Source organism: Actinacidiphila paucisporea, from assembly GCF_900142575.1.
GTDB classification, from domain to species: Bacteria; Actinomycetota; Actinomycetes; order Streptomycetales; family Streptomycetaceae; genus Actinacidiphila; species Actinacidiphila paucisporea.
This window is the reverse complement of record NZ_FRBI01000001.1, coordinates 1-54,784: the sequence shown is the minus strand read 5'-3', so window position 1 is coordinate 54,784 and position 54,784 is coordinate 1. Positions and strand designations below refer to the sequence as shown.

At 69.8% G+C, this 54,784-nt stretch carries 57 protein-coding genes, 2 tRNA genes, 2 pseudogenes and 1 CRISPR repeat array (1 of these 62 cut by a window edge); of the genes and pseudogenes, 40 read left to right on the top strand and 21 right to left on the bottom strand.

The window, feature by feature from the left end:
• Positions 1–126: the final stretch of a hypothetical protein gene (locus BUE44_RS00285; protein ID WP_073492288.1), read on the top strand. Its footprint begins 162 nt before the window's first position; 126 of the gene's 288 nt are visible here — the last part of the coding sequence; the start codon falls outside the window, past its left edge; the stop codon is at positions 124–126.
• A gap of 30 nt (positions 127–156) precedes the next feature.
• Here BUE44_RS00285 and BUE44_RS00280 read toward each other — a convergent pair whose 3' ends face one another.
• A complete protein-coding gene (locus BUE44_RS00280; RefSeq protein ID WP_073492286.1) occupies positions 157–906 on the bottom strand; it encodes a glycosyltransferase family 2 protein in 750 nt (249 codons plus the stop codon).
• The gene (locus BUE44_RS00275; protein ID WP_073492284.1) at positions 903–1,691 is read right to left on the bottom strand and encodes a GntR family transcriptional regulator; all 789 of its coding nucleotides are present in this window, start codon (positions 1,689–1,691) and stop codon (positions 903–905) included. Before BUE44_RS00275 ends, BUE44_RS00280 begins: the two co-directional genes overlap by 4 nt.
• Positions 1,692–1,925: 234 nt before the next feature.
• Between BUE44_RS00275 and BUE44_RS00270 the strand changes: the two genes are divergently transcribed.
• Together BUE44_RS00270 and BUE44_RS00265 are read left to right on the top strand one after the other, a co-directional pair.
• Positions 1,926–2,192, top strand: a complete 267-nt coding sequence (locus BUE44_RS00270) for a hypothetical protein (protein ID WP_073492282.1) — start codon at positions 1,926–1,928, stop codon at positions 2,190–2,192.
• Positions 2,189–3,013 (top strand): annotated as a pseudogene (locus BUE44_RS00265) (hypothetical protein); the annotation flags it as partial. The gene BUE44_RS00270 and the pseudogene BUE44_RS00265, both read left to right, overlap by 4 nt.
• Positions 3,014–3,322: 309 nt before the next feature.
• On the opposite strand, the gene BUE44_RS00260 reads toward BUE44_RS00265, so the two are convergent.
• Complete coding sequence (locus BUE44_RS00260) at positions 3,323–3,700, bottom strand: hypothetical protein (protein WP_143172453.1); 378 nt, start codon at positions 3,698–3,700, stop codon at positions 3,323–3,325.
• A gap of 86 nt (positions 3,701–3,786) precedes the next feature.
• On the opposite strand from BUE44_RS00260, the gene BUE44_RS00255 reads away from it, so the two are divergent.
• From BUE44_RS00255 to BUE44_RS00220, 8 genes are all read left to right on the top strand, one after another.
• A complete protein-coding gene (locus BUE44_RS00255) occupies positions 3,787–5,877 on the top strand; it encodes a cell division protein FtsK (protein WP_073492277.1) in 2,091 nt (696 codons plus the stop codon).
• Between the two features lie 167 nt (positions 5,878–6,044).
• On the top strand, positions 6,045–6,260 hold the full coding sequence (locus tag BUE44_RS00250; protein WP_322939244.1) for a hypothetical protein: 216 nt from the start codon (positions 6,045–6,047) through the stop codon (positions 6,258–6,260).
• 21 nt (positions 6,261–6,281) lie between these two features.
• Positions 6,282–6,476: a hypothetical protein gene (locus tag BUE44_RS00245; RefSeq protein WP_073492273.1), complete on the top strand. Its 195-nt coding sequence runs from the start codon at positions 6,282–6,284 to the stop codon at positions 6,474–6,476.
• A 17-nt stretch (positions 6,477–6,493) separates the two neighbouring features.
• On the top strand, positions 6,494–6,691 hold the full coding sequence (locus BUE44_RS00240; RefSeq protein ID WP_073492271.1) for a hypothetical protein: 198 nt from the start codon (positions 6,494–6,496) through the stop codon (positions 6,689–6,691).
• Between the two features lie 17 nt (positions 6,692–6,708).
• Entirely contained in the window at positions 6,709–7,296 is a 588-nt protein-coding gene (locus BUE44_RS00235) for a hypothetical protein (RefSeq protein ID WP_073492269.1), read from the top strand.
• Positions 7,297–7,299: 3 nt separating this feature from the next.
• Entirely contained in the window at positions 7,300–7,596 is a 297-nt protein-coding gene (locus tag BUE44_RS00230) for a DUF6303 family protein (protein ID WP_143172452.1), read from the top strand.
• Between the two features lie 137 nt (positions 7,597–7,733).
• Complete coding sequence (locus BUE44_RS00225) at positions 7,734–7,940, top strand: helix-turn-helix transcriptional regulator (protein WP_073492265.1); 207 nt, start codon at positions 7,734–7,736, stop codon at positions 7,938–7,940.
• Positions 7,937–9,310, top strand: coding sequence for a tyrosine-type recombinase/integrase (locus BUE44_RS00220; RefSeq protein ID WP_073492263.1), 1,374 nt, complete (start codon positions 7,937–7,939; stop codon positions 9,308–9,310). The genes BUE44_RS00225 and BUE44_RS00220 overlap by 4 nt, the downstream gene beginning before the upstream one ends.
• A gap of 97 nt (positions 9,311–9,407) precedes the next feature.
• Positions 9,408–10,906: a CRISPR direct-repeat array (repeat unit 29 nt; unit sequence GGGAACAGCCCCGCGGGCGCGGGGAGCAC).
• Between the two features lie 502 nt (positions 10,907–11,408).
• On the opposite strand, the gene BUE44_RS37325 is transcribed toward BUE44_RS00220, so the two are convergent.
• Positions 11,409–11,498: transfer RNA gene (locus tag BUE44_RS37325), tRNA-OTHER, on the bottom strand.
• 413 nt (positions 11,499–11,911) lie between these two features.
• On the opposite strand from BUE44_RS37325, the gene BUE44_RS39710 reads away from it, so the two are divergent.
• From BUE44_RS39710 to BUE44_RS36975, 4 genes are all read left to right on the top strand, one after another.
• Entirely contained in the window at positions 11,912–12,298 is a 387-nt protein-coding gene (locus BUE44_RS39710) for an endonuclease domain-containing protein (protein WP_107415578.1), read from the top strand.
• A 527-nt stretch (positions 12,299–12,825) separates the two neighbouring features.
• Positions 12,826–13,356, top strand: coding sequence for a hypothetical protein (locus tag BUE44_RS00205; protein WP_073492257.1), 531 nt, complete (start codon positions 12,826–12,828; stop codon positions 13,354–13,356).
• Positions 13,357–13,674: 318 nt separating this feature from the next.
• Positions 13,675–14,397: a hypothetical protein gene (locus BUE44_RS36980; RefSeq protein ID WP_143172451.1), complete on the top strand. Its 723-nt coding sequence runs from the start codon at positions 13,675–13,677 to the stop codon at positions 14,395–14,397.
• Between the two features lie 70 nt (positions 14,398–14,467).
• Positions 14,468–15,421 (top strand): hypothetical protein, encoded by a 954-nt coding sequence (locus BUE44_RS36975; protein ID WP_143172450.1) that lies wholly within the window; start codon positions 14,468–14,470, stop codon positions 15,419–15,421.
• A gap of 22 nt (positions 15,422–15,443) precedes the next feature.
• Here BUE44_RS36975 and BUE44_RS00200 read toward each other — a convergent pair whose 3' ends face one another.
• The gene (locus BUE44_RS00200) at positions 15,444–16,250 is read right to left on the bottom strand and encodes a class I SAM-dependent methyltransferase (protein ID WP_073492255.1); all 807 of its coding nucleotides are present in this window, start codon (positions 16,248–16,250) and stop codon (positions 15,444–15,446) included.
• 56 nt (positions 16,251–16,306) lie between these two features.
• Between BUE44_RS00200 and BUE44_RS00195 the strand changes: the two genes are divergently transcribed.
• From BUE44_RS00195 to BUE44_RS00165, 7 genes are all read left to right on the top strand, one after another.
• A complete protein-coding gene (locus BUE44_RS00195; protein ID WP_073492253.1) occupies positions 16,307–17,023 on the top strand; it encodes a GntR family transcriptional regulator in 717 nt (238 codons plus the stop codon).
• 657 nt (positions 17,024–17,680) lie between these two features.
• Entirely contained in the window at positions 17,681–17,953 is a 273-nt protein-coding gene (locus BUE44_RS00190) for a DUF6284 family protein (RefSeq protein WP_073492251.1), read from the top strand.
• Positions 17,950–18,195 (top strand): hypothetical protein, encoded by a 246-nt coding sequence (locus BUE44_RS00185; RefSeq protein WP_073492249.1) that lies wholly within the window; start codon positions 17,950–17,952, stop codon positions 18,193–18,195. Before BUE44_RS00190 ends, BUE44_RS00185 begins: the two co-directional genes overlap by 4 nt.
• Positions 18,192–19,421, top strand: coding sequence for an AAA family ATPase (locus BUE44_RS00180; protein WP_073492247.1), 1,230 nt, complete (start codon positions 18,192–18,194; stop codon positions 19,419–19,421). The genes BUE44_RS00185 and BUE44_RS00180 overlap by 4 nt, the downstream gene beginning before the upstream one ends.
• Positions 19,422–19,526: 105 nt before the next feature.
• Entirely contained in the window at positions 19,527–19,976 is a 450-nt protein-coding gene (locus BUE44_RS00175; RefSeq protein ID WP_073492245.1) for a hypothetical protein, read from the top strand.
• A gap of 88 nt (positions 19,977–20,064) precedes the next feature.
• The gene (locus BUE44_RS00170; RefSeq protein WP_073492243.1) at positions 20,065–22,302 is read left to right on the top strand and encodes an FtsK/SpoIIIE domain-containing protein; all 2,238 of its coding nucleotides are present in this window, start codon (positions 20,065–20,067) and stop codon (positions 22,300–22,302) included.
• A gap of 256 nt (positions 22,303–22,558) precedes the next feature.
• A complete protein-coding gene (locus tag BUE44_RS00165; protein WP_235001849.1) occupies positions 22,559–23,173 on the top strand; it encodes a DUF6197 family protein in 615 nt (204 codons plus the stop codon).
• 55 nt (positions 23,174–23,228) lie between these two features.
• Here BUE44_RS00165 and BUE44_RS00160 read toward each other — a convergent pair whose 3' ends face one another.
• Entirely contained in the window at positions 23,229–23,852 is a 624-nt protein-coding gene (locus tag BUE44_RS00160) for a restriction endonuclease (RefSeq protein ID WP_079189362.1), read from the bottom strand.
• Positions 23,853–23,929: 77 nt separating this feature from the next.
• On the opposite strand from BUE44_RS00160, the pseudogene BUE44_RS38260 reads away from it, so the two are divergent.
• From BUE44_RS38260 to BUE44_RS00115, 11 genes and pseudogenes are all read left to right on the top strand, one after another.
• Positions 23,930–24,430, top strand: a pseudogene (locus tag BUE44_RS38260) (DNA cytosine methyltransferase); the annotation flags it as partial.
• Positions 24,390–24,632, top strand: coding sequence for a hypothetical protein (locus BUE44_RS38255; protein ID WP_235001889.1), 243 nt, complete (start codon positions 24,390–24,392; stop codon positions 24,630–24,632). The pseudogene BUE44_RS38260 and the gene BUE44_RS38255, both read left to right, overlap by 41 nt.
• Positions 24,629–25,141 (top strand): DNA (cytosine-5-)-methyltransferase, encoded by a 513-nt coding sequence (locus tag BUE44_RS38250; RefSeq protein ID WP_235001888.1) that lies wholly within the window; start codon positions 24,629–24,631, stop codon positions 25,139–25,141. The genes BUE44_RS38255 and BUE44_RS38250 overlap by 4 nt, the downstream gene beginning before the upstream one ends.
• A 256-nt stretch (positions 25,142–25,397) precedes the next feature.
• On the top strand, positions 25,398–25,586 hold the full coding sequence (locus tag BUE44_RS00150) for a hypothetical protein (RefSeq protein WP_073492239.1): 189 nt from the start codon (positions 25,398–25,400) through the stop codon (positions 25,584–25,586).
• A complete protein-coding gene (locus tag BUE44_RS00145) occupies positions 25,583–27,454 on the top strand; it encodes a DNA polymerase (RefSeq protein WP_073492238.1) in 1,872 nt (623 codons plus the stop codon). Before BUE44_RS00150 ends, BUE44_RS00145 begins: the two co-directional genes overlap by 4 nt.
• A gap of 12 nt (positions 27,455–27,466) precedes the next feature.
• Complete coding sequence (gene ssb / locus BUE44_RS00140) at positions 27,467–27,976, top strand: single-stranded DNA-binding protein (protein WP_073492236.1); 510 nt, start codon at positions 27,467–27,469, stop codon at positions 27,974–27,976.
• 82 nt (positions 27,977–28,058) lie between these two features.
• The gene (locus tag BUE44_RS00135) at positions 28,059–28,997 is read left to right on the top strand and encodes a bifunctional DNA primase/polymerase (protein ID WP_073492234.1); all 939 of its coding nucleotides are present in this window, start codon (positions 28,059–28,061) and stop codon (positions 28,995–28,997) included.
• The gene (locus BUE44_RS00130; protein ID WP_200804298.1) at positions 28,994–30,760 is read left to right on the top strand and encodes an ATP-binding protein; all 1,767 of its coding nucleotides are present in this window, start codon (positions 28,994–28,996) and stop codon (positions 30,758–30,760) included. Before BUE44_RS00135 ends, BUE44_RS00130 begins: the two co-directional genes overlap by 4 nt.
• Positions 30,761–30,805: 45 nt before the next feature.
• A complete protein-coding gene (locus tag BUE44_RS00125) occupies positions 30,806–30,997 on the top strand; it encodes a helix-turn-helix transcriptional regulator (RefSeq protein WP_073492232.1) in 192 nt (63 codons plus the stop codon).
• A 68-nt stretch (positions 30,998–31,065) separates the two neighbouring features.
• On the top strand, positions 31,066–32,430 hold the full coding sequence (locus tag BUE44_RS00120) for a tyrosine-type recombinase/integrase (protein ID WP_073492230.1): 1,365 nt from the start codon (positions 31,066–31,068) through the stop codon (positions 32,428–32,430).
• A 108-nt stretch (positions 32,431–32,538) separates the two neighbouring features.
• On the top strand, positions 32,539–33,045 hold the full coding sequence (locus BUE44_RS00115; RefSeq protein ID WP_073492227.1) for a hypothetical protein: 507 nt from the start codon (positions 32,539–32,541) through the stop codon (positions 33,043–33,045).
• Between the two features lie 174 nt (positions 33,046–33,219).
• Here the strand turns inward: BUE44_RS00115 and BUE44_RS00110 are convergent.
• Positions 33,220–33,301: transfer RNA gene (locus tag BUE44_RS00110), tRNA-Tyr, on the bottom strand.
• A gap of 214 nt (positions 33,302–33,515) precedes the next feature.
• Here BUE44_RS00110 and BUE44_RS00105 point away from each other — a divergent pair.
• Positions 33,516–34,004 (top strand): YajQ family cyclic di-GMP-binding protein, encoded by a 489-nt coding sequence (locus BUE44_RS00105; RefSeq protein ID WP_033177755.1) that lies wholly within the window; start codon positions 33,516–33,518, stop codon positions 34,002–34,004.
• Positions 34,005–34,074: 70 nt separating this feature from the next.
• On the opposite strand, the gene BUE44_RS00100 is transcribed toward BUE44_RS00105, so the two are convergent.
• Together BUE44_RS00100 and BUE44_RS00095 are read right to left on the bottom strand one after the other, a co-directional pair.
• Positions 34,075–34,542: a peroxiredoxin gene (locus tag BUE44_RS00100; RefSeq protein WP_073492225.1), complete on the bottom strand. Its 468-nt coding sequence runs from the start codon at positions 34,540–34,542 to the stop codon at positions 34,075–34,077.
• A 126-nt stretch (positions 34,543–34,668) separates the two neighbouring features.
• Positions 34,669–35,568, bottom strand: a complete 900-nt coding sequence (locus BUE44_RS00095) for a MarR family winged helix-turn-helix transcriptional regulator (protein ID WP_079189361.1) — start codon at positions 35,566–35,568, stop codon at positions 34,669–34,671.
• A gap of 247 nt (positions 35,569–35,815) precedes the next feature.
• Here BUE44_RS00095 and BUE44_RS00090 point away from each other — a divergent pair, with 247 nt between their 5' ends.
• Positions 35,816–36,220, top strand: a complete 405-nt coding sequence (locus BUE44_RS00090) for a YccF domain-containing protein (protein ID WP_073492223.1) — start codon at positions 35,816–35,818, stop codon at positions 36,218–36,220.
• Between the two features lie 23 nt (positions 36,221–36,243).
• On the opposite strand, the gene htpX is transcribed toward BUE44_RS00090, so the two are convergent.
• From htpX to BUE44_RS00035, 11 genes are all read right to left on the bottom strand, one after another.
• Entirely contained in the window at positions 36,244–37,092 is an 849-nt protein-coding gene (gene htpX, locus BUE44_RS00085) for a zinc metalloprotease HtpX (protein WP_073492221.1), read from the bottom strand.
• Between the two features lie 148 nt (positions 37,093–37,240).
• Positions 37,241–38,752 (bottom strand): NADH-quinone oxidoreductase subunit N, encoded by a 1,512-nt coding sequence (locus tag BUE44_RS00080; RefSeq protein ID WP_073492219.1) that lies wholly within the window; start codon positions 38,750–38,752, stop codon positions 37,241–37,243.
• Positions 38,752–40,317: a complex I subunit 4 family protein gene (locus BUE44_RS00075; protein ID WP_073492217.1), complete on the bottom strand. Its 1,566-nt coding sequence runs from the start codon at positions 40,315–40,317 to the stop codon at positions 38,752–38,754. The genes BUE44_RS00080 and BUE44_RS00075 overlap by 1 nt, the downstream gene beginning before the upstream one ends.
• 6 nt (positions 40,318–40,323) lie before the next feature.
• Positions 40,324–42,312, bottom strand: a complete 1,989-nt coding sequence (locus BUE44_RS00070; protein WP_073492215.1) for an NADH-quinone oxidoreductase subunit 5 family protein — start codon at positions 42,310–42,312, stop codon at positions 40,324–40,326.
• On the bottom strand, positions 42,309–42,704 hold the full coding sequence (nuoK, locus tag BUE44_RS00065) for an NADH-quinone oxidoreductase subunit NuoK (protein ID WP_073492213.1): 396 nt from the start codon (positions 42,702–42,704) through the stop codon (positions 42,309–42,311). The genes BUE44_RS00070 and nuoK overlap by 4 nt, the downstream gene beginning before the upstream one ends.
• On the bottom strand, positions 42,704–43,336 hold the full coding sequence (locus BUE44_RS00060) for an NADH-quinone oxidoreductase subunit J family protein (protein ID WP_073492210.1): 633 nt from the start codon (positions 43,334–43,336) through the stop codon (positions 42,704–42,706). The genes nuoK and BUE44_RS00060 overlap by 1 nt, the downstream gene beginning before the upstream one ends.
• The gene (locus tag BUE44_RS00055; protein ID WP_407639978.1) at positions 43,333–43,908 is read right to left on the bottom strand and encodes a 4Fe-4S binding protein; all 576 of its coding nucleotides are present in this window, start codon (positions 43,906–43,908) and stop codon (positions 43,333–43,335) included. The genes BUE44_RS00060 and BUE44_RS00055 overlap by 4 nt, the downstream gene beginning before the upstream one ends.
• Positions 43,909–43,976: 68 nt before the next feature.
• Complete coding sequence (locus BUE44_RS00050; protein WP_073492206.1) at positions 43,977–44,939, bottom strand: complex I subunit 1/NuoH family protein; 963 nt, start codon at positions 44,937–44,939, stop codon at positions 43,977–43,979.
• On the bottom strand, positions 44,936–45,874 hold the full coding sequence (locus tag BUE44_RS00045) for an NADH-quinone oxidoreductase subunit C (protein WP_079189360.1): 939 nt from the start codon (positions 45,872–45,874) through the stop codon (positions 44,936–44,938). The genes BUE44_RS00050 and BUE44_RS00045 overlap by 4 nt, the downstream gene beginning before the upstream one ends.
• Complete coding sequence (locus BUE44_RS00040; RefSeq protein WP_073492204.1) at positions 45,871–46,539, bottom strand: NADH-quinone oxidoreductase subunit B; 669 nt, start codon at positions 46,537–46,539, stop codon at positions 45,871–45,873. The genes BUE44_RS00045 and BUE44_RS00040 overlap by 4 nt, the downstream gene beginning before the upstream one ends.
• Positions 46,530–46,931: an NADH-quinone oxidoreductase subunit A gene (locus tag BUE44_RS00035; RefSeq protein WP_073492203.1), complete on the bottom strand. Its 402-nt coding sequence runs from the start codon at positions 46,929–46,931 to the stop codon at positions 46,530–46,532. Before BUE44_RS00035 ends, BUE44_RS00040 begins: the two co-directional genes overlap by 10 nt.
• 205 nt (positions 46,932–47,136) lie before the next feature.
• Here BUE44_RS00035 and BUE44_RS00030 point away from each other — a divergent pair, with 205 nt between their 5' ends.
• Both BUE44_RS00030 and BUE44_RS00025 read left to right on the top strand, forming a co-directional pair.
• Positions 47,137–48,363, top strand: a complete 1,227-nt coding sequence (locus tag BUE44_RS00030; protein WP_073492199.1) for a sensor histidine kinase — start codon at positions 47,137–47,139, stop codon at positions 48,361–48,363.
• Between the two features lie 223 nt (positions 48,364–48,586).
• Positions 48,587–49,939 (top strand): sensor histidine kinase, encoded by a 1,353-nt coding sequence (locus BUE44_RS00025; RefSeq protein WP_407639977.1) that lies wholly within the window; start codon positions 48,587–48,589, stop codon positions 49,937–49,939.
• Positions 49,940–49,970: 31 nt separating this feature from the next.
• On the opposite strand, the gene BUE44_RS00020 is transcribed toward BUE44_RS00025, so the two are convergent.
• On the bottom strand, positions 49,971–50,942 hold the full coding sequence (locus BUE44_RS00020) for a quinone oxidoreductase family protein (protein WP_073492195.1): 972 nt from the start codon (positions 50,940–50,942) through the stop codon (positions 49,971–49,973).
• A 161-nt stretch (positions 50,943–51,103) separates the two neighbouring features.
• Between BUE44_RS00020 and BUE44_RS00015 the strand changes: the two genes are divergently transcribed.
• The 3 genes from BUE44_RS00015 to BUE44_RS00005 all read left to right on the top strand — a co-directional run.
• Positions 51,104–51,763, top strand: a complete 660-nt coding sequence (locus BUE44_RS00015) for a response regulator transcription factor (RefSeq protein ID WP_073493322.1) — start codon at positions 51,104–51,106, stop codon at positions 51,761–51,763.
• Positions 51,764–51,931: 168 nt separating this feature from the next.
• Positions 51,932–53,893 (top strand): 2-oxoacid:acceptor oxidoreductase subunit alpha, encoded by a 1,962-nt coding sequence (locus BUE44_RS00010; RefSeq protein WP_073492193.1) that lies wholly within the window; start codon positions 51,932–51,934, stop codon positions 53,891–53,893.
• Positions 53,890–54,784: 2-oxoacid:ferredoxin oxidoreductase subunit beta (locus BUE44_RS00005; RefSeq protein ID WP_073492191.1), on the top strand; the 895-nt coding region annotated here is incomplete at its 3' end. The genes BUE44_RS00010 and BUE44_RS00005, both read left to right, overlap by 4 nt.

Sequence of the window (54,784 nt, the reverse complement as noted above, 5' to 3'; positions counted from 1 at the left end):
GATGCGTCACTGCTGGAGGTGGCTCCGGACGGAAGTATTTGCCACGGGCACATCACGACCTTCCACATCAGAACCGGGCCGGAAAAGTCGACCACTGGTTACAGCTGCTCCGGACTCTGGGAGTAGCTTCCGGGGAAGTGCGTCCAAACGCTGAGGTCACATCACCTTCGCAAGCGCTTGAACCCGGGCTTGGATCACTCCCATGCGGGCTTCACGTTCGCCCTCGTCAGTGTGGGTGTTCTGGGCCGTCGCCTGGCCCTCCCACTTGCGGTACAGCAGGCCGTATTCGCGGCTGAAGTAGCCGGGGCTCACTGCGTTGAGGGCCAGGAGGAGGCCGGTGTCCTCCGACGCCGGGAGTGCCATCCAGCCGCCCAGCGCCAGGAGCAGGTCGCGGCGGATGAAGAGGGTCGCCGGGTGGACCTGGGCGCGGTAGCCGTTGGCCTTCCAGAAGTCGAAAACGACGCCCTTCGCGAGGGGGCCGCCCTCGGGGTCCGCGTCGAAGCCGGCCGTCGAGCCGTCGGGGAGTAGGTCCAGGACGCGGGAGGTCGCCCAGCCGAGGGTCGGGTCGGCTTCCAGGATGGCCAGGTCGCGGGCCAAAGCCCCAGCCGTCAACTGGTCGTCGGCGTCGAGGACTTTGACGTACGGGCCGGTGGCGTAGGCCAGTGCCATCGTGCGGGCCACACCCGGTCCCCCGGGACGGCCCTGGTGGAAAGTGACGCGCACATCGTCCGGGACATGGGGGCGTACGGCGTCGCCGGAGCCGTCCTCCTGGATGATCCAGTGCCACTCCCAGCCGTCCGGCAACTCCTGGGCGCACAGAGACTTGTACGCGTCCGCGAGGAAGTGAGCCGAGGGCGCGTGGACGGCCGTGATGACGTCGATGCGGCGGACCGGCACGGCGGTCACCACCTTTCCAGCGGGGTGACGAAGGTCAGTTCCGTGCGGTCGCCCGGCAGGCGGACGAAGGAGTGCTCCACCACGCGGCCGGTCGTGTCGTACGACGTCTTGGCGAGCACGATCAGGGCAGTGCCCGGGGGCAGGCCCAGTTCCTCGGCCTCGTCTGGAGCCGGCGGGCGGGCGAGGACCCGTTCCTCTATGCGGTCCAGCTCGATGCCGATGGTGTGGAGCTGGTTCTGTGTACCGCCGGGCCAGGGCTCGTTGGCGGCGTCCAGCAGAGCGGGATTCTCGGCGACCATGTCGCGCACGAGGTAGGACTCGACCAGGCTGAAGGGATAGTCCTCGGCGCTGTAGCGGGTGCGGTAGGTCCGCTCCACCATGACCGTCCCGGCGGGGACGCCGAAGATCGCGGCCAGTTCCTCTCCCGCTTCGACCTGGTCGTACTCGGCGTGGAAGACCAGATCGTCTATGTCGAGGCCGGTGTCATGCTCGGTCGCGCCTGTCTGCTTGCGCTCCTGCTCCGACTCGCGGGCGCGCGCCTTCTCCCACTCGTGGCGGAGGTTGGTGCGGCGGACCTGGGTTCGGGGCTTGCGGACGAAGTTGCCGCGGCCGTGCTGCTTCTCGATCAGGCCCTCCGCCTGGAGAAGGGCGAGTGCCTGGCGGATCGTCGGGAGGCTCTTCCCGTACCGCCCCACGAGCGTTGTCTCGGAGGGGAGTTGGTCACCGGGGGCCAACTCACCTGCGCGGATGCGATCGCGGAGATCGTCGGCGATCCGCTCGTATGCCTTGGCCATTCGCGCCACCGTCCTGATCGTCGGGCGGCTTCAGCATACAAGTCCTCAAGAGGTCTTGACGAGTACAGGCGAGTGCGTCATAGTTTTCCTCACTCCTAAGGAGGACCTGAGGACAGGATCTCTTGAAGAGAGCGCATCGCTGCTGCTTGAGAACTCCATAGCGCCTCATGAACGCACCACCGGCGGCCCGTGAAGCCGCCGGCTCACCCACCCACCCAGGACTCAGGAGAGGCCATGCCTCCACCTACCGGTGGCCGCCGCGCATCCGGCGGCCACGGCTTATCCGAGGTCCCGGAGGACTTCCGAGACCTCTTCCTCGGCCGGCCCGACGAGTCCGCCGAGCAACGCACCGCCCGCCTGACCGCCGCCCGCGACGTCCTCGCCGAGCTGCTGGACCAGGGCGAGCGCGACGCCTTCGCCATGGAGGACGCTTTGCACGCCGTACGGCTCGGCGGGGCCTCGCTGTTCCGGGGCCACCGCTGGGCTGGGGAGGCGTCATGAGCCCTCTGTACGTCGGCGCCGCCATCGCCGCTGCCTGCCTCGTTCTTTACGCCGAAAAGCAGCTGAGGCGCGGCACGCCTGCCATCCGGGTCGCCGCTCTCGCCGCCGCCGGCTGCACGGCCTACAGCGCCGATACGTCGTGGCGGTTCGCCGCCGACTACCTCGACATGGCCGGTACGGCTGAACGCGCCGCGATGTTCGGTGCCGCCGAACTCGCGCTCTTCGCCACCGCCCTCATGGCCCGGCAGAACCTCAACGGGCCGAACGCCGCCCCCGGCGTCCCGGGGCTGCTGGTGTGGGCGATCACGTCCGTCCAAGTCATCCCCGCATACGCCGAGTCAGGGCCGGTCGGCGGCACCGTACGCGCCTTCGTCGGGCCGGTCATGGCCGCCATGCTCTGGCACCTCGCCATGGGAATCGAGCTGCGGCACCGCAAGCCGGATGCGGCCTCGCGCGGCTTCGGGGCACTGCTGGTACGGGAGTTGCGCGAACGCCTGCTCTCCCGTCTCGGCATCGCCGAACGGCACCGCGACGCGGCCCAGATCACCCGCGACCGGGCGACCGTACGAGCCGTTGCGCTGGCCGCGCGCCTCGCCGAGACCAGTCCCGCCGACAGGGGCAAGCGGCGCGGGCGGCGTATCACCCGCCGACTGTCCACGGCCGTCGCCAGAGCTTCTGTCGGCGACGACCGCGAGCAGCGTCGCAAGCTGCTCGGCCAACTCGCCGCCCGGCGCAATGCCGCCGCCCTGGCGGTCATCGATCTTCCGTCGCCGTGGGCTGAGTTACCCCGCGCCCCTGCGGCGTCCGCGCTGGCGGGCCAGGTCAGGGACGAGATGACCCGGGCGACGGCGACAATCCGCTCGTACCCGCGACTGCTGTCCACCGACCTCCCGCCGGTGGACGACACCGCCCGATCACCTGAACAACCCCGGCTCAAGCTCAGCACCGCCGACGCCCTCGCCGCGATCGAAGCCGGCTGGGCCGAGGGCCTCACCGTCCGCGAAACGGCCCGGCGGGCGACCCGCGCGCCGAGCTACGTCCATAGCGTGTTCGTACGGCTCGACACCGAACGCGGCCCGCGTCCGGTGAACGGCTCTCGATGACCTACGGCCCCAGGCTCGGGCCGGCTCTCAGCTCACTTCCCGTCGCTGGATCTCGCACAGGTCGTCGTAGACGCCATCGGGGTCGATCTGTGCGCGGTAGTCGAAGTAAAGGCGCACAGTGCCGTCGCTGTCCGCGAGGCCGGCAGCACTGGCTTGGCCACCGGGGAGCAACCGGGGCTTCTTCCACTGCTCCGCCACCACCGCCAGCGCCACGCCTTCACGGCCGCGGCTGTGCACCACCCACGTGGCACGCCCGAACTTGATCTGCGGGAGATACCAGTCCCGCTTGATCGCGGCGAGCACGTCAGCGATCCCGGGCTGCCCGGGAAACTCCCACACCCGTTCATGCGGAGCATCAGCGTCATCGCCCATCGCGACGCTGCCTCGCGTGACCAGCACCTTCATAACCCGAGCGTAGTGCGCGCCCATGCCCGGCCGGCTGTCGGGCCGGGCGGACCGCGTACATCCCCTCCTCACGAAAGGACCTCCGAATGACCCATGACAAGCAGGACCCCGGGCGCGGGCCGTTACCGCCCCCTGATGGCAGTTCGGCAGAACCGGACGCTCGGATCATTGTCGACCAGCCGGGCGGCCCGACCGGTCCCCGACTGCTGGATCGCGTCCGCGGTGCGAAGCGGCGGCCGGTCGTACCGGCGTGGGCGCGGTCGCGGCAGGAGTTCGAGGCCGCCGCGAAGGGCGTCACCGCGTACGCCGGGCACGTCAGCGCGTACCACTTGGCCCGCGCTCCCTGGTACGCCCTGCGCCTGGCCCTTCGCGCGCCCCGCGGCGCCGCCCGCTTCGTCGGCGGGGTGCTGCGCTGGCTGGTCGACGCCGAGGGGGAGCCACTGCGGCAAGCGGCGGCCACGCGCGAGGACATCGAGGAGTACCTCAAGCTCTCGCGGCAACGGGACCGGCGGGTGCGCTGGCGCACGGTCGTCGGCGTCGCCGCCTCCGTGCTCGGCCCGATCGCCGCGCTGGTGGCGTACGTCCTCGCACCGGCCTGGACGCTCGCCGTGGTCGCCGCCGTGGCGGTCATGGCGCTCGGCAGGCTCGGGCAGCCGGCCGATGATCCGGTTATCCACAGGGCTGTGGAGATCCCCCGCGCCGCCAAGCTCACCAGCGACATCGTCCTGCGAGCGCTCGGCGCGCTCGGCATCCCCGCGATCAACCAGGCGCAGTCCAAGGGCGGCCCCGGCTTCGCCTTCACCGCGCCGATCACCCGCGACGGCCCCGGTTGGCTCGCGGAGGGCGACCTGCCGTACGGCGTCACCGTCGCCGACGTGGTCGACCGCCGCGAGCGGCTGGCGTCCGGGCTGCGGCGCCCGCTCGGCTGCGTATGGCCGGAGGCCGTACCCAACGAGCACACCGGGCGGCTCCGCCTCTGGGTCGGCGACCAGGACATGTCGCAGACCAAGCAGCCGAAATGGCCGCTGCTGGCGGCCAAGCCGCTGGACCTCTTCAGGGCTCAGCCGTTCGCCACCGACCAACGCGGACGGTGGGTGGCGCAGTCGCTGATGTACGTGTCCGGGATCGTCGGCGCCGTGCCCCGGATGGGCAAGACGTTCCTGCTCCGGCTCGTCCTGCTCATCGCCTGCATGGACCTGCGCGCCGAGATCCACGCGTACGACCTCAAGGGCACCGGCGACCTGTCCGCCCTCGCCCACATCGCCCACCGCTACCGGGCGGGCGAGGAGAACGAGGACATCGCGTACGCCCTCGCCGATCTGCGCGAGCTGCGCGCCGAGTTGAGGCGGCGCGCGAAGGTCATCCGCGAACTGCCCAAGGACCTCTGCCCGGAGTCGAAGGTCACCTCCGCTCTCGCGGACATGCGCAAGCTCGGGCTGCACCCGATCGTGGTCGGCGTGGACGAGTGCCAGAAGTGGTTCGAACACCCGAAGTACGGAGCCGAGTTCGAGGAGCACTGCACCGACCTGGTCAAGCGCGGCCCGGCGCTCGGCATCACGCTGCTCCTGGCCACACAGCGGCCCGACTCCAAATCGCTGCCTACCGGCATCTCCGCGAACGCCACTGTCCGTTGGTGCCTCAAAGTCATGGGCCAGATCGAGAACGACATGGTGCTCGGCACCGGCTCCTACAAGCGCGGCATCCGCGCCAACACCCTGGCCTGGGGGGACAAGGGCATCGCGTGGTTCGTCGGCGAGGGTGCCGACGCCCGCATCGTGCGCTGTGTCGAGATCAACGCCCCCACCGCCGAGGCCCTGGCCCTGCGCGTCCGCGCCCTGCGCCAGCAAGCCGGCAGGCTCACCGGTCACGCGGTTGGCGAGCAGCCGGAACCGGAGGCGTCGTACGACCTCCTCGCAGATGTCGCCGCGGCGCTGCCCTCCGGCAAGGCGAAGGCGTGGAGCGAGGACATCGTCGCCCGCCTCGCCGAACTCCGCCCGGACGTCTACGGCCAGTGGAGCCCCGAGCAACTGGCCAACGCGCTCAAGCCGTACGGCATCCGCACCGTCCAGGTCTGGGGCACGACGGAGGACGGCAAGGGCGCCAACCGCCGCGGTGTGCGCCGGGCCGACGTTCTCGCCGCCATCGCTCGCCGTGACGACGGCACCGCCGCCGCGTAGCCGTCCGGCCTAGCGCCGGCACCCGCTAGACCTAGCACCCCCGCTAGCGGCCCAGAGCCGCTCTGAGCAGCCAACTAGCCACTAGCGCAGCTCACTTCGCACACCCTTTTTCCGCTCTGGAAGAGGTCTCCATGTCCCCGCTCGTCTCCGCTATAACCCTCGCAGTCTTGGCGACGCTCTGTTACGCGGCCCTCTGCGCGGTCAGCCCGCTCGGGGTCTGCCGCAGGTGCGGCGGCTTCGGCTTCAAGGTCCGGCAGAACCGGCGCGGCCGGATCGTCCGCGGCCGGGAGTGCCGCCGCTGCAAGGGATACGGCCAGCGCGTCCGCGTCGGCCGGCACCTCTACAACGCCGCGACCCGCCTCCACCGCGAGGGCACCCGCTGAACCGTCCGGAAAGGCAATGCCATGGCGTTCAGCATCTCCGCGATCGTCCTCTTCGGCGCCCTCCTGGCCCTGCTCATGCGCTACCGCGCCCTCGGCGCCGGAGCCGCGATCGTCGCCCTGCTCTTCGGCTTCTACCTCGCCCGCACCAGCGCCGCCCCGTCCATCGACCAGATCATGTCCGCGCTGCGCGACGCCCTCCCCACCTCCGGCAACTGACCCCGACGGGAGCCACCATGCCCACCACACCGCCCCGGATCTCCCTCATGGCCGCCGCCGAGATCCGCGACATCCTCACCGCGCTCCAACTCGGACAACGCCCTGCCGCCATAGCCGGGTTGATGGCCATCGACGCCGAATCCTGGGCAGCCGTCGAGCAGCGCCTCGCCGCCCTCGACGGCGACCTCCCCGCCGCCCTGCGCAGCCTCGTCTGACCGAACCGGAGGACCCCATGCCCGACACCGCCCAGGCCTGGCACCTCAGTCTCACCGCCAGCGTCTACGCCCTCGGCGCCGCCGCCCGCGAACTCCGCGCCGCCCACCAGCACGCCGCACTCACCGCCCACGCCGCCGACCCGGCCCGCATCATCCCCGTACCCGGCCACGTCACCACCCCCGGCGCCGAGCCCGTACGCCCGCACGACGAAGCCCTCTGGCAGCTCAGCGACCTCTACATGGTCCTCGAACACCACACCGCCGAGCTGTACGAGAACGCCGCCCTCGGCTACGCCCACGGCACCGCCTCCGCGGTCCAAGCCGTCCTCCGCAACGACCGCCCCCGCCACGTCGAAGTCCCCCGCGACCGCAACGGCCACTACGTCCTCGACCCCGCCGACCTCCCGGACCTGAGCCAGTCCCTCACCACCACGGCCGGCGCCCGCGAACTCGCCGACCTCCGCACCCGGCTCCTGACCCGCGCCCAGACCGACGACGCCGCCAACCTCGCCAACGCGGCCTACGCGTACGGCGAATGCGCCGAGCGCGCCCTCCACCACCTCATCCGCCACGCCGAAGCCCACGGCTTCCTGCACGCGAGCTGACCCATGACACAACCCAGAGCGCTGCGCGCCCACATGATCCACTCCTGGGACGGCACCGAATGGCAGGTCTTCGTCGCCTTACCCGACGAAGCCCGCTGGCCGCACGTCCCGTTCCCCATCACCGACGGCATCCCGACCCTCAACGCCCGCGCCGCCGCACTCCACTCTCTCGGCTTCACGCCCCTCGGCGCCGAACAGACCTGGGAATGGATGGAAACCGTCTTCGAGGGCGACCCCGACGGCGTCGTCTCACTGGTCGCCACCACCACAGTGGCACCCGAGACCGACCCACCCGCCTGACCCCGCCCGGAGCAGCGGCCAACCGGCCAAGGACGCCCGCTGCTCCGGCCCTCCGTCCCACCTAAGGCACAGGAGGAACCACCAGCATGGTCCATAATCTGCCGCTTCGCAGTACGTCTCCGTCAAGGCGGTGTGACGTGGCCAGACACCGCCGCCATTGCCCGCCCAAAGACGAGTTGCTGCCCCTGACGGTCGTTCTCGACGAACTCGGCATCACCCGCGCCTCCTGGTACCGCTGGCGAAACCGCGGGCTCGGGCCGAGGGTGCATCGCCTCCCGAACGGTCACCTCCGCGTACGCCGTAGCGAACTCGACGCCTTCCTCAGCGAAATGGAGGAGGCATGACCGAGTGGAGCTACACCGTGCGCGTGTGGGCCATCCGCAAGCGCCCGTACCGCAAGCCGTACCAACTGCGCTGGCAGGTCGGGACGCGCCCGCACTCGGAGTCGTTCCTCACCTCCGGACTCGCGGAGAGCCGCCGGGCCGAACTCATCACGGCGGCCCGCGCCGGCGAGGCATTCGACGTCGAGACCGGAATGCCGAAGTCCAGAGTGCAGAAGGACAGGGACATCTCCTTCTACCAACACGCCCGCAACTACATGGAACTGAAGTGGGACGACGCACCGGCGAAGACCCGCGTCGGCCTCGCAGAGACGATGGCCACCGTCACCGCTGTCCTCGTCAAGGACACCAAGGGAATGCCCGATGCCAATGCGGCGCGGGGTGCCCTCTACGGCTGGGCGTTCAACAAGCGCCGCTGGGACCAGGAGGCCCCGGAAGATGTCCGGCGGATGCTCGCCTGGTACTCCAGGAATTCGCTGCCCGTCTCTGCTCTCTCCGAGGCGCCGGCTGTACGCAAGGCGCTGAACGCCTGCGCGAAGCGGCTCGACGGCAAGACGGCAGCGGCGTCCGTCATTCATCGCAAACGGGCCGTCTTCCACCAGGCTTTGTCCATCGCGGTGGAGGACGGCCTCCTCACGGAGAACCCGCTGCACACGATCCAGTGGAATCCCCCGGAGCGGGTGGAGGACGAACTCGACCCCGAGTGCGTACCGGACCCGGCCATGGCGGAGGTGCTTCTCGAAGCCGTGGCCGAGCAGGGGGCGCGGGGACGCCATCTCAAGGCGTTCTTCGGCTGCCTCTACTACGGCGGTGCGCGCCCGGCCGAGATCGTGGCTCTCGGCCGCGACGACGTACGCCTCCCTCGCCGCGGTTGGGGAAAGCTGCGCCTGTCCGAGAGCCGCCCCCGCGCCGGACGCTCCTGGACCGACTCCGGTGAGGCCCACGACAGAAAGGGGCTCAAGCACCGTCCTCGCGCCGCCGTGCGATGGGTGCCCATCCCGCCCGAACTGGTCGCCCTCCTCCGCTGGCACGTGACCGTGAATGGCTACGCACCCGACGGCCGGCTGTTCCGCACCGCTCGCGGCGGCATGGTCCAGGAGAGCGGCTACGGCGAGGTCTGGCGACGCGCCCGCGAGGCCGTCCTCTCCCCCGACGAGCTGAAGACCAAGCTCGCCAAGCGCCCGTACGACCTCCGCCACGCGGCAGTCTCAACCTGGCTCAGCTCCGGCGTCGAACCCCAACTCGTCGCTTACCGCGCCGGCCAGAGCGTGGCCGTCCTCTTCCGCTTCTACGCGAAGTTCCTCAAGGGCGGTGACGACGAGGCCAACGCCAAGATCTCCGCCCGCCTCGCGCAACGCAGAGCCCCTGCCTGAGCCGAACCGCTCGCCGCGGGGGTTGGAGGCGGCTCGTTGAGACGGCTGCCTGGCACCTCCGGTGCGTAGGGTCCCTGGCCCGCATTGATGCGGGCCAGGGACCAGCCCCGCAGGGGCGGGGAGCACCCTTCGAGGGCAGCACTGGCAGGGCGAGGACGGGGAACAGCCCCGCGGGCGCGGGGAACACCGGTCGTATGCGGACGCGGTGACTTCGGGGGCGGGAACAGCCCCGCGGGCGCGGGGAGCACACTCTAGGGCGTAGTCGAGGGTGCCGGCGCGCGGGAACAGCCCCGCGGGCGCGGGGAGCACGACCCCTTGAACTTCGCTCGTCAATCGAGCATAGGAACAGCCCCGCGGGCGCGGGGAGCACGACTCCTGACGAGACGAGAGACGAGATGCCCAGGGAACAGCCCCGCGGGCGCGGGGAGCACACGTGCCGCCGGAGGTGAAGCTCACCGCCGACGGGAACAGCCCCGCGGGCGCGGGGAGCACCAGCCGAGCCGCGGGGTGGACATCCATACCGTGGGAACAGCCCCGCGGGCGCGGGGAGCACGACGTGCAGACCAACGCCCGGGTCTCCTCGACGGGAACAGCCCCGCGGGCGCGGGGAGCACAGCTGCCGGATCGTGGCCCGCCGCTCGGAGACGGGAACAGCCCCGCGGGCGCGGGGAGCACTTCGCAGGCAGTTGGACGCCGTTCTTCAGCAGGGGAACAGCCCCGCGGGCGCGGGGAGCACCTGCCGCCGGAGTCCCGCACCATCACCCGGCTGGTGATGGGAACAGCCCCGCGGGCGCGGGGAGCACCCACTGAGACAGGTCACGGAGACGCTGTTCCAGGGAACAGCCCCGCGGGCGCGGGGAGCACTTCGCCGGGGTGATCCATCCGGCGGCCTCGACGGGAACAGCCCCGCGGGCGCGGGGAGCACACGTTGTTGTCGCCGCCCATGTAGTTGGTCATGGGAACAGCCCCGCGGGCGCGGGGAGCACGGCGTGCCGGTGCATGTGTCCCCCTGAGGTCAGGGAACAGCCCCGCGGGCGCGGGGAGCACACGTTGTTGTCGCCGCCCATGTAGTTGGTCATGGGAACAGCCCCGCGGGCGCGGGGAGCACGGCGTGCCGGTGCATGTGTCCCCCTGAGGTCAGGGAACAGCCCCGCGGGCGCGGGGAGCACGACGCCGAGAGCGCCGCCGCCCGCGGCGAGCTGGGAACAGCCCCGCGGGCGCGGGGAGCACAGCTGCGTGCCGGCCTTCGCACCGCGGATGTTGGGAACAGCCCCGCGGGCGCGGGGAGCACCGGACGGGCCCGGACGGCGGGCTCTACTGCCCGGGAACAGCCCCGCGGGCGCGGGGAGCACAGCGATGGGTCGCAGGTCGCGGTCAGGAGGTTGGGAACAGCCCCGCGGGCGCGGGGAGCACTGGATGATGCTCATCCTGTACGTGTCGGCGCTGGGAACAGCCCCGCGGGCGCGGGGAGCACCACCGCGCCGATCTGGTGCCGTTTACCCAGGCGGGAACAGCCCCGCGGGCGCGGGGAGCACGAATCCGGGTGCCAGGGCTTGTCGCCCCCGTCGGGAACAGCCCCGCGGGCGCGGGGAGCACACTAACTGACCAGGCACTTTAGGACGCGGCGTGGCGGTTTTTGCTTACCTTACGAGAGTCGGGCATTTCGGTCACCCTTTCGTCGGTGCACGCTGGGCTGTGCCCAACGGTCCCACCCGCACGTTACGGGCCAGCCGCGGCGGGAGCCGGACGTACGTGGAAAACGCACCCGGGGCAGCATCGCCGAATCGCCGAGGCCCGCGCCCACGCCCGGCGCGCACTCGGCCTCCGGCACCCCACAGCCCAGGCGCCGCGGGCAATCGCGTCGACCCGGCTCGTTGGGCAGAGCAGGGGTGGCCCCGCCACCTCGATGCCGGGTCACTCAAAGGCGGTGACTCCACTCCCCCAGGGCCCGGACCGTCCGGGATCCCGTCCACGTCTCGTCCAGGGAGGCTGGTAGACGGCGTGCCGGAACGGCTCCCAGCGGGACAGGGCGGGGGACCATCGAGCACAACGCAAAAGTCCCTGACCTGCATCGCTGCAGGTCAGGGACCTTTCCATGTGGCGGCACGTGGATTCGAACCACGGTAGGCTAAGCCGACGGATTTACAGTCTGTGCACAGGACCGACGCTGAGCAGGAAAAACGTCGCCTTCAAACACTGTCACCCCACGGGGGTCCCGCTCCCCGAAGCGCGAGCGCGAGAGCAAATGGGCCTTCATCTCGCCCATCGCGCTAACCGACTACGAATCGGTACGCGGTGATGCCGAGGGTCGCGGAGCAGCAGATGCAGCACCCGCTCCACCCAGGGCCACATACAGCTCGGCTCCCGCCCTACCGCCCGTGATTCACCACATTTGCCCTACCGCCGACCAAGACGAAGCCTCCAAGGTGGAGTTTCGATGCCACACATTTTCGCCCATGAGGACAACTGGCACTGCGGAAGCTACACCCTCGCCGGCAAGCCATGTCCACACCCGCGGCTTGTAATACCGCCAGATGCCCCGCACTGGGGCTGGACCCCAGAGACTTGCTGGGCTCATCTTGACAGTAGTGGCAAAAACAAATGGCTCGCCATCAAGACCTACAGGCACACGGCCCGAACGTCCCTGCATGCTGGAAGTGGCCAGTTGTGGAACAAACCACACACGGGAGCGAAAGTGCGACAATCAGCTACCTGCGAGCACGCACAGTACGCAAGCCCAGCAGAAATGCCATGGATATTCCGATCTTCGCCCGATGGCAAGCTGGAAGGTGCGCGATATGCGGCGATCAACCTTGGGCCGCCCCTGCACCCGATATCGATCTAAATACCGGACTATTGCGAGGCCTGCTCTGCGGATCGTGTCTAATCGCTCTAAAACTCGGGGACAAACGCTCAGAGACTGCAGCCTACTTATACCGCCCAGCCCGATTGATACTATGGGAAGCCGGGCAATTACATTCCGAATGAGGTGGGTCTAAAGAGCCGAGCAGCAACAAACACAGCCAACTCTGCGGGCTCGTGGCGCCCGTGACCCACCAAGAGCGGGAACGTGCCGCGGTGGTAGAGGTCTGCCGCTACGTCGGCCACGCCCAAGTCGCGGCTGCCCAGGGCGATTCCGACCGAGCAGGGGCGGCGCTCCTGTCGGAGACGGGGAACCGGGGCCAGAAGGGCAGTCCTGCGGGTGCGGGGAGCACAGGAGCTGACCAGGCACTCTGGGACGCGCTGAGGCGGGTTTGCATCCATGATCAGCGCTTCCGGATTGGCCAAAGTGTGGGAGCCGCGACCGCCGGGCGCGCGGCTCCGCAGTTGCGGGCCTAACGTACCTTCGTCCGGGCAACCGGCCAGCTCAGATGACTGAAAAGACTAGGTCACGGTGTCGACACCGACCGGGGGAGCCGAAGTCCACACCAGGCAGAACCACCAGCAGACCCAAAGCCCTGACCGGCGTCACACACCCGCCTATGATGACCGGCAGCTGAACACGCGGGGGCACTGTGGGAGACGACGTCACGGACGTGCGCGAAAAGTGGGCATCAGAGGCATACATAGTGCTGCTCCAGGTCGCGCGCACATATCGTGCGGTCATCACGTACAAGGAACTCGGTGAGGATATCCAAGAGCGCTCGGGGGTGCGCACCCAGGCCCTGTTGCAGAACTGGATCGGGGCGGTGCTTGGCAAGGTCGTTCGGGAAGCTCACCGCAGGGGCGATCCACCGCTTACCGCGCTCGTCGTCCACACGGACGACGGCATGGTTGGCAACGGCTACAAGGAAGTTCTTGAGGTCGCTGGCCTGCCGCCAGTACAAGACGTGCTGGAGCGCGAGCTCCACGCTGCCGACGCACGGCTTGAGTGCTACCGCAAGTTCAGCCTGGATCTGCCGAAGGACGGGGGCTCCCCCGCGCTTTCACCGAAGCATCAGACCGCCGTTGAGCGGCAACGCGCCCGTGTCACGGAGCCGGCAGCCGTCTGCCGTAGCTGTTACCTTCAGCTTCCCTCAACAGGCGTCTGCGACTCATGTGGTTAGACCGGCTCACAGCAGAGAGTCCGCCTACCACACGGATCCCTCGCCTCCGGACAGACCACTCAACTCTAGGCCCCGGGCTGTCCCCGATTGACGGGGCGCGACAGAGCCCACCTGCCAGCGATGGAGCTTCAGGTTGACCATCCTGCCCCGCGCTACCCCGCGCGCTGAGACCGCCTACTCGCCCTACCGCGCATATGGTCTTCTGTGCTTCCCTGCGTATGGCCATCCGGTAACGCTCAGCGGCCACGTTGACGCCAGGCGCACACGAACCTTCTAAAACCGCTACTGGACCATCCTGCGCGGTTCTAACATCGCATCATGGAGTGGTGGTTCGACAGCAGCGTTCTGGATGACTGGACCGATGGATCTTCACGCACTGAGCTGAGTCCCCAGGAAGCGAAGCTGAAAGAGCGAGCCGAAGCTTCGCAAGCTCACGCAGAATACCGAATCAAAAACCACCGTGGCACATACGATCAAGTTGACGCCATACTTGCTCTCAAACGATCCATGCAGACCCGCTTGGATCATCTAGACTCCATTTACGGATTCAAGCAGTATCCTCAGTCTCGCTCTGCGGGCTGGCTCGGACTACTTGACGAGTGGGGCGTTATCCGTAAACGCGTTTTGCGTCGAATGAGCCAGCTGCGCAATGCAGTGGAACACGACGGCGCTGAACCCCCCGGGATTGATGAATGTGAAGACTACGCCGAAGTTAACTGGTGGTTCCTTCGCGCAACGACGCCACTCTTGCGCCCAATGATGGACCTCTCGTTCTCATTTGAGGAATACGATCTTTCATTAGATTTCAACTACAACCCGCTGCTAATCAAAGTTCGCGGAAACTTTCTCCCCGAGATGCTGTCCGACTCCGAGCTTGCGGGATGGATTTCAGTAGAAGCCGTAGTCTCGGAGAAACGCAAAAGTGAGCTTGCCTCAAAACTGGACCACACCGAAAAGGAAAAGTTACATCTGGATGGAAAAACCACCACCCCAGAGTCGGCTTTGCCGTTGATACAGAGATCCTTCCAAGAATTTATCTGAGGACCCGCCTTGTCGCTCGAACAGGGGACCAAATGGATGCAATATTTCGATACGTCGGACAGGAGGTCAGATGGGGACTAAATCTGCTTTCTTTTTCCCCGAGAGATACTGGTTGCTCGAAGAACCAGCTATCGAAGTGAGGGCGTTCGCGCCCGATGAGTTCTTCAACGAAATCAAGTCATGGGAACTGAGTTCCGGCTTGGAAATTTCCGTTCGTGGAGGAGGGGTGCTCGTTTTCGAATTCGCGAAGATTTCCAGCGCACTTCTAGCCGTCGACGAAGGACCACGCCACTTCCCTTCGCTTCTCCTGGCCACTCAGACCAGAGTGACTACGATCAATGCCTTCGCCCTCTGCCTCCATTCGGCCCGAGCCGAGAAAGAGAATATGGGATCCGAGGGTTTCCGGGTGGACCATCGGGACCTATTTCAGCTAGGCGAAGATATGCGTGCTGGGATTGGAGGGATGGGGCTGATGGCGGTGCCGATGGTCCCAGGCGCCGGCTACATGCGCAGCTTCACAAAGCTGGGCTGCCTGCCCGAATCTACATTCGGGCACGCGTGCGAAACTCTGGATCACATCACAAGCAGTCCATTCGGTAAGGCTCTCGAACTCACAGCTCTGATCAATGACGCTCTGGCTTCATTGAAGAACCATGACTTTTCGTCGAGCCTAATCACAGCCTGGACCGTCTGCGAGACCCTCCTGCAACAGAATTGGGTTGAGTATATGACGGCTCAAGGCTCACCCAGCGGTCTATCCTCCGCTAGAAAACAGAAGCTGACAGGCCGGGACTTCACTGCTTCCGTAGTGTCGGAAATTCTAGCTCTAGCCGATCTTATCGATGCTGAGACTTTGTCCCGAATGGATAAAGTGCGCAAGGCGAGAAATGCATGGATGCACAGCGTTAAGCCTCCACCTTACGAGGATGCGATTGCCGCACTTGAATTGGCAACCGCTATGCTGAGCAATACACTCGAAAGACCAATCCACATAGCGCCGTCAATTTCAGCAAGTGGCCTTTAATGATTTTTTCTCGTGTGACACATCAGGTCGCCCTGCCAACAGCCAACAAATGCGAGCTGGCAGCAAGGAGTTCTGGGTAAGGTTCGGACATGCGCGCGGCCGTCAAGGCAGAGTCGAAGAGGGCACCGGTCGGGCGCTGTCCAGTTTGCTGTTCGACGGCCTTGAGGAGCGACCAAGCCGGTCCTTCGATCCCGATCACTTCTACGTCTGCCAGACCCGATTCACGCAACTCGGCAGCAAGTTCCTCAGCGCGGTGAAAATACGCCAAAGTGAAACCACGCTTGCCGTCGTGAATAGCCGTGCGGAGGATCTCGGAGATAGACACCTGCATGCGCTCCGTATGCAGGTGTGCGAGGGCCGTGTGTTCGAAGAGCGATGCGTAGCGGTTGATCGCCGCTGCGGCCACGAGTCCGCCCGGGCGTACGACGCGTCGAGCCTCGGCGAGAGCCTGCCGCCGGTCTGCCGCATCAGGGAGGTGATACAGGGGTCCAAGCAGTTGCACAATGTCGTAGCTGGCGTCGGCTGCGGCGAGGGCGCGTGCGTCGCCAATCGACGCAGAGCAAATCGCTGCCGCCTGTTCAACGTGCCGGGGTACGGGATCGACCAAGTCCACTTGGTAGCCGTCTGCAACGAGCCACCGCGCATGGATCCCGGGGCCGCCGCCGACGTCCAGGACGCTTGCAGGCGCCGGTGGAAGGTAGCGTCGCATGATCTCTTGCGTCCGGATCAGTTCAAGCCGTCCATCGGCCGACGTGCTCAGACGTACGCCTTCGTCGATCACCTCTGAGTAGAAGTGCTCGATCTCGGGTGCGAGCTCTAGGTTCGACATGGTGGCAGTATCGTGTGTACCGGTGGACCAGTCCAGTACGACCCACAGGAGGAAGCATGGCTCTACTGAAGTACGAGGAGATCGCGGAATCGCTGCGCGCACGCATCGCGGGGGGAGAGTTCACACCTGGCGAGATCGTGCCGTCCGGCCGTGACCTGGCTGAGCAGTGGTCCGTGTCGCGGGCCACCGCTATCAAGGCGATGGATGTCTTGCGCAACGACGGAGTGGTCGAAGCCAGGCAGGGGACAGGGTTCGTCGTCACTGAGACCCCTGTGGCTCGGCCTGCTGGCGGACGTCGCGTCGGCGCAACGCGGGTATCCGGCAGCATGCCTTTCCTACGCGTGGGCGTGCCGGACTGGTCCGTGCCGCCGGCGCACGTGGCCACGGCACTCGGACTAGACGCCGAAGTGACGGCGTTGCGCAGGGTGCGGGTTCTGCAGCTTCCGGACGGCAGTCCACACAGCTATGTGACGGCATGGTTCCCCCCCGACGTGGCAGAGCAGTCGCCGCGACTCGGGCAGACGGCCCCCATCGCTGAGGGGACGACCCGCTACGTGCGTCGTTCTACTGGCAGGTTCCCGGTGGAGGGGCAGGATGTGACGACGGTGCGTTTGGCGACCGGCGAGGAGGTTCACCACCTGGCGCTCTCGGAGCCGACCGCCGTGGCCATCGTCTTGCACACGGCCTACGACCAGGAGCATCGTCCGCTTGTCTGCGAGGAGGGCGTCATTCCCGCTGTCCACTTCGAACAGGTGGACACGTATGGGATGTAAGGCCCCCGGCGCACTCAGCCCAACCTGGACCAGTCCACCGGTCCAGGTTTTTTTATGTCATCGCATGGCCTCCTAGCTGGGCAATTCCATCGGCGCGAATCGGCAAGGCCAGCATGGGACTTGACTGGACCGGTCCACCGGTCCAGTCTATCTGTGTGGCCGTCAGCTCAGCCGGATCCCCGGTTGGACAGCGCCGCCACGCCAAGAAGGGGTCCGGGACAGATCGGGCCGAGGTTCCCGGCGCCTTGTCAGCCGGAGGGCACGAGACCGAAAGGTCACGTCTCTGCCTGAAACGGGCCTAGGCGGCTCTACCTCATACGGGGGCCGCTGTCCCGAAGGAGACAACAAGCACGTCACGCACCATTCATCGCTCTGTGAGGTGCGCATGTTCCAACGAAGTACCCAGGGCGTCGCCGAGATCTGACCGACCCGGCGCCAGCCCTTCGCGTCGTTGCGCAGTGCTGTGAAGGCGGGATAGCCGCTGGCGCTGCGAGTGCGTGTCGAGCACGCACGGTCCCGGGTCGCCGCTCTAAGCGGCGCCCTGGCGGCCGTGGCTGCTCGAACGGATCAGCTGAATCCCATTTCTGACGGCGCGCGGCCCGGTGCGCGAACACCGGGCCGCTGTTCGGGCCGTCCCTGGTTAAGGAGCAACGACCCATGTTCGACATCGCCCATGCGCAGTCGCCCGTTACCCCGAACCCCGTTGACGTTCCGGACCGTGAGCCGACCGCGGCGGAGCTGGAGGCGGTCGACCAGGAGATGCCGCTGGTTCTGGCGGAGGTCGATCTGCTGGACGCGCAGATCACGGCCATGGACCGGCCGGCGAACGAGGTAGACGCCCGGCGGATCCGTCGGGCGGAGCACCGGGTGCTTGCCGCCCGCCGTGACCTGGCCAACAACAGCCGGCAGGTGCCGGAGGTGTCGGCATGAAGGCCGCCGTCCACTTCCTGCTGTTCCTGCTCACCGTGCTGGAGATGGCTGCCGGCCTGGTCGCAGGCTGCGTCGCGCTGGCCGGCCTGATTGCCGAGGCCACCGCCCGCGCCTTATCGGCCGGCACGAGTGGCTTCGCCCGCAGGTTCAACGTGCAGCCCGTGACTCCCCGTCTGCGGAACGGCCTCGCGGCCGTCCTGGACACTCCCGCCCCGACCGGTGCCGCTGGAGGTGCCCGATGAGTTACCGCGAAGAGCGCCGCGCCGACCAGGCAGCCGAGCGCGCAGATAACCGCGAAGACCGGCGCCTGCTGCTGGAAGCCCAGCTCAAGGCGAAGGAGATCGACGCCGAGAACAGGCGCCGTGACAGCGACGCGAAGGCGGAGCTGGTCCGCAGGGACGCTGCCGAGAAGCGCCGTCTCAAGCAAGCCGAGAGGAAGGCACGGGAGTCCGCCCGGGAGGCGAAGAAGGCCGCTTCCGCCGTGAAGCGGGCGAAGGTCGTGGGCTGGCTGCGGACGAATCCGGCGACGCTGTTCGTGGCGTTCGTGATGGTCGCCAGCATCGTGCCCGCGGTCATCTCGCAGGTGGGCGCCCTGTCGGGTGCTGGAGTGTTCGGGCCGATGGCAGGGCTGCTCGCGGCGATGCTCGAAGGTGGCGCGTGGGCGATCACCTTCATGGGCAAGCAGGCTGAGGACGCCGGCCGCGAGACCCGCAAGTACCGTGCCGCCACCTGGCTGACCGCCTGCGTGGCCGCGGCGGTGAACTTGTGGCACGGCCTGGAGCAGTACGCAGCCCACCCGTGGGTGGCGTTCGTCCTGGCGGGGTCGTCGCTGTTCGCCATCTACGTCTGGGACATGAAGACCCACGGGTCACACGGCCGGACGAAGGCGGAGAAGAAGGAGCAGGCGGCGCGCGAGAAGCACGCTGCCGACCGCCGCAAGCATCACAAGGACATCGCCCGCGAGGCCGACCGGCTGCTGTCGGCCATGCCTTACGGGTCGATCACCGAGGAAGAGGCGTTCGCCGCGGCCTGGCGCATTCACCGCGGCGCGGAGCCTGGCATGTCCGCGGAGCTGTACGCCACTGCCACCAACTCCCGCGTCCAGCTCGGTGCCGCCTTCGAACTCGGGGAGCACGTCCGCCCGGAGCTCCTGCGCACCGGCCTGCTCGCCTCCGCTCTCAACCCTCTTCCGGACGCCATGCCGACGCTGGGGCGGGTCACACCGCTCACTGCTCTTAGGGCACCAGAGCAGGGTGCGGGGGCGGTGCCGATCGGGATGGAAAAGCCGCAGGTGGAATCCCAAGTCCCCCCTGCTTCGAAAACGCCTTCGAAGACCCGCGCGAAGGCAGCCGGCGGGACGCCTGTTCCGCCACGCCGGCGCAAGGGCGACACCCCGTCGTTCCACCCCGCCGCACGGGTCGCCGCAGCCGAGACCGCGCGCAGGGCTGTCACCGCACGCGCGAGCTGAACGGCAGCAGCACCACCGCCCCGGGAACAAGCCGCGAGGGCGCCGACTCGAAGTCGGCCCGGGGTACGGCCTGCACACCACCGAGCCTGTGAAGGAAGGTCCACGTTGACCAGCCATGCCGCGCGGTTCGCCGCGGTCTACGCCGTGCTCACCGCATCGCACGAAGTCGCCGATCACTGGGTGCAGAGCGATTCCCAGGCCGGCGCGAAGGGCACCCCCGGCCCGGCCGGGGTGCGCGCCTGCGCAGCCCACGTCGCCACCTACACCGTCACCCAGGCCGCCGCGCTCGCCGTCACCAGCCGTGCGCTGCACCTGGAGCTGAGTCCCCGCCGTGCTGCGGTTGCCCTGGCCATCTCCGCCGTGACGCACTACATCGCGGACCGGCAGGGCGGGCACTGGCGGGACGACAAGCCGCGCGGCATCGTCCGCCTGGCCGCCGCGACCGGCAGCGCCAAGTGGCTCCAGCGTGACCCCGGAGCCGGATACCTGCTGGACCAGTCCTGGCACAGGGGCTGGATCGCCGCCGCGGCTCTGCTGGCCGCCGCCGGCAACTGACTACGCCCCGGGACGACCGCCAGGTCGCCAAACTCAACCGGCCGTCCCGGGTCCCCTTGCCACTCCGAAGAGAGCAGGAAGCCTCAGCATGACGGAAAACCCGGCGGACACGGAACCGCCCACCCTCGCACCTGTCGTCTACCTCCCCGGCAGCAAACCCGCAGATGCCGTACCGCCTGGCACCAGCACCCCCGCAAGCGCCACGCTGCGGCCGGTGCCGGGCGTGTTGGACTCCGCCCGCCGGGTCCTGGCCGGTGTCGACCTGACCACCATCGACGTCAAGGTCACCGACGACCACCACGACTTCGACGCGTTCGCCGACACCCCGCTGATCCCGGTGTGGATGCGCAGCCGTGAGGGCTGGGCAGCCTTCGCCGGAGTCTTCTACCGCGCCCGCCGCCGCGACGCCCGCCGTTGGGTACGCCGCCAGCGCACCGACCGCGGGCACCTCGCGCAGGCCCGCCGCGGCACGCGTCGTCTGCACGACTGGGTCGTGGGCTTCGAAGGTGTGCAGGTCCAGGCCACCGCGCATGCCGCGCACATCGCCACCAAGGAGGCCCGCGCTGCTGCCCGCACCGCGCGGTTCACCCCGGTGGTGATGCGGACGAAGAAGGACCTGGCCATGAAGGCGGCTGCGACCTCGCAGGCCGCAGCGATAGAGGCCGTCGCCCTGCACAAGCAGGCCAAGAAGGACCGCCGCCGCATGCGGAACCTGCGCGCGGGCGTCGTCTACGGCCCGCCGGCAACCGCGGTCCTCGCCGGCTACACGCAGGCGGGACTTCTCGGGCTGTCCGGCGGGGTGATGGCCGCATTCGCAGAAGCAGCGTTCGCCGGCCGGCACCCTGTCGGGGAGGAAACCGACTGGTCGCAGGACTGGCGTTCCCTGGGGGACGGGGACGTGATGAACGCCCCCATGCTGGATGCGGTCTTCCGCGCGGCGAAGGTCATCGGCAAGGAGGAATCCCTGCGGGCGGTGCGGATGCCGATGATGGACGCGACCGGAGCGTGGTCGGCCGTGGTCGACCTTCCCCCGGGCATCCCGGCGAAGACCGCCCTGCGCGCTCAGCCGGAACTCGCCTCAGCGTTCGGGATCGCCGACGCTCAGCTCAGCTTGACCAAGCTGAACCGGTCGGGGCGGCTGGAGCTGTACGTCTCCCGGGAGCTCCCCTTCACCAGGCCCGCAGAGCGCGGTCCGCTGCTGGGGCTGGACGGTCCGGCGAACTTCTGGGGCCGCATCTCCATCGGCCCCGACGTGCGCGGACTGCCGGTGTCCATCAGCGTCGTGGAGCGTTCCGGCCTGGTCGGCGGCGAGCCCGGCGCCGGCAAGTCGGCTTCCGGCAACACCATCCTGCTGGCCGCGGCACTGGACCCGCGGGTGATCCTGCACCTGGCCGACGGCAAGGGCGGCGGGGACCTGGAACCCTTCGAGCCGCTGTGCGAGCAGTTCGAGGGCGACGCGGACCCCGAGGCGTTCAACACGATGCTGGACGATGAGATCGCCGACATGCGAAACCGCTACGCCCTGCTCAAGCGGCTCGGGAAGCGGAAGGTCACCGAAGCTCTCGCCGACGCTCATCCGGAACTGCGGCAGAAGCTGGTCTGGGTCGACGAGCTGATGTTCTACACCACCGATGAGGACTACGGGAAAAAGATCACCAAGAAGCTCCGCAACCTCGTGAGCAGGGGCCGCGCAGCGGGGATCATCACCTTCTGCGCGACACAGAAGCCCGGCTCTGACGTGGTGGACACCTCCCTGCGCGACCTGCTCTCGATCCGGTGGGCACTGCGCTGCACCACCCCGGAAGCCTCGGACACCATCCTGGGCAAGGGCGCCGCGGCCTCCGGGTTCTCCGCCAAGACCATCGAATCCGAGATGCGCGGTGCGGGGTTCTTGTGGGCGGAGGGCTCCAACCCGGTGCTGGTCCGAGCCGACTACTACACCGACGACCAGGTCAACGAACTCCTGGGCTTCGCCCACGGTCTGCGGACCAAGGCCGGCACCCTCCCGCGGACAGCACTGCCTCTGGCGGACCGGCTCCGGGAGCACGGCGACGACGATGCGGCCCTGCTCGCCGTCGTGCTCGACACCTTCACCGCCGCCGGCCCTTCCGGGGAGCCCGCCGAGTGGCTGCCCGGCTCCGTCCTGCTGGACGCCGCGAAGTCCTCGGGCATCGACGTGACCCCGGAGCGGTTGGCGGCCCTGGTGGTGCGTTCCGACGGGGAGAAGATCAAGCGGCCGTGGGGCGAGAAGGGAAGCCGCGTGTCCGGCTACCCCCTGGACCGCATCCGGCAGACGATCGCCGACCGGTACGGCCTCACCGCCTGAACCCGCCTCGCCGGACCTGCGCGACCTGGACGAACCCCGGACCACCGCCCCGATCTGCCCCGGTTTGATCCGGTGCAGATCGAGGCGGAACCCGGACGGAGATTCGTCGACCCGGACGATTTCCGTCCAGGTCCGGCCGGGACACGTCCAGGTCGATCGCCTCTCTGACCTGCAACGATGCCCGCCCCATCCAGGTCCCGTCCAGGTCCCCGCACTCCCTCAAACCCGCACATAGCGACCTTCGAGGAGTCGGCCCATGCCCCCCGTGATCCACACCGCCGACCCCGCCCCGGCCGGCGTCCCGCAAAGCCTCGGGGACGTCGATGCGGCGCAACTGGTCCGCGAGATCGAGCAGTACCTGTCCGCCCGCACCCGCACCACCGCGCACCCACTGGTCACCAAGACCACCGACGAACTCATCGCCGAAGCGTTCACCGGGCTCAACCAGCCCGTGCCCACGGCGGAAGCTCCGGCCGCGCCGGTTCTGGCCGGGCCGGGACGTCTCCTGCGAGTGCTTCCCGACTGGGCGCTGTCCCTTCCGGTCCTGCGCACCTACTACGGCGGCGGCCGTCACCTCACCGCGGCCGAACACCTGCAACTGACCGCGCTGGTCATCGAACGCTACGGATGGTCCCGCGGCCACCTGCGCAGCACGTCCGGCCGTCGATGCATCCTCGGTGCCCAAGCCGTCCTGTTCCGCCTCGGCTACGGCGACGAATCAACCGTCCACACCGCCGCCGGCCACCTCCAAGGCGTCCTGCGCGCCCGCGGGATCACCCAGCCGTACCACGCCTGGAACGACACCCCCGGCCGCACACAGGCCGAAGTCCTGCACCTCATCCGCGAAGCCGCCAACCACGCCCGCCGCTAACTTCTTTGCCACGTGCTGGTGGTTGGCTGCGCAGGTCAGCTCGGCCCTGGTGGGCTTATGCCGTGACGTACAGAGGCTTTGCTCCTCGCAGAAAGGAGACGTAGTCCGCTGTCGCCTTCCGTGTCGAATACTGCGGCGGGGATGTCTTGGCAGGGCTGCCCGTCAGAGCAGCTATCTGATAAGCCACCGGCGGGGAGTGCCGGAACTCCCTGCTGACCGAGGGCGGCGTGCGCGAAAGCCGCTCCCCCTGCACGGCTTCGGGCCAGTCAGCGGAGAGGTGCGCCACACCGATTTTCCGGGAGAGCGTGACGGTCCCCCGGGCACGCGCCAGGGCTCCTTCGGAGAAGCCGAGAGGTGCGCAGAGGATCGCGTGCTCTGCGGCGACGTCCTCTGCCTTTCCGGCGAGCTCGTCAACCGTCCCAATCTGGATCTTGCCTGCGTAGCACTTCGCTTCGTAGATCACAGTGATCTGCGCTCCTGCGAAGGTACCCGTCGCGAGGACATCGATCTGGCGCATCCTTCCGCTGATCTGCCCGCGTACCTTGACGTCCCTCTTCACGGTCACGTGGCCCTGACGGGCCAGGTCAGAGGCGAAGCGCTCCACTTCCGCTTCGAACTTCCGCCAGAAGGCTTTGTCTGGCGATCGGTCGTTTCTGTACACCCGGCTTGCAGCGTCCACCCGTCACATTGTGCCCGTTGCGCGCCAACCCCACTGCCAGAGGCCCCGCTTCGGGGCTCATCAATCAGAGACAAGCCATGGGGGTCAGAATGCTCAAATCCACCGACGACACACGAATGTCTACCCCACCGCCTTTGCACGCGCTGGCGTTGTGCTCCGGCTACGGCGGTCTGGAGATCGCCTTGAGCGCCGGACTCGGCTTGGTCCCAGTGGCGTTCGCTGACAACGACCCCTTCGCGTCGGCGGTGTTCACCGCCCACCACCCCGGATTGCCGAACCTGGGGGACATCACCCGCACCGACTGGCACGCCGTGAACGCCACGTTCGCGCCGGACGTGGTCGTGGCGGGCTTCCCGTGCAGGAACATCTCCAACGCAGGACGAAGGGACGGCATCCATGGCCAGTGGTCGCGGATCTGGAAGAACGTCGCTGAGGCTGTTCGCGTCATTCGACCGCGCTACGTCTTCCTGGAGAACGTGGCGGCGCTCCGCTCGCGGGGGCTGGACGTCGTCGCCGCAGACCTGGCCCAGGTCGGGTATGACGCTCGGTGGACATGCCTACGAGCTGGTGACCCCGAAACCGGCGCCCCGCACACCCGGGACCGCTGGTTCGCCGTCGCGTATCCCGCTGCTGAAAACCCCGACCTCGCAGCTCGGCACCAATGGCGGCCCGCAGCACCCGGACAAGCGCAAGGCGGGCGGACACGGCCCGACGCTGGAGGACGAAGCGGTCTTCCTGCTGCCCCTGTGGGAGGACCCGGAGCGGATGGACGGACCGTGAGGCTGCTGCCCACACCAGCCGCGCGAGACTGGAAGTCCGGCGCCTCCAACCTGCTCAGCACCAACTCCCGCCCGCTCAATGAAGTGGTCGTCAATCTACTGCCCACCCCGGAAGCGTCGGACGGACCGCACGGGGGACCCAGCCAGCCTGACACAAGCGGCCGGTACTACCTCCCCGGCCAGGCCGTCCGACTAGACGCCCGATGGATTGCCCACGACGGGACCGACTACGGCCCCGCCATCCACCGCTGGGAAGCCGTCATCGGTCGGCGGGCGCCCTGCCCGACCGAGCCGGGTGCCCGCGGCAACCGCCGCCTCAACCCGGTGTTCGTGGAATGGATGATGGGCCTCGCCGAAGGGTGGGTCACCGCCATCCCGGACGTCCCCCGCAAGGAACAGCTCAAGATCCTCGGCAATGGCGTCGTCCCCCAGCAGGCCCGCCAGGCGTACGCCCGGCTGCTTGGCGTCGTTCCCGCTGCCTGGTCGCCGCCCGCCGGGGTCGCCGCATGAGGGATCCCGCTGCCCTGTTCGACCTTCCCGACGCCGCCCCGGAGCCCACGCCTGGGGCGCTGCCGTTCTCCAGCACTGACCCGGCTGGCTGCAACGCCGCACTGGTCGGCGACGGCTACGCCTGGCTCGGACGGCTCCTGCCGGCGCCTCCGGCGCTGCCGTGCCCGCGCTGCCGTCGTCCCATGCGCCTGGGGGACGTGCCGCTGCTGTGGGAGTGCGCCCCGTGCGATGCCCGAGACGTGAGGAGGAACGCCGCATGACCAGCAGGAAACCCGGGCCGCAGCACGTGCAGGAGCCGCTGTTCCCCGACTCCGAACTCACCGGTACCGGCCGGCTTCGCCCCTGGCCCCTGCTGCCCATGCAGGAAGCAGACCCGGCGGTGCGTAAGGGGCACCAGCGGTTCGTCCACCCCGGCGGCGATGATTCGCGAGGGGTCGCCGCGTGACCGCCTACACCCGCACCCATGGCGGCGTCGCGATGACCGTCCACGCGCCCGCTGACGATGCCGAGTTCGACCAGGCGGCGTTCGCCGCGTTCGCCGCATCCGATCCGGTATTGGGGCTGGACGTGGAAGGCCACGCGATCGTGGACGGCGGCCCCGGGCACTTCGGTCCGGACGCCGGGCTTCGCATGGTGCAGTTCGGCACCGCGACCACCGCGTGGGTCCTCAACCCGCTCTTCCCCGGTCAGCGACTGGCCATCGAAGCCGTACTGGCCGACCCGGAGCGGCGGTTCACCACCCACACCAACTACGACACCCTTGCCGTCTGGTCAGCCTTCGGTATCGCCCTGGGACAACGGGTGATCGACACTCACCTTCTGTCCAAGCTCGTGGATCCGGACGAACGCGCAGGCCACGGCCTCAAAGACCTGTCCCTGCGGTACCTGGACTCCGGACTTGTCGAAGCCCAGCAGGCGCTGTACGCGCGGATGAGGGAACTGGCCCCGACCGGCCGCCGTGCGGGCAACAGCCCGCTGACCTGGGGCTGGAACCACATCCCCGCAACCGATGAGGCATACACCGTCTACGCCGGGCTGGACGCGGTCTACGTGCGCAGGCTGCTGCCGGTTCTCCTCGCGCGGTGCGGCCCGTTCTCGCACCTGGTGCGGATGGAGCAGTGGCTTGCCGCGCAGTCCACCGGCATCACCGTGCGCGGCCTGCTGCTGGACCGCCCCTACACCGAATCCCTCCTGGAACGGGTGCAGGACGAGTTCGACCAGGCCGCGGGCACCATCACCAGGGCGCTGGGGTTCTCCGGCTCCAGCCCGCGCTTCGCGGAATGGCTGGAGCAGCAGGTCACCGGCACCCGTCTGCCGCGCACCGACGGTGGCCGGCCATCGGCCACCGCGGATGCCCTCACCCAGCTCACAGCCGAGATCGCCGACGGCACCGCCACGATCACCGAGCAGGGGCAAGCGCTGCTGGAGGCGCGGCGGGCGATGGCAGCCACAACCAACACCATCGCCAACCTCAAATCCTTTCTGACTGCCGCCGACGGTGGCGGGCGGGTGCACCCGCAGATCAACACCCTGCGCGCCCGAACGGGGCGGATGTCCATCACCGGACCGGCGTTGCAGACGCTCAAGAAGCACGACCCCCGCCTGCGGCACTGCTTCCAAGCAGACCCCGGGAACGTACTGATCACCTGCGACTTCTCGCAGGTCGAAGTCCGCGTGGCCGCCGCCTTGTCCCGAGACCGGACGCTCATGGCGGTGATCGCCTCAGGGGTGGACATCCACGACGCCACCGCAGAGCTGATGTACGGGAAGGGCTTCGCCAAGGAGCAGCGGACCGTCTCCAAGCGGGCCACGTTCGGCACGATCTACGGCGGCGGCGCCAAAGCCCTTGCCGCCCAGACCGGGGTGCCGGTCAGCGTGGCACGCGGGGTGATCCAGCGGTGGCAGCGCACCTACCCCGAAGTGATCCGCTTCGGAAAGGACATCGCCAACGCCACCACCGTCATCACCGGGTCCGGCAGGCGCATCCCCGCCGACCCGGCCCGGCCGTACGCGAACAGCAACTACGCGATCCAGTCCACCGCCCGTGACCTGCTGGTCGCCGCCGTCTACCAGCTCGCGACCGAAGGCGGGCTGCACGGGGCGCTGTGGCTGTTCGTCCACGACGAAGTCATCGTCCAAGCCCCCGCCCACCGGGCAGAGGAGGTCCGCCGGCTGCTTCAAGAGGCGATGACCGCCACCTTCCGCGGCGTCCCGATCGCCGCTGACGCCGAAATCCTCGGCACCCACTGGGGCCGACTCCCCGACACCACCAGCACCGACACCACGACCGGATCCGTGCACGCCGCAGCCTAGGAGGGCTCGCACATGGCCATCGGAGAGACCGTGATCACCCTGGTCGGCAACATCACCGCCGACCCCGAACTGCGCCACACCGACGAAGGCATCCCCTGGGTGACCTTCAACGTCGCGTCCAACTCGAAGGTCTGGGACAAGAACCGCTCCGAATGGGGCGAGGGCAAGACGCTGTTCATGCGCTGCACCGCCTGGCGCTGGCTCGCCGACAACGCCAACAGCACCCTGACCAAGGGCGCCCGCGTCATCGTCACCGGAGCGCTGCGGCAGTTCGAGTACACCTCCGCCGACGGCATCCAGCGCACAGGGTTCGGCCTGGACGTCGAAGACATCGCCGTCAGCCTCCGCTACGCCACCGCCACCATCCACCGCACCACCAGCAGTGCCACGGGCGGCGGTGAGAGCAGCAGCGGGCGCGGCCAGCAGGTGAAGGGCCGCGGCAGCGCCCCGGGGGACGACCCGTGGGCCACGGCCGGTAACGCCCGCAGCGGCGGGGGCTGGTCGGACGAACCGCCGTTCTAGCCGTGCCTGGGGGCCGCCGAAAGCTTGCCGGCACCGGCGGCCCCTTCGCCCCTGAACCCTGATGTGAACAGGAGTCTCCAGCATGCCCCGATCCAGCCCGAACACGCACCACCCCGGACCCTGGTGGCACCCCGCCCGCGCCTACGCCCTGTCGGCTGCCACCCTCTACCGGCTGCCGGTCTTCCCCCTCACCCGCAGCAAGCACCCGGCCATCCCCAGCGCCCATCCCGGCGCCGACGTGTCGTGCGCCGGCGGGTGCGGATCCTTCGGGCACGGGGTGCACGACGCGTCCGCGGACCCTGACACGGTGCGGCGGCTGTTCGCCGCGGCGCCGTGGGCGGCCGGCTACGGCATCGCCTGCGGGCGCGAGCCCCTGTTCCTGTTCGGCCTGGACCTGGACCACAAGAGCGGCGTGGACGGGATCGCCAACTTTCATGCCCTCGCGACGCGTCACGCCTTCGCGGTACCGGCAACGGCAACGGTGGTCACACAGTCGGGAGGGCTGCATCTGTGGCTTACCGCCCCGGCGGTCGCACGCGTGCCGAACACCGTGGGTCTGCTCGCCCCGGGGATCGACACCCGCGGCCACGGTGGCTACCTGGTCGGCCCGGGAAGCCTCGGACCCCGCGGGCGGTACCGCTTCGCCCCCGACTCCGGCCCCACGGAGATCGAACGCGTACCTGATCAACTACTGGCCCTCCTGAAGGCCTCTCACAAGCCCGTTCAGGAGCCCCCGCAACTGACGGGCCGCAGAGGGGGGTTCAGGCCCGCAGAAGGCCACCTGGAACCCCTGGTGCGTTTCGTGCTGGATTGCGGCCCCAACGATCTCAACAACCGCCTCTACTGGGCCTCCAGGAAGGCTTTCGGGGATCTGGGCATCGATCCGGAGACCGCATCGGGGCGTCTCCTGGAGGCCGCGGTGCTGCGCGGCCACCCCGAGACCCCCGCAGTCCGCACGATCGCCAGCGCCCGCCGCGGCGCCGCCCGCGACACCGCCGGCAGGCAGGAGGCATCGGGGTGAGCACCCAGGAGAAAGGCCCCTCCCAGGCTTCCGCTCTGGTGTCCCTCGCCAAAGCCGCCTACGGCCTGGTCATGTCCGAGGACGGCCGCCCCTACGGCGTCCGCCGCAACGGCCCCAACCTCGCCCTGCCCTTGCGCGGGAAGGCAGGCCTGCGCTCCCAGTTGGCCCGACGCTTCACCGAGAACAACGGCGGCCAGGTCCCGTCCCAATCTGCCCTGGCCGACGCGATGACCGTCCTCGAAGGCGTCGCGGCATCCACCGACCCCGAACCCGTCCACCTGCGCGTAGCTGGCGACGGCACCCGCGTGGTGCTGGACCTGGGCACCGCAGACGGCCGCTGCGTAGCGGTCACCCCCGACGGCTGGAGCGTGGAAGGCCGCTCCCCGGTGCTCTTCCGCCGCTCCGGAGCCATGTCGCCCATGCCCACCCCCGAGCCAGCCGGCGACGGCCTCGCCCTGCTGCACGGCCTGCTCAACATGGACGACAACGCGTTCCACCAACTGGTGGGATGGCTGATCGCCGCGTGGGTCCCCCACATCCCGCACCCCGTGCTGACGTTCAAGGGCGAGCAGGGCACGGGGAAGTCCAAGGCCGCGCAGATGGTCGTCAACCTCGTGGACCCCTCCGCCGCGACGAAGCGGTCCCAGCCGCGGGACGTGAAGTCCTGGGCAACCCAGGCGTTCAACTCCTGGGCGCTGTGCCTGGACAACATCAGCACCATCCCGCCCTGGCTGTCCGACACCCTCTGCAAGGCCGTCACCGGCGACGGCATCGTGGACCGTGCCCTGTACACCGACGACGACGTCGTGGTCCTCACCTTCCGCCGCGTGCTGCTGATGACCACCATCGACGCCGGCGCCCTCGCCGGCGACCTCGCCGAACGCCTGATGATGCTGGACCTCCGGCTCATCGGCGAGGACCGGCGGGCCACCGAAGAGGAACTGGACGCCGCCTACGCCACCGCCAGGCCCGCCATCCTCGCCTCCCTGCTGGACCTGCTCGCGGCCGTCCTGCGAGAGCTCCCGAACGTGCACCTGGAACGGATGCCGCGCATGGCCGACTTCGCCCGCGTCCTGGCGGCCGTCGACGCCGTGCAGGGCTGGAACACCCTCGCCGACTACACCGCCGCATCGCAGAACGTCGCCGCCGACGCACTCGAAGGAGACCCCTTCGGATCCGCGGTCGTGGCATTCGTGGAGACCCACGGAGCCTGGTCCGGCACCGCCGCACAACTCCTGGACCTCATCCCGCCCCCGGACGGCTACCACCCCAAGTGGCCCAAGGACGCCACCCGCGCCGGCGGACAGCTCAAGCGTCTCGCGCCGATGCTGCGGTCGGTCGGGATCACGTTCGACGACTCCCAACGGTCCGCGGACCGGGCACGGCAACGCCTCTACACCCTGGCGTCTCCAGAGATTGCCCGCAATCCAGCGTCCGCAGCGTCCTTAGCGTCCGCAACCCCCTCCGACCAGCACAAACATGCGGACGCTAGCGCCAACACCAGCGTCCGGTCAGTGTCCGCACAGCGTCCGCAAGATCGGCTTGCGGACGCTGCGGACGCTGTTGCGGACACTGGCCACACCCCAGCGTCCGCAAGATCACAAGCCACTGACCAGTACAGACGACAGTCACCGGACGCTGCGGACACTGCGGACGCTGGGATGCAAGCAATCTCTGGCTACCGCCTCCGGTGCGCCACCTGCGAACAGCCCATGGACCCCGCCCTCACCGCAGCCGGTCACCTCACCCACCCCGACTGCTGAACGTGCCAGGACGACCATTTGCCCGCCCGCCAAGGAGAAGACTCCATGCCTAGCAGTCAGCAGATGCTCAAGCTCCCCCAGGTACTCACCGAACTCGGCATGTCCCGGGCCGCCTTCTACCGCATGCGCGCCCGAGGCAAAGCACCTCGGCTCGTGAAACTCCCTAATGGTCACCTCCGAGTTCGCCGCGCCGATCTGGACGACTGGCTGAACAAACTCGACTCGCCCACGTACTGATCCACCCCGACGGCCCGCCGCACACCACGCGGCGGGCCTTCGCACGTCTCGGTCAAGAGAGGAACCCCGTGGCATACACCTTCGAAGTCCGCATCTGGGCCGTCCGGCAGCGCAAGGACCGCGGCCAGACCACCGCTGAACTCCGCTGGAAGGTCGGCAGCACACCGCACTCCCAGACCTTCCGCACCAAGACCCTCGGCGACGGCCGCCGCGCGGAGTTGCTGGGAGCCGTACGCAATGGCGAGCAGTTCGACGAAGTCACAGGCCTGCCAGTGTCCGAACTGCGGCGCCGCAACGACGTGAGCTGGTACCAACACGCGCGCGACTACATCGAGATGAAGTGGCTCGCTTCGCCCGCCAAGACGCGCACCACCCTGGCCGAAGCGATGGCCAGCGCGACACCCGCTCTCGTCAGCACCCACCGCGGGATGCCCGAACAGAGGGAACTCCGCAGGGCGCTCTACAGCTGGGCCTTCAACATGAACCGCTGGAAGGAGGACCCGCCGGCCGAAGTACAGCGTGTCCTTGACTGGGTGGAGGGCCACACCGTACCGATGAACGCACTGGAAGACCCGCTGCTGCTGCGCAAAGTACTCAACGCCTTCACGCTGCGACTCGATGGGGAGGCAGCGGCTGCATCGGTGATGCGTCGCAAGCGTGCCATCTTCCACAACGCCCTCGGCTTCGCTGTTGAGGCCAGGAGGCTGGCCGTCAATCCACTCCCCCAGGTGCAGTGGTCACTTCCTGCACCAGTCGATCAGGTGGATCCCGGCTGCGTCGTCAACCCCAAGCAGGCGCGGCAGCTCCTCAAAGCCGTGGAAGCCCAGGGCGCACGCGGTCGGCACCTGAAGACGTTCTTCGCGGTGCTGTACCACGCAGGTCTCCGCCCTGGCGAAGCCGTGTGGCTGCGACGGGTGAACTGTGAGCTGCCGCTGAAGGGCTGGGGCGTCCTGCATCTGGACGGCTCGCGTCCGCGGGTGGGCAGTTCGTGGACGGACTCTGGTACCGCCCACGATGAGCGGGGGCTGAAGTGGCGACCGCGGAAAGACGTACGCCACGTGCCGATTCCGCCGGCGCTGGTGGCCATGCTCAGTGAGCACCTGGACACGTACGGCACGACGCACGACGGTCGGCTGTTCCAGACCGCCCGCGGGGGCATCGTCCAGGAGAGCGGCTATGGCGAGGTGTGGGCACGAGCCCGGAAGAGTGCATTCACCCCGGAGCAGCACGCGTCGCCCTTGGCCGTACGCCCGTATGAGCTACGGCACGCGTGCGTCTCGCTGTGGCTGAACTCCGGAGTGGACCCCGTGGAGGTCGCCCGAAGGGCTGGTCATTCGGTCGCCGTACTGCTGAAGGTCTACGCAAAGTGCCTGGACGGTGCCACCGAGATGGCGAATGCCCGGATCGACGCCGCGCTCAAGCGCTGGAGGTAAGCGGGCTTGGCCGCAGCCGGGGGCAGCGGTAGTCCGAATCGTCCTCCAGCCCAGCCGTCGGAGGGATACAACGGTGATCGCAGTCCTTACGAGCCGCTAGGGGTATCAATGACCGTTTCGACACTCAACTTCACGGACGCCACGGACGCGGTCGACGCAGGCGACTACATGTGGAGCGAAGACATGCTTGCGCTGGAGGGCGAGCAGGCCGACTACGAACGCAGGAGAGCGGAGGCGGCCGGTAAGCATCGGGCACGTGGATACGCGCTCCTGTGCCAGGCTGCAGCGCAGCCAGACGGCCCTGAGGGCGACCGTCTCCGCAGCTTGGCCTCCCAAGAGCTGCGCCGGGCGAACGACCCTCTACCCGAGGCGAAGCGCGCTTTGGAACGGCTGGAGCGCATCGTTCTTGAGTCCTGCGGGCAGCCCGCCGTGCTTGTGAGGCCCAGCCTTCCCGATCACCGCGAGGTCTATCACCGCGACGCCGGCTGCAAGCACATCAGCGGTGGCGGCCGGTATCTGCTGAGCTGCGGGTGGACTCTGGTCGGTGCCGCGAGAGAGGTCGGATACCGAGCGTGCTCCCGGTGCGGGACCGGTCTGCGGTCGACCGCCCCGTAGCCAGGGTCGAAAGAGGCGCGGGAGTGCCCCACGCATGCCCCACGCGAGCTGGTCAGCATGTGATTCAGGGTGAGACAGACTGGGATCTAAGTAGCTTTTCGATCACTCGAACACCGGGAACGCCTGAGGGGCCTGCCACCAGCATCTCTGCTGGTCACAGGCCCCTCATCCATGTGGCGGCACGTGGATTCGAACCACGGTAGGCTAAGCCGACGGATTTACAGTCCGCTCCCATTGGCCGCTCGGGCATACCGCCATGGAATGACGCCGTGGACGTGGTCCGCTGTGTGCGGTGGTCTGTGGCGACGACGTAAACGATACCCGATGCGCGGGGGTGGTTCGCCACTGGATTGATCAGCGCGCTGGGGGGTGTGCGGTGGCTAGGGTGGTGGGTGACGGGCCGGCGACGGGCCGTGGGAAAGATCGATCGATGGAACGCCGATGGAACACAGTCAAGGAGCCCACTGAAGATGGCCGACTCCAGTTTCGACATCGTCTCGAAGGTCGAGCGGCAGGAGGTCGACAACGCCCTCAACCAGGCCGCGAAGGAGATTTCGCAGCGCTACGACTTCAAGAACGTCGGAGCGTCGATCGCGTGGTCGGGCGAGAAGATCCTGATGGAGGCGAATTCCGAGGAGCGCGTCAAGGCGATCCTGGACGTCTTCGAGACGAAGCTGGTCAAGCGCGGGATCTCGCTCAAGGCGCTGGACGCCGGCGAGCCGCAGCTGTCCGGCAAGGAGTACAAGATCTTCGCGTCGATCGAGGAAGGCATCTCGCAGGAGAACGCCAAGAAGGTCGCGAAGATCATCCGCGATGAGGGGCCGAAGGGCGTGAAGGCCCAGGTGCAGGGGGACGAGCTGCGGGTCAGCTCGAAGAGCCGGGACGACCTGCAGGCGGTGCAGGCGCTACTCAAGGGCAAGGACCTGGACTTCGCGCTGCAGTTCGTCAACTACCGCTGAGACCACCGCCGACCCCGGCGGCCGGGGCCGTCAGGGCGCGCAAGGCGCCCCGGCGGCCCTTCCGCTTGCCCTACTGGGCGGCCTGGAGTTCCTTGACCACGGCGAGGGCGTCGTCGATGTGGCCGCCGATGTTCATCATCGAGGAGAAGGCGTGGCGGATGACGCCGTCCCGGTCGATGACGAAGGTGATGCGGCCCGGGATCACGCCGCCGAGCGTGGCGGCGCCGTACTGCTTGCGTACGGCCCGGCCGGCGTCCGAGAGCAGGGTGAAGGGCAGTTCGTGCCGCCCGGCGAATTTCTCGTGGGACGCCACCGAGTCCGAGCTGACGCCGATCACCACGGCTCCGGCGTCCGTGAAGCTCTCGTAGCTGTCGCGGAAGCTGCACGCCTCGGCGGTGCAGCCGCGGGTGTTGTCCTTGGGGTAGAAGTAGAGCACCACGACCTTCTCGCCCAGGAAGTCGCTGAGTGCCACCTGCTGCCCGGACTGGTCGGGGAGTGTGAAGTCAGGTGCCTTGTCGCCGACTTGCAGGGTGCCCATGGGTCATCTCCTTGACGTCGCGGCAGCATTGCCGGTCGGCTCCCATCCTCGCGCAACGGCGGGCGTACGCAGTCCCCGGGTGCCCGCGGTCCACGGCTGGTCCTCGGCGGTACGCAGCAGCGCGGCCTACGCCTGGTCCTCGGCCGTACGCAGCAGCGCGGCCAGCAGCGTCGCCAGCTCGGCCCGGCCGTCGGCGCCCAGCGTCGCGGCCAGTTCGGCTTCCACGGCTTCCACGATGCCGCGGGCAGTGGCCAGTGCGAGGCGGCCGGATTCGGTGATGCGCAGGGCGTAGCGGCGGCGGTCCTGGGGGTCGCGGTCGCGGACGACCTGGCCGGCCCGCTCCAGGTCGTCCACCACCTGGAGCACCGCCTGCTCGCTGATGGCCAGCCGCCGGGCGAGCTGCTGCTGCGAGAGGGCCTCGTCGGCCACGACGGCCAGCGCCCCGAAGTGCCGGGGGTGCAGGCCGCTGCCCGCGAGGGCGGCCTCGACGCGGTGGCGCACGGAGTGGTGGGCCTGGGTTATCAGGGCACCGGTGCGGTGGGGTGGGGGTGCGGGACGGGACATCAGTCGCGCGAGCAGGGTGTCGAGGCGGTCGCGCTCGGCGGCGGCCAGCGCCGCGGTGAGCCGGTCGTCGGCGGCGGACACCGCCGGGTCCATCGCCTTGACGGCGGCCCTGCCGTCCTCGGTGAGCGCCAGGACGTACGAGCGGCGGTCGTCGGGGTTGCGCGCCCTGGTGACCTGGCCCGCGGCCTCGAAGCGGTCGATCAGCTTGACCATCGTGGTGCGGTTTATGCCGAGCCGGTCGCCGAGGTCCTGCTGCGAGTAGGCGGCGCCGGGCTCGCCGAGCGCGTCGAGCACCTGGAAGTCGCGGAAGCTGCCGGCGCCGTCCGCGGTGTCGCGGAGGTCGGGGGCGAGGCGGGTGGCGAGGACGTACGCACTGCGGAGCAGACACGCGGCGTAACCGGCGAGGCAGGGCGGCGGACCCACGCCGGCGGCTTGCCTGCTGAGCGCGTCAACGTCGACCACCGTGCACCTCCGCAGCCGAGACTAGCAGGGCGCAGCCGTCTGACCAGGGGTCCGACCGGTCCGGACGGGATCCGGCGGGGCCTCGCGCGACCGGTGTGGCACGGGAGGCGCGCGGTGGCGGCAGCGGGCCGCGCGCTCGGCGCGTGCCGTCACTCGAAAGCCCTCTCCGCTTCCGCCCGGCCACGTCGTGGTCGGATACTGGTGGTGACAGGCTGATATGGCCGAGAGACGGGTAGAGGTGCTGACCATGGGTGTACTCAGGTTGGTGTTGAACGTCCTGTGGTTGATCTTCTGCGGAATCTGGATGGCGATCGCCTACACCGTCGCCGCCCTGATCTGCTTCCTGCTGATCGTCACCATCCCCTTCGGGGTGGCCGCCCTGAGGATCGCCGGCTACGTCCTGTGGCCCTTCGGCCGGACGACGGTGGAGCGCCTCGACGCCGGGGCGCCGTCCTTCGCCGGCAATGTGGTCTGGCTGATCTTCGCGGGCTGGTGGCTGGCCCTCGGGCACCTGATCACCAGCATCCCGCTGTTCGTCTCGATCATCGGCATCCCCTTCGGCTGGGCGAACCTCAAGCTCATCCCGGTCTCCCTGATGCCGCTGGGGCGGGAGATCGTGCCGAGTGACGAGGCCTTCGGAAGGGTCGTCTGACCCGCTTCCGCAAGGCCCGTCCGTCAGCGGCCGCCGGCCATCTGCTCCAGGCGGGAGATGCGCTCGGCCATCGGGGGGTGGGTCGAGAAGAACTTGGACGCGTCACCCGGGCGGAACGGGTTGGCGATCATCATGTGGCTGGCGGTCTCCAGGCGCGGCTCGGGCGCCAGCGGCCGCTGCTTCGTGCCGGCGTCGAGCTTGCGCAGGGCGGACGCCAAGGCCAGCGGGTCGCCGGTCAGGCGGGCTCCCGAGGCGTCGGCTTCGTACTCCCGCGAGCGGGAGACGGCGAGCTGGATCACTGAGGCGGCTATCGGGCCGAGGATCATCATCAGCAGCAGACCGATGATGCCGGGGCCCTCGTCCTCGTCCGAGCCGAAGAGCCAGGCGAAGTTGACCAGGAAGACCACGACGGAGGCCAGGGTGCCCGCGACGGAGGAGATGAGGATGTCGCGGTTGTAGACGTGGCTCAGCTCGTGGCCGATGACGCCGCGCAGCTCGCGCTCGTCGAGGATGGCCATGATGCCCTCGGTGCAGCAGACCGCGGCATTGCGCGGGTTGCGGCCGGTGGCGAAGGCGTTGGGCGCCTCGGTCGGCGAGATGTACAGCCGGGGCATGGGCTGCCGGGCGGCCGTCGACAGCTCGCGCACGATCCGGTAGAGCGCGGGCGCCTCGAACTCGCTGACCTGGCGGGCGCGCATCGCGCGTAGCGCGAGCTTGTCGCTGTTCCAGTACGCGTACGCGTTGGTGCCCAGGGCGATGACGAGCGCCACGATGAGCCCGGTCCGGCCGAAGAAGCTGCCGATGCCCAGGATGAGTGCGGACAGGCCACCGAGGAGTACGGCGGTCTTCAACCCGTTGTGCCGGCGGTGCACGTGCCCTCCAGATTCTGCGGTGTGCCGAGGGTGCTCTTTCCTAAGGAGAACCTCCTGCACTGCTCAACGCCACCGGGGCGGCGCTAGTTCCCTTGTGCCTACCGGTGCGTACGGGCGGCGACCGGCCCGCGGGCCGGGGCCGGAGCGGTCAGAGCAGGGCGCCCTGGGCGTAGCGCAGGATCAGCTGCGGGGCCCCCGAGAGGGCCACGCCGGCCACCGCGGTCAGGGCGACGGCCAGCGCGAGCCCGGCGGGGGTGCGCACCGCGACCGCGCCCGCGGGGGTCGCCACCGCGTCGGCACGCTCCGGCGCCGCGGTGAAGAGCAGGGCCGTCCAGCGCAGGTAGTAGACCAGGGCGATCACGACGTTCACCGCCATGATCACCGCGAGCCAGCCGTGCTGGGCGCCGACCGCGGAGGAGAAGACGGCGACCTTGGCGAACAGGCCGATCACACCGGGCGGCAGTCCGGCCAGGCACAGCAGGAAGAAGGCCAGCGCGAGGGCCGCGGCGGGGCGGGCGGCGTACAGGCCGCGGTAGTCGGTGAGGCGACTGTGCGGGGCGGTGCGCTCGACCAGGGCGACGACGGCGAAGGCGCCGAGATTCACCACGGCGTACATCAGCGCGTACGCGACGGTGGTGCCGATCTCGTGGGCCGGGTCGTCGGCGGACGCGGCGGCGGCGAGCGGGACCAGCAGATAGCCCGCCTGGCCGATCGAGGACCAGGCCAGCAGCCTCACCGCGCCACGTGGCACATGGGGCCGCTGCCGGAGGGCGCCGACATTTCCCACGGTCATGGTGAGCGCGGCCAGTACCCCGATCGCCGGGCCCCACACGTGGGAATACGGGCGGAAGGCGACGACGGTGACCAGGATCAGCCCCGAGAAGCCGGCCGCCTTGCCGACGACCGACAGATACGCGGCGACCGGCAGCGGCGCGCCCGCATAGGTGTCGGGCACCCAGAACTGGAAGGGGGCGACGGCCAGCTTGAAGGCGAAGCCGACCAGCGTGAGGGCGACGCCGGCCCTGGCCAGGGTGTGCAGCTGGTCGGGGGTGTGGGTGAGGCCGGCCGCGACGGCGTTCAGCTGCAGGGTGCCCGTGGCGGCGTAGACGAAGCTGATGCCGAGCAGGGAGACGGCGGTGGCGGTCACCGAGGTCAGGAAGAACTTGAGGGCGGCCTCGCTGGACAGCCGGTCGTCGCGGCGCAGGCCGACCAGGGCGAAGGCGGGCAGCGTCGTCACCTCCAGGGCGACGATCAGCGTGGCCAGGTCGCGGGAGGCGGGCAGCAGGGCGGCGCCGGCGGCGGAGGACAGCAGCAGGAACCAGTATTCACCTGCCGGCATCCGCTCCAGGGTGCCGATCGACAGCAGCGCGGTGAGCAGCGCCCCGCCCAGCACCAGGACCTGGATGACCAGCGTGAAGTGGTCGGCGGCGTAGGAGCAGCCGCCGGTTCCCGGCTGGCAGAAGGTCGTGCGGTGCCCGTCGCGCAGCGGGATCACGGTGAGCGCGGCGGCGGCGAGCCCGGCGGCGGTGACCCAGCCCAGCAGCGGTTTGCGCTCCGCCGGCAGGAAGAGGTCGGCGACCAGCACGGCCACGGCGAGCGCGGCCGGGATGAGCACGGGGGTGAGCGCCGTCCAGTCGACGGGCTGCACGAGGGATGCCATCAGTGGCCTCCGAGCAGGGAGCGTACGGCCGGGTCGGTGAGCCCGAGCAGGGCGGCGGGCCACAGGCCGGCCAGGACGGTGAGGGCGGCCAGCGGCGTCCAGGCGGCGAATTCGTACGCCTTGACGTCGGCGAGCGCGGGCCGCAGCTCGGTGGTCTCCCGGTCGCCCATGCAGACCCGGCGGACCACGGTCAGCAGGTAGCCGGCGGTCAGCAGGGTGCCGAAGGCGGCGATGGCGGTGAAGGTCAGGTACGCGGGGCGGCTCAGGCCGGGGCCGGGGTCGAACGCGCCGAACATCGCGAGCATCTCGCCCCAGAACCCGGCCAGGCCCGGCAGCCCGAGCGAGGCGACGGCGGCGAAGGCGAGCAGGCCGCCGAGCCGGGGGGCGCGGCCGTAGAGGGCGGCGCCGGTGCGTCCGGCGAGCTGGTCGAGGTCGCTGGAGCCGTAGCGGTCCTTGACCGCGCCGACCAGGAAGAAGAGCAGGCCGGTGATCAGGCCGTGGGCGATGTTGGCGAAGAGCGCGCCGTTGACGCCGGTGGCGTTCAGCGAGGCGATGCCGAGCAGCACGAAGCCCATGTGGCCGACGGAGGAGTAGGCGATGAGCCGCTTGAGGTCGCCGCCGTTGCCGCGGCGGGCGAGCGCGAGGCAGGCGAGCGAGCCGTAGATGATGCCGACCACGGCGAAGGCGGCCAGGTAGGGGGCGAAGGTCTGGATGCCGCCCGGCGTGTCGGGCAGCACGATCCGCACCAGGCCGTAGGTGCCCATCTTCAGCAGCACGCCGGCCAGCAGCACGGAGCCGACGGTGGGGGCGGCGGTGTGGGCGTCCGGGAGCCAGCTGTGCAGCGGCCACATCGGGGCCTTGATCGCCAGGCCGAGGCCGATGGCGAGGACCGCGATCAGCTGCGTGGAGTGACTGAGGTGTGACCCGTTGTCAGTGGCGAGTGCCACCATGTCGAATGTGCCCGCTTTCACCCCGATGAGGAGCAGGCCGAGCAGCATGATCACGGAGCCGAGGAGGGTGTAGACGATGAAGCGCAGGGCCGATCGTTCCCGGTCGCCGCCGCCCCAGCGGGCGATCAGGAAGTACATCGGGATGAGGACCGTCTCGAAGGCCAGGAAGAACAGCATCAGGTCGAGCACGGAGAAGGTGGCCAGCGTGCCCGCTTCCAGCAGGAGCAGCAGCGCGACGAAGGATTTGGCGGAGCCGCCGGCCGGCAGGTGGAAGTAGGAGTAGAGCGCGCACAGGAAGGTCAGCAGCGCGGTCAGCACCACGAGGGGAAGGGAGATGCCGTCGATGCCCAGGTGGAGGTGGATCCGCAGTGCGGGGATCCAGTTGAGGTCCGTGCCGGCCTGCATCGTCGCCGGGTGGTCGTGGTCGAAGCCGGCCGCGAGCACGACGGACAGGATCAGGACGGCGCCCGTCACGGTCACCCCGTGCCGCAGCACCGCCTGGTCGGGGCCGCGGCCCCGCAGACCCGGCGGCGGCGGGAGCAGGGCGCCGGCCGAGCCGAGCAGCGGCAGCACGACGATCGCCGCGAGGATGTACTGGAGTGCGGTGTCGTTCACTGGTTCTCAGCCTCCGACGGCGACGAGGACGGCGAGCACCACGGCACCGGCCAGCAGCGCGCTGAGGTAGGTCTGGACGTTTCCGTTCTGGGCCCTGCGGACGGCGGCGCCGAGCAGCCGCGGGGTGCCGCCGGCGGCGCGGACGTAGGTCTCGATGACCTCGCGGTCCAGGAAGCGGACCAGGTTCGCGGCGGCGAGCACCGGGCGGACGAAGAGCGCGCTGTAGACGGCGTCGAGGCGGAAGCCGTGGGCGGCGAGCGGGTGCAGCGGGCCGAGCAGCAGCCGGCCCGGGTCGCCGGGGTCGTCGGCGGCGGCGATGTCGCCGTAGATCTCCTCGTGGGTGGCCACCGCCTCGATCTCGATGAGCGCGGGCTCCGCGTCGGGATCGGCGGCGACGACCGCTCCTACGGGTACGGACCCGCGGGTCGCGGTGGTCGCGGACCAGGCGCCGTAGGTGATGAGGACGCCCACCAGGGCGAGTCCGGTACCGAGGACGGAGGTGAGCAGGGTCGGGCCGAGCGGGGCGCCGCCGAACCAGTCGGGCAGCTCGCGGTAGGTGAGGCCGCCGAAGGCCAGGGTGGGGACGGCCAGCACCCACAGCACCGTGGTCATCACGACGGGCTGCCTGCCGTGGTCGGCGACGTCGGGGCCGCTGCCGCGGAAGGCCAGCAGGAAGAGCCGGGTGGCGTAGCCCGCGGTGAGCAGGGCCGCGGTCAGTCCCGCGACGAGCACGGTCCAGCCGACCGCCGACGGCACGTGCGCGGTGTCGCCGGAGGAGGCGTGCTCGGCGGCTCGCAGCACCGACTCCTTGGAGAAGAAGCCGGACAGCGGGGGAAGGGCGGCGAGGGCGGCGAGGGCCAGGCCCATGGTCCACATGGCGTCGGGGACGCGTTTGCCGAGCGAGCCCATCCGGGACATCGCGGTGAGCGAGTTGGTGCCGGCGGCGTGGATGACGACGCCCGCGCCCAGGAAGAGCAGGGCCTTGAAGGCACCGTGCGAGAGGAGGTGGAAGACGGCGGCGTCGCGGTCGCCGACGGCCAGCGCGCCGGCCATGTAGCCGAGCTGGCCGATCGTGGAGTAGGCCAGCACGCGTTTGATGTCGTCCTGCGCGAGGGCGGCGAGCGCGGAGCCGACCATCGTCACGGCGGCCGTCGCGGCGAGCACGGCCAGTGCGGCGGCCGACGCGGTGAACACCGGCAGCAGCCTGGCGACCAGGTAGATGCCCGCGGCGACCATGGTGGCCGCGTGGATCAGCGCGGACACCGGGGTGGGGCCGGCCATGGCGTCGGGCAGCCAGGTGTGCAGCGGGAACTGCGCGGACTTGCCGGCGACGCCCGCGAGCAGCAGCAGCGCGACCACGGTGGGGTGGTGCAGCTGCCCGTGGGAGGCGGCGTCGAGGATGCCGGTGATGCGGAAGGTGTGCGCGTCGGAGGCGAGCGCGAACACCCCGATCAGGAAGGGGACGTCGCCGAGCTTGGTGACCAGGAAGGCCTTGATCGAGGCGGCGCGGGCGGTCTCGGTCTCCCAGTAGTGCCCGACCAGGAAGTAGGAGCAGATGCCCATCACCTCCCAGCCGACGAGCAGCACCATCAGGTCGCCGGTGTAGACGACCAGCAGCATCGCGGAGGTGAAGAGCGAGACCAGGGCGGCATACGACGGGTAGCGCGGGTCGTCGCGCAGGTAGGCGACGGAGTAGAGCTGCACGCAGGTCGCGACCAGGCCGACCAGGACGGCGACCAGGACCGAGAAGCCGTCCAGGTGCAGGGCCACGTCGATCGGCACGGACCCGGTGACGGTCAGCCGGTGCGCGCCGTCGGTGGGGGCGCCGGTGCCCTGCCGGGCGGCGACGACCGCGGCGAGCACGAAGGAGGTCGCGACGGGCAGCACGGCCAGCGGGCGGACGAAGCCGGGTGCGCGCCCGCCGAGCAGCAGTCCGGCGGCCGCGGCCAGGAAGGGCAGGAGGGGTACGAGCGCGGCAAGGGCGATCAGGGTCACGCGGTGGCCTCGGCCTTCTCGTCGTCGGCCGCGGGTGCGGGCCTGGCGTCGGTTGCGTCGGGCCCGTGCGGGACCTCGGGCCCGTGCGGTTCCGCGAGGCCGGTGAGCCGGTCGATGTCGGAGCTGCCGCGGTGGCGGAAGACCAGCAGCACGATCGCCAGGCCGAGGCCGATCTCGGCGGCGGCGATGGTGATGGTGAAGAGGGTCAGCGCCTGGCCGGCGTGCAGGGTGTCGCGCAGCCAGACGTCGAAGGCGACCAGGTTGAGGTTGACGGCGTTGAGCATCAGCTCGACGGACATCAGGACGAGGATCGCGTTGCGGCGGGCGAGCACACCGTAGAGGCCGACGCAGAAGAGGAGGACGGCGAGGACGGCGGGATAGGCGAGGTGCATCAGGTGTGCTCCTTGCCTGCGGCGGGGGCCGGGACGTCGGCGGTGTCGGCCGGAGTGGCGGTGTCGGCCGGAGTGGCGGTGTCGGCCGGGGAGCCGGTGTCGCGGCGGGACAGCACGATCGCGCCGACCAGCGCGGCGAGCAGCAGCACCGACAGCGCCTCGAAGGGCAGCACCCAGTGCCGGAAGAGGCTCTCGCCGGTGGCGCGGGAGGAACCCTGCACGGCGCCGTGCAGATTGATCCAGGTGGTGCGGAAGGCGTCCACCACCACCCACACCAGGGCGGCCGCGGCGGCGGCCGCGACGCCGAGGGCGACAAGCCGGTTCTCGGAGTCTGCGTCGGCGGAGCGGCCGATGGGCGCCTTGGTCAGCATCAGGCCGAAGAGCAGGAGGACGACGACGGAGCCGACGTAGATCAGGACCTGCACCCAGGCGATGAATTCGGCGGTGAGCAGCAGGTACTCGACGGCGAGGCCGCCGAGCGCGACGACCAGCCACAGGGCGGCGTGCACCAGCTGCCGGGTGGTGACCGTCAGCAGGGCGGCGCCGAGGGTGGCGAGGCCGATGAGCACGAAGGTGATCTCGACGCCGGTCGGGGACAGGAAGCCGGGGTGGGCGGCGGCGCTGAGGTTCACGCGTCACCCTTTCCCTGGTCGTCGCTCCGGTCGCTCCGGTCGGACTGCTCGCCTTGCTCCGCCTGCTCGCCCTGCCCGGGCTCGGCAGTCGCTGCCGCGGCGGCCGCGGCCGCTGCCGCCTTGTCCGCGGCCTTGCGGGCCGCGGCGATCTCCTTCGGCTCCTCCGCGGCGGGGTCGAGCGCGGGCGGCGCGGGCACCGTCCACATCCAGTCGCGCAGCTTGTCGCGCTCGTGGGTCAGGTCGAGGATGTCCGATTCCGCGTACTCGAACTCCGGTGACCAGAACAGCGCGTCGAAGGGGCACACCTCGATACAGATACCGCAGTACATGCACAGGGCGAAGTCGATGGCGAATCGGTCGAGCACGTTACGGCTGCGCTCGCGCCCGCCGGGAGCGGCCGGCGGGGCGGTCTCCTTGTGGGAGTCGATGTAGATGCACCAGTCGGGGCACTCGCGCGCGCACAGCATGCAGACCGTGCAGTTCTCCTCGAACAGCGCGATCACGCCGCGGCTGCGCGGCGGGAGTTCGGGCAGCGCGTCCGGGTACTGGGCGGTGACGGAACGCTTCGTCATGGTCCGCAGGGTGACGGCCAGGCCCTTGGCGAGACCGGACCCTGGAATGCCGGAGAGAGGAGCCATGGCTAGGAGATCACCACCTTGACGACGCCGGTGAGGGCGATCTGCGCGAGGGACAGCGGGATGAGCACGGTCCAGGCGAGCTTCTGCAGCTGGTCCTCGCGCAGCCGCGGGTAGCTGACCCGCAGCCAGATCACGACGAAGGCCAGCAGCGCGGTCTTGACCAGTGTCCACAGCCACCCGGCGCTGCCCGACCACGGGCCGTGCCAGCCGCCGAGGAAGAGCACGGTGGTCAGTGCGCACAGCACGACGATGCCGGCGTATTCGGCGAGCAGGAACAGCGCGAAGCGCAGCCCGGTGTATTCGGTGTAGGCGCCGAAGATGATCTCGGAGTCGGCGACCGGCATGTCGAACGGCGGCCGCTGGAGTTCGGCGAGCCCGGCGGTGAAGAAGACGACGCCGCCGACGAGCTGCCAGGGCGTCCACCACCAGTGGTAGCCGTCGACGATGCCGGGCAGCGACAGGGTGCCGGCCGCCATCGCCACGGAGGCGGCGGTCAGCAGCATCGGCAGCTCGTACGCCATCAGCTGGGCGGCCGTCCGCAGGCCGCCGAGCAGCGAGAACTTGTTCGCCGACGCCCAGCCGGCCATCAGTGAGCCGAGCACGCCGACACCCATCACGGCCAGGACGAAGATCAGCCCGGCGTCCACGGTCTGCCCGACGAAGCCGTCGGGGCCGACCGGGATCGCGATGAGCACCAGCAGATACGGCAGCAGGGCCACGGCAGGCGCGAGCTGGAAGACCCGGCGGTCGGCGTCGGCCGGGACGATGTCCTCCTTCTGGGCGAATTTCACCCCGTCCGCGACGAGCTGCGCCCAGCCGTGGAAACCGCCGGCGTACATCGGGCCGAGCCGGCCCTGCATGTGCGCCATGACCTTGTGCTCGGTCTGGCCGACCAGCAGCGGGAGGACCAGGAAGACGACGAGGACGGCGATCAGCCGCAGCACGACGTCGAGCGTGTCGTTCATGCGGGATCGCCTCCTTCTGCGGGCGGTTCCTTCGGCGCGGGCGCTTCAGGCGCGGGCGCCGGTTCAGCGGCGGGCGGCTCGGGCGCGGGCGGCTCCTGCGGAGCCGGGTCCTTCGGGGCCGGGGCCCCCGGGGACGGGTCTTTCGGGGCGGGGGCCTCCGGGGCCGGCGGTGCGGCCGGAGTCCCGGCCGGCGGCTCCTGCGGAGCCGGCTTCTCCGGAGCCGGGCGCTGCCAGGGCGCGTCCTGGCCCTGGCTCGCGGAGCCCTCGGTCACGCTGCGGGCGCGGCGGGCCGGGCGTTCGCCGGGGGCCGCGGCGCCACGGGCGGCGCGGGCCGGGCGGGCGGGGGCCGGCGGGAGCTGGCCCTTGAGCGGGCCCCACTCGTTCGGGTCGGGCACCCCGGGCGGCTGCATCTGCCGCCGCTTGGGGCCGCCGTCGTGCGACTCCCCCGGCTCCTTCGCACCCGGCCAGGCCTTGGCGACCCGGGCGGCGAGCACGAAGTCCTTGCGCAGCGGGTGCCCCTCGAACTCCTCGGGCAGCAGCAGCGGCGCGAGACCGGGGTGCCCGGTGAAGGCGACGCCGAACATCTCGTGCGTCTCCCGCTCGTGCCAGGCCGCGCCCGGGTGGACGCCGGTCGCGGTGGGCAGGGCGGGGTCGTCGTACCCGACGGTCGTACGCAGCAGCAGCCGCCGTACGCCGCCGCCCTCCGAGCCGCCGCCCAGGGCCACCACGTGCGCGCAGACCCGGAAACCGGTGCCGGGCTCGTCGACCGCGCTCAGCCAGTCGAAGAAGGTGCAGCCCAGCTCGTCGCGGGCGGTGGTCAGCGCCGCCTCCCACGACTCGGGCGGCACGTCGACGGTCAACAGGTCGTACGCCTCCTCGGCGGTGGCGCCCGCGCCGAAGATGTCCGCGGCCTCGCGCGGCAGCCAACCGGTCACGGCGTGTCCCCGGCGTCCGCGGCGGGCGGCGCGGGCGCGGTGACGAGCCCGCTGGTCAGCGCCTGGACGGAGGGCTTGGCGGGCGCGTACCGCTCCCCCAGCGACTCGCGGGCGATCTTCTCCTGGAGCTTGAGGATGCCCTGGAGCAGTGCCTCGGGCCGCGGCGGGCAGCCGGGGACGTAGACGTCGACCGGGATGATCTGGTCGACGCCCTTGGTCACCGAGTACGAGTCCCAGTACGGGCCGCCGCAGTTGGAGCAGGCGCCGAAGGAGATGACGTACTTCGGCTCGGGCATCTGCTCGTAGAGCCGCTTGACGGCCGGCGCCATCTTGTCGGTCACCGTGCCCGAGACGATCATCAGGTCGGCCTGCCGCGGCCCCGGCGCGAAGGGGATCACGCCGAGCCGGATGAAGTCGTGCCGCGACATGGACGCGGCGATGAACTCGATGGCGCAGCACGCGAGCCCGAAGTTGAAGACCCACAGGCTGTAGCGGCGGCCCCAGTTCAGGACCACCTTCATGGGCTGCGGCGCGAGCCGGGACAGCGTGCCGAGCCGGCGCGGCTCGGGCAGCAGCTCGGGGGGCGCGACGGAGGCACCGCCCGGCGCGCCCGAGGCGGCGGGATCGGCCGGGGTGGCGCCCGGGGCGGCGGGGGTCAGGTCCATTCCAGGACGCCCTTCTTCCAGGCGTAGAGCAGCCCGACGGCGAGGAAGCCGAGGAAGACGAACATCTCCACCAGCGTCGCGCCCCCGTAGCCGGGCGCGGCGAAGACCGTCGCCCAGGGGAAGAGGAAGATCGCGTCGACCGCGAAGATCACGTACAGGAAGGAGTACACGTAGTAGCGGATCTGGGTGTGCGCCCAGTCCCCGCCGACCGGGTCGACCCCGCACTCGTAGGTGAGCATCTTCTCCGGCGTCGGCACGACCGGCCGCAGCAGGCGGCCGGAGGCGAAGGCGACGGACACGAAGAGCACACCGACGACCGCGACCAGGCCGACCACCGAGTAGCCGTGGAAGTAGTCCACGTCCGTCCGCCCCTCGTTGACTCGTTCACTCATCGACCGGTGGTGTCCAGTTGATCCGGTGGATCTTTAGCCGATCTATACGGAGGGAGTCTAGGCCCTGGCCTGATCGGCTCCATCCGCCGCCGGTGCCTTCCGGCCCCGGGCCGTCCCCGTACCGGCCGACCTGGGGATAACCCCACCCACGTCCGGCCTACTCACCCCATGGCGCGGGAGGCCGCTTCCCCGGCAGGCTGGTGTCATGAACGCCTCGCCGCCCTCGACATACAGCAGCGCCACGGCCACGGCCACGGCGGCCGACCGGGCCGACCGGTCCGGCGGTGCGCCCCTCCCGCCGCCGCGTTTCGCCTTCGACGCCGTGACGTGGAAGGAGATCCTGAACCTGCTGCTGAATCTCCCGATGGCGATCGTCGGCTTCGTCTACGTCGTCACCACGCTGTCGGTCGGCGCGGGGCTGTCCGTCACCGTGATCGGGCTGCCGCTGCTCTCCGTGAGCCTGATCGGCTGCCGGATGCTCGGCGCCGTGGAGCGCGCCAGGGCGCGGGCGCTGCTGGGCGTGCAGATCGAGGAGCCGCGGCCGCTGCGGCCCGGCACCTTCGGCTTCCTGCCCTGGCTGTGGGTGACGCTCAAGGACCCGGTGGCCTGGCGGCACGCGCTGTATCTGGCGATCCGGCTGCCGTGGGGCATCGTCACCTTCGTCGTGACGCTGACCTCGCTCTTCGTCGCCTGGCCCGTCCTGCCGTTCCTGTCCCGCGGGATGTCGGCAGTGGACCGGGCGCTCGTCCGCGGGCTGCTCCAGCCGTCGGACGAGCTGGAGCAGCGGATCGCGGAGCTGGAGTCCGACCGCGGGGTGGTGGTCGACACCGCCGCTGCCGACCTGCGGCGCATCGAGCGCGACCTGCACGACGGCGCCCAGGCCCGGCTGGTCGCCCTGGCCATGGACCTGGGCCTGGCGCGGGAGAAGCTGCTCGAAGACCCCGAGGCCGCCGCCCGCATGGTCGACGAGGCGCACGGCGAGGTCAAGATCGCCCTGCAGGAGCTGCGCGACCTCGCCCGCGGCATCCACCCGGCGATCCTCACCGACCGCGGCCTCGACGCGGCGCTGTCCGCGGTCGCCGCCCGCTGCACCGTCCCCGTCACCGTGACCGTCGACCTGCCGGCCAGGCCGGCGGAGGCGATCGAGGGCATCGCCTACTTCACCGTCTCGGAGCTGCTGCAGAACGTCAGCAAGCACAGTGGCGCCGGGCACGCCTCCGTCGACGTCTGGCGGGACGCGGACCGGCTGATGGCCCAGGTCCGCGACGACGGGCGCGGGGGCGCCGACGTGGCGGCCGGCTCGGGCCTGGCCGGCCTCGCTGAACGCCTCGACTCCGTCGACGGGCTCTTCGTCGTCGCCTCCCCGCCGGGCGGCCCGACCGTCGTCACGGCCGAACTCCCCTGGCGCAACCGGGACTTCCGCCGGCCGTAGCGCACTTCCGCGACCGGGACCTCCGCGGGCCATAGAGCACTTCCGCGACCGGGACCTCCGCCGGCCGTAGAGCGCTTCCGCAACCGGGACTTCCGCCGGCCGTAGAGCGCTGCCGTCCGCGGTGGGGGAAGCGCCGTCCTCGGGGCTGGTAGGGGTAGCCCCACCCCCAAGAGACCGATGCGCACCATGGGGCCCGCGGCGGCGAAAGGCCAAGGTGGGGGGTATGACAAGCAGTGCGGAGAGGACGGGTCCGACCATGGCGTACGGCTACCAGGGGCAAGAGCAGGCGCGGCACAGGGTCCCGGCCGCGATACGCGCGCCCTTCGAGGCGCGGACCTGGCGCGAGTTCGGCTACGCGCTGCTGAACCTGCCGATGGCGATCACCGGCTTCGTGTGGACCGTCACGATGCTCTCGCTCAGCGCGGGCCTGCTCATCACCTTCGTGGGTCTGCCGCTGCTGGTGCTGACACTCGGCGGGTGCCGGGCGATCGGGCGGGTCGAGCGCGGCCGGGCGCGTGCGCTGCTGCTGCTGGACGTGGACGAGCCGGGGCCGGTCCGCACCAAGGGCCGCGGCTTCCTGGCCCGGATGGGCGCCCAGCTCGGCAGCGGCGTCAACTGGCGGCACGCCATCTACACCCTGCTGCACTTCCCGTGGGGCATCATCACCTTCACCGTCTCCGTCAGCCTCTTCACCTACGGGTGGGGCCTGCTGACGTACCCGCTCTGGCGCTGGGTCTTCCCGGTCTACTTCGGGCAGGACGGGCTGCAGATCTACGGCAGCGGTGACGGCCGGCACGGCTGGTGGCTGCACACCCCGGCGGACATGGTGCTGTGCGTGGTCGTCGGCGGGCTGCTGGTGCTGGTCACTCCGTGGGCCATCCGCGGGATGGCGCACGTGGACCGGATCCTGGTCCACGGCCTGCTCGGGCCGTCGCGGCTGGACGACCGGGTCACCGAGCTGGAGTCCGACCGCGGGGTCGTGGTCGACACCGCGGCCGCCGACCTGCGGCGCATCGAGCGCGACCTGCACGACGGCGCCCAGGCCCGGCTGGTGGCCCTGGCCATGGACCTGGGCTTGGCCAAGGAGAAGCTGCTGGAGGACCCGGCGGTCGGCGCCGCGATGGTCGAGGAGGCGCACGGCGAGGTCAAGATCGCCCTGCAGGAGCTGCGCGACCTCGCCCGCGGCATCCACCCGGCGATCCTCACCGACCGCGGCCTCGACGCGGCGCTGTCCGCGGTCGCCGCCCGCTGCACCGTCCCCGTCACCGTGACCGTCGACCTGCCGGCCAGGCCCGTGCCCGCCATCGAGGGCATCGCCTACTTCACCGTCTCGGAACTGCTGCAGAACGTCAGCAAGCACAGTGGCGCCGCGCGCGCCTCGGTCGACGTCTGGCAGGTCGAGGACCGGCTGATGCTCTACGTCTACGACAACGGGCGCGGCGGCGCCTCCCTGGCGGCCGGCTCGGGCCTGGCCGGCCTCGCGGAACGCCTCGACTCCGTCGACGGTGTCCTGGCCGTCGACTCCCCGGCCGGCGGCCCGACCCGTATCACCGCCGAGCTGCCCTGGCGGGCGTGACCCTTCCCGGGTCGCGCGGGCGGGGGGCGGCTCAGCGCGGATCCACCGCCAGGAGCGTCTTGCCCACCGTGCGCCCGGCCCGCATGGCCGCGAGGGCGGCGGCCGCCTCCGGCAGCGGATGTTCGGCGGTGACGTCGAGGCGGATCGCGCCCGAGGCCAGCAGGGCGAAGGCGGAGAGGGCGTGGCCGCGGACCGTGCGGGGGGCGCGGCGCGCGAGGTCGGCGATGTTGTAGCCGGTCAGGGAGCGGTTGCTCTTCCAGAAGGGGAGCACGGGGAGGGTGAGGTCGCCTTCGCGGGCCGCCTCGCCGTAGACGGCCAGCCGGCCGAAGGGGGCCAGCAGGGCAAGGCTGGCGAGCCGGGTCGTGCCGCCGACCGGGTCGAGGACGACGTCGAGGTCGCGCAGCCGGTCGGCGAAGGCGTCCCTGAGGTGGATCGCGTCGTAGCCGAAGCGCTTGGCGTAGGCGGCCTTCTCCGCCGATCCCACGGTCCCGTGCACCGCGGCGGCGCCCAGTGCCCGGGCGATCTGCGCGGCCGCGGAGCCGACTCCGCCGGCCGCCGCGTGGATCAGGACGGTGTCGCCGGCCCGCAGCCGGGCCGCGCCGGTCAGGACGCCGTAGGCGGTGGTCAGGACGAGGGCGGCGCCGCCGCCGTCCCGCAGCGATATCCCGTCCAGCGGGAAGACGAACTCGGCGGACGCGACGGCGTATTCGGCGTAACCGCCGCCGTCCGGCAGGTACGCGGCGACCGGGTCGCCGACCGCGAGGCCGCCGACGCCGGGCCCGAGCGCGGCGATCACGCCGGAGACCTCGAACCCGGGCACGTCCACCCCGCGCGGCCCGCTGGGCGGCCCGAAGTCGCCCAGCACGTGCTGGAGTTCGCCGTAATTGACGCCGGCGTACGCGACCCGGACGAGCACCTGCCCAGGTCCTGGCGCGGGAGCGGGCAGTTCCAGCTGCCGCAGCACCTCGGGGCCGCCGTTGACGTCGAATCCGACCGCGTGCACGCGCACTCCTCTCCCTGGCCGCCGCGCGTCAGATCGCGGCGCCCACCCGGCTGTCGGGCGCAACCTTGCCCACGGCAACCGTATTCCCCATTGGCCCGCCGATGCTGGGATGCTGGTCGGGTCAGTCGGACACGGGGGAGCGCGGAACGGTGGAGGACAAGGTGCGAGTGGTCATCGCCGAGGATTCGGTACTGCTGCGGGACGGTCTGACGCGGCTGCTGACCGATCGCGGCCACGACGTGGTGGCCGGTGTCGGCGACGCGGTCGGCCTGATCAAGGCGGTCGACGAACTCGCGGCGCAGGGCGCGGCACCCGACGTGGTCGTCGCCGACGTCCGGATGCCCCCCACCCACACCGACGAGGGCGTCCGCGCGGCGGTGCAGCTGCGCCGGGAGCACCCGGAGGTCGGCGTCCTGGTGCTGTCTCAGTATGTGGAAGAGCAGTACGCGACCGAGCTGCTCGCGGGCAGCAGCCGCGGGGTGGGCTACCTCCTCAAGGACCGCGTCGCCGACGTCCGCGAATTCGTGGACGCCGTGGTCAGGGTGGCCGAGGGGGGTACCGCCCTGGACCCCGAGGTGGTCGCCCAGCTGCTCGGCCGCAGCCGCAAGCAGCATGTGCTGGCCCATCTCACTCCGCGAGAACGCGAGGTGCTCGGCCTGATGGCCGAGGGGCGTACGAACTCGGCCGTCGCCAAGCAGCTGGTGGTCAGCGACGGGGCGGTGGAGAAGCACGTCAGCAACATCTTCCTGAAGCTGGGCCTGGCCCCAAGTGACGGGGATCACCGTCGGGTGCTGGCGGTGCTCACCTACCTCAACTCCTGAGGTACGCGGGCTTCGCTCCCGCAGGCGTATCGGTGGGCGAGACGGCGTCTCACGTGCTGGGACATTGGATCGTACGCGCGCCTCCCAGTTGCCCGGACGTCCGGGGAAGGCGAGCCTTACCGCCGTACGATGACCGGTGAGCCGCCGCCTCGAAGGAGGTCCGTTTCAGTGACCAGCCAGGTCAGCAGCCCCATCCCCGCGGGGACCGCGGAAGAGCCGCCGATCGTTGTCGACGTCGACGCATCAGGTGATCAGCGCAAACCGGCCAAAGAAACCAGGCGCCTCGACCGGGTGATTATCCGGTTCGCTGGTGATTCCGGTGATGGTATGCAGCTCACGGGTGATCGTTTCACGTCGGAGACGGCGTCGTTCGGTAATGATCTGTCGACGTTGCCGAATTTCCCGGCGGAGATCCGGGCGCCCGCGGGGACGTTGCCGGGGGTGTCGTCGTTCCAGTTGCATTTCGCGGACCATGACATCCTCACCCCGGGGGACGCACCGGATGTGCTGGTCGCGATGAATCCGGCGGCGTTGAAGGCGAATCTGGGTGATCTGCCGCGGGGTGCGGAGGTCATCGTGAACACCGACGAGTTCACCCGGCGGGCGCTGGCGAAGGTCGGCTGGTCGGCCAGCCCGCTGGACGACGACTCGCTGGCCGGCTTCGCGGTCCACCGGGTGCCCTTGACGACACTGACCCTGGAGGCCCTCAAAGACTCCGGCCTCGCACGGAAAGACGCCGAGCGGGCGAAGAACATGTTCGCTCTGGGATTGCTGTCGTGGATGTATCACCGCCCGACCGCGGGCACCGAAGCGTTTCTGTTGCGGAAGTTCGCGAAGAAGCCGGATATCGCGGCGGCGAACGTGGCGGCATTCCGGGCGGGCTGGAATTTCGGGGAGACCACCGAGGACTTCGCGGTGTCCTACGAGGTCGCACCGGCGTCGGCGGCATTCCCGCCGGGCACCTACCGGAACATCTCGGGGAATCTGGCCCTGTCCTACGGGCTGATCGCCGCATCGAAGCAGTCGGGCCTGCCGCTGTTCCTGGGCTCCTACCCGATCACCCCGGCCTCCGACATCCTCCACGAACTGTCCCGCCACAAGAACTTCGGGGTGCGGACCTTCCAGGCCGAAGACGAGATCGCCGCGATCGGCGCGGCCCTGGGCGCGGCGTTCGGCGGGGCACTGGCGGTCACCACGACCTCCGGTCCCGGGGTCGCGCTGAAGTCCGAGACGATCGGGCTCGCGGTGTCGTTGGAGTTGCCGCTGCTGGTGGTCGACATCCAGCGCGGCGGCCCCTCGACGGGCATGCCCACCAAGACCGAGCAGGCCGATCTGCTGCAGGCGATGTACGGCAGGAACGGTGAGGCACCCGTCCCGGTGATCGCCCCGGCCACCGCCGCGGACTGCTTCACCGCCGCCCTGGAAGCCGCCCGTATCGCGGTGGCCTACCGCACCCCGGTCTTCCTGCTCTCCGACGGCTACCTCGCCAACGGCTCCGAACCCTGGCGCATCCCCGCGGTCAGCGAACTCCCCCAGTTGCGGGTGGACTTCGCCACCGCCCCCAACCACACCGACCCCGACGGGACGCAAACCTTCTGGCCCTACCTGCGCGACCCGCAGACGTTGGCGCGGCCCTGGGCGGTACCCGGAACCGCGGGCCTGGAACACCGTATCGGCGGGATCGAGAAGCAGGACGGCACGGGCAACATCTCCTACGACCCGGCCAACCACGACCTGATGGTCCGCACCCGGCAGGCCAAAATCGCCGGCATCACCGTCCCCGACCTCCAGGTCGACGACCCCACCGGTGAGGCCACGACGCTGGTGCTGGGCTGGGGGTCGACCTACGGGCCGATCACCGCCGCGGTCCGGCGCATCCGCCGCACCGGGACACCCATCGCACAGGCCCACCTGCGCCACCTCAACCCCTTCCCCGCCAACCTCGCCCACACCCTGGCCGGCTACCGGCAGGTCATCGTCCCCGAGATGAACCTCGGCCAGCTCGCCCACCTGCTGCGCGCCGCCTACCTGGTCGATACCCGCTCCCTGACCCAGGTCACCGGCCTGCCCTTCAAAGCCGAACAACTCGCCCAGGCCATCACCGGGATCATGAAGGAGATTCGGCCATGACTGACGCCCTGACCCTGGTCCCCAAAGCCACCGCCACACAGACGATGAAAGACTTCAAATCCGACCAGGAAGTCCGCTGGTGCCCCGGCTGCGGCGACTACGCCGTCCTGGCCGCCGTCCAGTCCTTCATGCCCGAACTCGGCCTGGCCCGCGAGAACATCGTCTTCATCTCAGGAATCGGCTGCTCCTCCCGCTTCCCGTACTACATGAACACCTACGGCATGCACTCCATCCACGGCCGCGCCCCCGCCATCGCGACCGGACTTGCCACCTCCCGCCGCGACCTGTCGGTCTGGGTCGTCACCGGCGACGGCGACGCCCTCTCGATCGGCGGGAACCACCTCATCCACGCCCTGCGCAGGAACGTCAACCTCAAGATCCTGCTGTTCAACAACCGCATCTACGGCCTGACCAAAGGCCAGTACTCCCCCACCTCGGAGACCGGGAAGATCACCAAGTCCACCCCCATGGGATCCCTGGACGCCCCCTTCAACCCCCTCTCCCTGGCCATCGGCGCCGAAGCAAGCTTCGTGGCCCGCACCATCGACTCCGACCGCAAACACCTCCAGTCCGTCCTGCGCGCCGCCGCCGACCACCCCGGCACCGCACTGGTGGAGATCTACCAGAACTGCAACATCTTCAACGACGGCGCCTTCGACGCCCTGAAAGACTCCGCGACCGCCCACGAGGCCCTCATCCGCCTCGAACACGGCCAACCCATCCGCTTCGGCACCCCCGCACCCGACGGCCTGGGCTCCAAAGGCGTCATCCGCGACCCCGCGACCGGCGACCTGACCGTCGTGGACACCACCACCACCAACCCCGACCAGATCCTCATCCACGACGCCCACGCCACCAGCCCCACCACCGCCTTCGCCCTGACCCGCCTCG

What these genes read in the sequence shown, in the direction of transcription:
- BUE44_RS00275 (WP_073492284.1), bottom strand. Translation starts at nt 1,691, where the DNA reads ATGGCCAAGGCATACGAGCGGATCGCCGACGATCTCCGCGATCGCATC.
- BUE44_RS00270 (WP_073492282.1), top strand. Translation starts at nt 1,926, where the DNA reads ATGCCTCCACCTACCGGTGGCCGCCGCGCATCCGGCGGCCACGGCTTA.
- BUE44_RS00260 (WP_143172453.1), bottom strand. Translation starts at nt 3,700, where the DNA reads ATGAAGGTGCTGGTCACGCGAGGCAGCGTCGCGATGGGCGATGACGCT.
- BUE44_RS00255 (WP_073492277.1), top strand. Translation starts at nt 3,787, where the DNA reads ATGACCCATGACAAGCAGGACCCCGGGCGCGGGCCGTTACCGCCCCCT.
- BUE44_RS00245 (WP_073492273.1), top strand. Translation starts at nt 6,282, where the DNA reads ATGGCGTTCAGCATCTCCGCGATCGTCCTCTTCGGCGCCCTCCTGGCC.
- BUE44_RS00240 (WP_073492271.1), top strand. Translation starts at nt 6,494, where the DNA reads ATGCCCACCACACCGCCCCGGATCTCCCTCATGGCCGCCGCCGAGATC.
- BUE44_RS00235 (WP_073492269.1), top strand. Translation starts at nt 6,709, where the DNA reads ATGCCCGACACCGCCCAGGCCTGGCACCTCAGTCTCACCGCCAGCGTC.
- BUE44_RS00230 (WP_143172452.1), top strand. Translation starts at nt 7,300, where the DNA reads ATGACACAACCCAGAGCGCTGCGCGCCCACATGATCCACTCCTGGGAC.
- BUE44_RS00220 (WP_073492263.1), top strand. Translation starts at nt 7,937, where the DNA reads ATGACCGAGTGGAGCTACACCGTGCGCGTGTGGGCCATCCGCAAGCGC.
- BUE44_RS39710 (WP_107415578.1), top strand. Translation starts at nt 11,912, where the DNA reads ATGGCTCGCCATCAAGACCTACAGGCACACGGCCCGAACGTCCCTGCA.
- BUE44_RS36980 (WP_143172451.1), top strand. Translation starts at nt 13,675, where the DNA reads ATGGAGTGGTGGTTCGACAGCAGCGTTCTGGATGACTGGACCGATGGA.
- BUE44_RS36975 (WP_143172450.1), top strand. Translation starts at nt 14,468, where the DNA reads ATGGGGACTAAATCTGCTTTCTTTTTCCCCGAGAGATACTGGTTGCTC.
- BUE44_RS00200 (WP_073492255.1), bottom strand. Translation starts at nt 16,250, where the DNA reads ATGTCGAACCTAGAGCTCGCACCCGAGATCGAGCACTTCTACTCAGAG.
- BUE44_RS00195 (WP_073492253.1), top strand. Translation starts at nt 16,307, where the DNA reads ATGGCTCTACTGAAGTACGAGGAGATCGCGGAATCGCTGCGCGCACGC.
- BUE44_RS00190 (WP_073492251.1), top strand. Translation starts at nt 17,681, where the DNA reads ATGTTCGACATCGCCCATGCGCAGTCGCCCGTTACCCCGAACCCCGTT.
- BUE44_RS00185 (WP_073492249.1), top strand. Translation starts at nt 17,950, where the DNA reads ATGAAGGCCGCCGTCCACTTCCTGCTGTTCCTGCTCACCGTGCTGGAG.
- BUE44_RS00180 (WP_073492247.1), top strand. Translation starts at nt 18,192, where the DNA reads ATGAGTTACCGCGAAGAGCGCCGCGCCGACCAGGCAGCCGAGCGCGCA.
- BUE44_RS00170 (WP_073492243.1), top strand. Translation starts at nt 20,065, where the DNA reads ATGACGGAAAACCCGGCGGACACGGAACCGCCCACCCTCGCACCTGTC.
- BUE44_RS00165 (WP_235001849.1), top strand. Translation starts at nt 22,559, where the DNA reads ATGCCCCCCGTGATCCACACCGCCGACCCCGCCCCGGCCGGCGTCCCG.
- BUE44_RS38255 (WP_235001889.1), top strand. Translation starts at nt 24,390, where the DNA reads ATGACGCTCGGTGGACATGCCTACGAGCTGGTGACCCCGAAACCGGCG.
- BUE44_RS00150 (WP_073492239.1), top strand. Translation starts at nt 25,398, where the DNA reads ATGACCAGCAGGAAACCCGGGCCGCAGCACGTGCAGGAGCCGCTGTTC.
- ssb (WP_073492236.1), top strand. Translation starts at nt 27,467, where the DNA reads ATGGCCATCGGAGAGACCGTGATCACCCTGGTCGGCAACATCACCGCC.
- BUE44_RS00135 (WP_073492234.1), top strand. Translation starts at nt 28,059, where the DNA reads ATGCCCCGATCCAGCCCGAACACGCACCACCCCGGACCCTGGTGGCAC.
- BUE44_RS00125 (WP_073492232.1), top strand. Translation starts at nt 30,806, where the DNA reads ATGCCTAGCAGTCAGCAGATGCTCAAGCTCCCCCAGGTACTCACCGAA.
- BUE44_RS00115 (WP_073492227.1), top strand. Translation starts at nt 32,539, where the DNA reads ATGACCGTTTCGACACTCAACTTCACGGACGCCACGGACGCGGTCGAC.
- BUE44_RS00105 (WP_033177755.1), top strand. Translation starts at nt 33,516, where the DNA reads ATGGCCGACTCCAGTTTCGACATCGTCTCGAAGGTCGAGCGGCAGGAG.
- BUE44_RS00100 (WP_073492225.1), bottom strand. Translation starts at nt 34,542, where the DNA reads ATGGGCACCCTGCAAGTCGGCGACAAGGCACCTGACTTCACACTCCCC.
- BUE44_RS00090 (WP_073492223.1), top strand. Translation starts at nt 35,816, where the DNA reads ATGGGTGTACTCAGGTTGGTGTTGAACGTCCTGTGGTTGATCTTCTGC.
- BUE44_RS00080 (WP_073492219.1), bottom strand. Translation starts at nt 38,752, where the DNA reads ATGGCATCCCTCGTGCAGCCCGTCGACTGGACGGCGCTCACCCCCGTG.
- nuoK (WP_073492213.1), bottom strand. Translation starts at nt 42,704, where the DNA reads ATGCACCTCGCCTATCCCGCCGTCCTCGCCGTCCTCCTCTTCTGCGTC.
- BUE44_RS00055 (WP_407639978.1), bottom strand. Translation starts at nt 43,908, where the DNA reads ATGACGAAGCGTTCCGTCACCGCCCAGTACCCGGACGCGCTGCCCGAA.
- BUE44_RS00050 (WP_073492206.1), bottom strand. Translation starts at nt 44,939, where the DNA reads ATGAACGACACGCTCGACGTCGTGCTGCGGCTGATCGCCGTCCTCGTC.
- BUE44_RS00040 (WP_073492204.1), bottom strand. Translation starts at nt 46,539, where the DNA reads ATGGACCTGACCCCCGCCGCCCCGGGCGCCACCCCGGCCGATCCCGCC.
- BUE44_RS00035 (WP_073492203.1), bottom strand. Translation starts at nt 46,931, where the DNA reads ATGAGTGAACGAGTCAACGAGGGGCGGACGGACGTGGACTACTTCCAC.
- BUE44_RS00030 (WP_073492199.1), top strand. Translation starts at nt 47,137, where the DNA reads ATGAACGCCTCGCCGCCCTCGACATACAGCAGCGCCACGGCCACGGCC.
- BUE44_RS00025 (WP_407639977.1), top strand. Translation starts at nt 48,587, where the DNA reads ATGACAAGCAGTGCGGAGAGGACGGGTCCGACCATGGCGTACGGCTAC.